A 57,318-nucleotide genomic window follows, 5' to 3' on the forward strand; every position below is an offset into this window, starting at 1 on the left:
GTTCCTCGCCACGGGCGATACCGTCAATGGCTGCCTGCTGTTCATCCTGGAGATCGTCTACAATTTTCAGTCCGTCGTACAGCAGCGCCAGCTCTTCGCCCGATGCCCCCGTATTTTTGAGCTGTCGCAGCGTGTGTTCGATATTCTTCAGCTCGGCTTCTTTCGCCTGATATTTCTCAAGCACCTCGGGCTCTTTTTGGATGACGTAAAGCCGCGCCAGATCGGAGAGCATCCAGGTGTCTGTCTCGATCTCCTCCGTCAGCTGATCGAAGACCTGGCGTTGTTTAACGGCTTCACGTTCGATGTTATCGGCGTGGGAAGCCATCAGCATGACGATGCCGGAGGCAATGGTCAGGCACACCGTGACACCATAAGCCCAGTTCGTGATCGTGGCGATTCGCACCTGTTGGATCCTTCTACGACAAATGTGAAAGAGCGTTCATTTCAGATTATAGAAAACCTCTGATTTATCGCGAAAAAAAAGGCGGCACAGGGCCGCCTCACAGAACGCCTTTCTTTATAGATCCGGAGAATTTCTCCCCTCTTCGATAAAGTCTGCGTCCAGCTCCTCGGCGTTGCCTGCGTGGTCGCGGCCGGAGAAGAGGTTCCAGCAGGCGATAAACAGAGCGGCAATCAGCGGCCCAATCACAAAGCCGTTAATGCCATACAGCTCCATACCGCCGAGCGTGGTAATCAGTATCAGGTAGTCCGGCATTTTGGTGTCTTTGCCCACCAGCAGCGGACGCAACAGGTTGTCCACCAGCCCGACGATAATGACGAAGAAGCCCACAATGAACAGACCCTGCCACAGCTGGTGAGTGGCAAACAGGAAGATGGCGGCGGGAACCCAGACGATGGCCGACCCAACGGCAGGCACCAGGGAGAGAAATGCCATCAGTGCGCCCCACAATACGCTGCCGTCAATACCGACAATAGCAAAGGCGATACCACCGAGCGTGCCCTGAACCACCGCCACGACCGCCGTGCCTTTTACCGTGGCGCGCGACACGCCGACAAACTTAGCGAACAGGTGCTGTTTGACGAAGTCAGACAGCGGCAGCGAGTCGAGGATCTGGCGCACCAGGTACGGCCCGTCTTTCAGCAAGAAAAACAGCAGATACAGCATAATGCCAAAGCTGATGGCAAAGCCGAACGTCCCTTTCCCAATCAGGAACGCGCTGCCCGCCAGATACTGCCCGCCCTGTAACGCGACATCGGAGAGTTTTTTCTGGATCTGCGCGGCGTTGGTCAGGTTGTGATCCGCCAGAAAGCCGCTGGCCCAGTCCGGCAGGCGGTTGAAGATACCGGCGATGACTTCCGGGAACTGCGTGTTGTTCTGTTGCAGCCTGGTGTAAACCATGTTCAGTTCCACCGCGAGCGAGGAAAGGATCACCATCAACGGAATAAACACAATCAAGCAGATAATGCCGAGTGTGAGGAGTGAAGCCAGCCCGTTGCGATCGCCCAGCGCGGTACGCAGTTTGTTTTTCACCGGGTTGAAAATGATGGTCAGGATCGCGGCCCACAGAATCGCCGAGAAATAGGGAGACAGCACGTCAAAGAAGGCCCAGGTTACAAGGGCCAGGATAAGAATAAAGAAACCTTTGGTCAGTCCGTTAAATCGCATAGTGAGTCCTGGTGAAGAAGAAACTGTGTCGACTATAGAACTGATTTAAGGATTTACCAATAATTGCGCTGAAGTCGCGCCGGGTGGCTTTTTGTTAACAATCGCGGTATAACACTCCCTCTTTGGATGTTTAGATGTCCATACGTTTAGAAGGTAACATGCAAACACAACAAGAAAACGGGCAACTTAAGCGCACCATGAAAACCCGCCACCTGATTATGCTCTCGCTGGGTGGCGTTATCGGCACAGGGTTATTCTTCAATACCGGATACATCATCTCGACAACCGGCGCGGCGGGCACGCTGCTGGCATATCTTATCGGTGCGCTGGTGGTCTGGCTGGTCATGCAATGTCTGGGCGAACTTTCCGTGGCGATGCCGGAAACCGGCGCGTTTCACGTCTATGCCGCCCGCTATCTCGGCCCGGCGACGGGGTATACCGTGGCGTGGCTCTACTGGCTTACGTGGACAGTGGCGCTGGGATCGAGCTTTACCGCGGCCGGGTTCTGCATGCAGTACTGGTTCCCACAGGTTCCCGTCTGGACGTGGTGCGTTGTCTTTTGCGCTGTGATTTTTGGTCTTAACGTGATTTCCACGCGCTTTTTCGCGGAAGGGGAATTCTGGTTCTCGCTGGTCAAGGTTATCACCATCGTCGCCTTTATTATTCTCGGCGGCGCGGCCATCTTTGGCTTTATCCCGATGGCGGACGGCTCTGCCGCGCCGGGACTAAGCAACATTACCGCCGAAGGCTGGTTCCCGCACGGTGGCCTGCCGATCCTGATGACCATGGTGGCGGTCAACTTTGCCTTCTCAGGAACGGAGCTTATCGGCATCGCGGCAGGGGAAACGGAAAACCCACACAAGGTTATTCCGGTTGCTATTCGCACCACCATCGCCCGGCTCATCATCTTCTTTATTGGCACCGTGTTTGTGCTGGCGGCGTTGATCCCGATGCAGCAGGCTGGCGTGGAGAAAAGTCCGTTCGTGCTGGTGTTTGAAAAGGTCGGCATTCCGTATGCGGCGGATATCTTTAACTTCGTGATCCTGACGGCGATCCTCTCGGCGGCGAACTCGGGTCTGTACGCCTCTGGCCGTATGCTGTGGTCTCTGTCTAACGAGAAAACGCTGCCGCGCTGCTTTGCCCGCGTCAACAAAAACGGCGTGCCGCTGACGGCGCTTTCTGTTTCCATGCTGGGCGGCGTGCTGGCGTTGTTCTCCAGCGTGGTCGCGCCGGATACGGTGTTTGTGGCCCTGTCAGCCATTTCCGGTTTTGCGGTGGTGGCGGTGTGGATTAGCATTTGCGCGTCGCACTTCGTGTTTCGTCGCCGTCACGTGCAGTCCGGCCAGCCGCTATCCGCGTTGCAGTATCGCGCGCCATGGTATCCGCTGGTGCCCGTGCTTGGCTTTATCCTCTGTCTGGTGGCCTGCGTCGGCCTGTGGTTTGACCCCAGCCAGCGTATTGCCCTTTATTGCGGGCTTCCGTTTGTCGCCCTGTGTTATGGTGCGTACTACCTGACCCGAAATCTGACCACGCAGGAGCCTGAACATGTCGCAGAATAATCCGCTTACCGCCCTCCTTGAAAAACAGCCGTTTGTCGTGCTGGATGGGGCGATGGCAACGGAGCTGGAAGCGCGCGGTTGTAACCTTGCCGACAGTCTCTGGTCGGCCAAAGTGCTGATGGAAAATCCGGAGCTGATCCGCGACGTACACCTCGACTACTACCGCGCGGGGGCACAGGTGGCGATCACCGCCAGTTATCAGGCGACACCCGCAGGCTTTGCCGCTCGCGGGCTGGACGAGTCGCAATCCCGGACGCTGATCGGCAAAAGCGTAGAGCTGGCACGCAAAGCGCGCGAAGCGTACCTGGCAGAGAACGCAAATGCAGGCACTTTGCTGGTGGCGGGATCTGTGGGCCCTTACGGCGCGTATCTGGCCGATGGTTCCGAGTATCGCGGCGATTATGTGCGTAGCGCTGAAGAATTTACCGCCTTCCACCGCCCGCGTGTAGAGGCGCTGTTGGATGCGGGCGCGGACCTCCTGGCCTGTGAAACGCTGCCTTCGTTCACTGAGATTAAGGCGCTGGCGGCGTTGCTGACGGCGTATCCGCGCGCCCGGGCATGGTTCTCATTTACCCTGCGTGACAGTGAGCACCTGAGCGACGGAACGCCGCTGCGGGATGTTGTTTCTGCTCTGGAAAGCTACCCGCAGGTTGTCGCGCTGGGGATTAACTGTATCGCGCTGGAAAACACCACGGCGGCGCTGACGCATCTGCACAGCCTGACGTCGCTGCCCCTGGTGGTCTATCCGAACTCCGGCGAGCATTACGATGCGGTGAGTAAAACCTGGCATCACCACGGTGAAACGTGCGAGACGCTGGCGGGGTATTTACCGCAGTGGCTGGAAGCAGGCGCGAAGCTGATTGGCGGCTGCTGTCGGACCACGCCGCAGGATATTGCTGCGCTGACGGTTCAGCGCTGAGGCCTTTGCCGGGCGGCGGCTGCGCCTTACCCGGCCTACAAATTGCACGAACCGTAGGCCGGGTAAGCGCAGCGCCACCCGGCGAAACAACCGCACAAAATTCACTATCCTTTCCCGCTTTTTTTCTAAAAACGAATCGTCATTAGCGATTCTTTTTTATTCCTTTATCAAAATTCTCGCGCCGGAAATACTGCCCTTATAACAACAAGGGGAGCAGACGGTATGGCAATTTCATCGCGAATCACGTTACTTGGTGCACTGGCGCTGTGGGTATTTCAGGCGCAGGCGGTGGACGTCACCGTGGCGTATCAGACTTCCGCGGAACCGGCGAAAGTCGCGCAGGCGGATAACACCTTCGCCAAAGCGAGCGGGGCGAACGTCAACTGGCGCAAGTTCGACAGCGGCGCGGCAATTGTGCGGGCGTTAGCCTCGGGCGACGTGCAGATTGGCAACCTGGGTTCCAGCCCGCTGGCCGTTGCCGCCAGCCAGCAGGTGCCGATTGAAGTCTTCCTGCTGGCATCGCAGCTCGGAAATTCCGAAGCGCTGGTGGTGAAGAAAAGCATCACGAAACCCGAAGATTTGATTGGCAAACGCATCGCGGTGCCGTTTATCTCCACCACGCATTACAGCCTGCTGGCAGCGCTGAAACACTGGGGTATTAAGCCGGGCCAGGTGCAGATCATCAACCTGCAACCTCCAGCGATTATTGCCGCCTGGCAGCGTGGCGACATTGACGGAGCATACGTCTGGGCGCCCGCCGTCAACGAGCTGGAAAAAGATGGCACCGTGCTGACCGACTCCGAAAAAGTGGGGCAATGGGGGGCGCCAACACTTGATGTCTGGGTCGTTCGTAAGGACTTTGCCGAAAAATACCCTGAAGTGGTGAAAGCCTTCGCCAAAAGCGCCATCGACGCCCAGCAGCCTTACATCAGCAACCCGGATGAATGGCTGAAACAGCCCGCCAACCTGGAGAAGCTCTCACGTCTGAGCGGCGTGCCGGAAGCTGACGTGCCCGGGCTGGTGAAAGGCAACACCTATCTGACACCTGCGCAGCAGGTCCAGCAGCTGAACGGGCCGGTGAGCAAAGCGATTGTCGACACTGCGACGTTCCTGAAAGAGCAGGGCAAAGTGCCTGCGGTGGCAGCGGATTACAGCCGGTTCGTGACCGACCGCTTTGTGAAATAAGGGGGCTGCGATGCTGAACATTACCAACCTGTCTGCCGATTACGGCGGCAAACCCGCCCTGAAAGAGATCAACCTGACGCTGGACAGCGGTGAACTGCTGGTCGTACTGGGGCCGTCCGGCTGCGGGAAAACGACGCTGCTGAACCTGATCGCCGGGTTTGTACCGTATCAGCACGGCACGATCCAACTCGAAGGAAAACAGGTAACGGGGCCGGGCGCAGAGCGCGGCGTGGTCTTCCAGAACGAAGGGCTACTTCCGTGGCGAAACGTGCAGGAAAACGTTGCGTTTGGTCTGCAACTGTCCGGCGTAGCGCGTGAACAGCGTCTGAATACGGCGCGCGACATGTTGAAAAAGGTCGGGCTGGAGGGGGCTGAAAAACGCTTTATCTGGCAGCTTTCAGGCGGGCAGCGTCAGCGCGTCGGGATTGCCCGTGCGCTGGCGGCTAACCCTCAGCTGCTGTTGCTGGACGAACCTTTCGGGGCGCTGGATGCCTTTACCCGTGAGCAGATGCAAACCCTGCTGCTGCGCCTGTGGCACGAAACCGGCAAGCAGGTGCTGTTAATCACCCACGATATCGAAGAGGCCGTGTTTATGGCGACGGAGCTGGTGCTGCTCTCACCGGGACCGGGACGCGTGCTGGAGCGTCTGCCGCTTGAGTTTGCCCGGCGCTATGTGGCGGGAGAGCCAGTACGCAGCATTAAATCAGACCCGCTATTTATCGAAAAACGGGAATACATCCTGAGCCGTGTGTTTGAACAGCGGGAGGCGTTCTCATGAGCATTGTCTTCAGTGAAAAAACGCGGCGGACGCGCCGTGCCTTACGCTGGCCGTTCTCTCGCCAGCTCACCTTAAGCGTCAGCACGCTGGTGGTGTTGCTGGCGGTATGGTGGGCGGTTGCCGCGCAGCAGTGGATCAGCCCGCTGTTTCTGCCCCCGCCAGGCCAGGTTCTGGAAAAACTGATCGCCATCGCCGGACCGCAGGGCTTTATGGATGCCACCCTCTGGCAGCATTTAGGCGCCAGTCTGACGCGTATTCTGGTGGCGCTGCTGGCGGCGGTCATTATTGGCGTTCCGGTGGGGATTGCGATGGGACTGAGCCCGACGGTGCGCGGCATTCTCGACCCGCTGATAGAGCTTTACCGTCCCGTACCGCCGCTGGCTTATCTGCCCCTGATGGTGATCTGGTTTGGCATCGGCGAGACGTCAAAGATCTTACTGATATATCTGGCTATTTTTGCGCCGGTAGCAATGTCGGCCCTGGCTGGCGTAAAGAGTGCGCAGCAGGTACGCATACGTGCGGCGCAGTCGCTCGGCGCCAGCCGCGCGCAGGTACTGCTGTTCGTCATTTTACCAGGTGCGCTGCCGGAGATATTGACCGGGTTGCGCATCGGCCTTGGGGTGGGCTGGTCAACGCTGGTGGCGGCAGAGCTGATTGCCGCCACGCGCGGCCTTGGGTTTATGGTGCAGTCGGCGGGAGAGTTCCTGGCGACTGACGTGGTACTGGCAGGGATCGCGGTCATCGCCGCGATCGCCTTTGGATTAGAACTGGGACTGCGCACGCTACAGCGTCGCCTGACGCCCTGGCATGGAGAAATACAATGAGTGAACGTCTGACGATTATCCCGCTGGGGCCGTACATTGGCGCGCAGGTGTCGGGCCTGGACGTAACCCGTCCGCTGAGCGATAACCAGTTTGAGCAGCTGTACCACGCGGTGCTGCGCCATCAGGTGGTGTTCCTGCGCGAGCAGGCCATCACCCCGCAACAGCAGCGCGCGCTGGCCCTGCGTTTTGGCGACCTGCATATCCACCCGGTCTACCCGCATGCGGAAGGGGTGGAGGAAATTATCGTGCTGGACACTCATAACGATAACCCGCCCGATAATGACAACTGGCATACGGATGTTACCTTTATCGACACACCGCCAGCCGGGGCGATTCTGGCAGCAAAACTACTGCCAGAGACCGGCGGCGATACGCTGTGGGCGAGCGGCATTGCGGCGTTTGAGGCGCTCTCCGCGCCGTTCCAGACCTTGCTAAGTGGCCTGCGGGCGGAGCATGATTTTAAAAAATCGTTCCAGGAGTATAAGTACCGTAAAACGGAAGAGGAGCACCAGCGCTGGCTGGATGCGGTCGCAAAACATCCGCCGCTGTTGCACCCGGTGGTGCGTACCCATCCGGTGACCGGCAAGCAGGCGCTGTTTGTGAACGAAGGGTTTACCTCGCGCATTGTGGACGTAACGGAAAAAGAGAGCGAGGCGCTGCTCAGCTTCCTGTTTGCGCATATCACGAAACCGGAGTTTCAGGTGCGCTGGCGCTGGCAGGAGAACGATCTGGCGATCTGGGATAACCGCGTCACGCAGCATTACGCCAATGCGGATTACCTGCCGCAGCGAAGGATTATGCAGCGGGCGACGATTTTGGGGGATAAGCCGTTCTACCGTGCGGTTTGAGCCCCTCACCCTAACCCTCCCCCCAAAGGGGCGAGGGGGCTGACCGGTGCGGTTTTCACCCTCTCCCTTTTAGGGAGAGGGCAGGGGTGAGGGTATTAAGTGCGCCTCTATATACCGCTGATAGCGGTTCGCCTTCAGATAACACAGATCCACCAGCACCAGCCCGTCGATACAGTTATTGAACGCCGGATCGCTGCCGAAATCGATAAACTGCACGCCGCCTGGCTCGCATAGCTCGGAATATTGTTTATAAAGCGGCGGAATACCGCAGCCCAGATTGCCGAGCAGGGATTTGAGCTTTGTCAGGTCATCCACGTAATCCACCCCGCTAAATTGCGCCAGCACGTCCGGGAGTGACGCCGGGTAGGGTTGACGCGAGGCGGCTAACGGGTGGCTGGCCGGAAACCAGAGACGATAAAACGCGACCAGCAGATCCCGGGCGGCAGGCGGTAAGCCGCCGGAGATGGACACCGGACCAAACAGGTAACGGTAATGTGGATAGCGCGCCAGATAGGCGCCAATGCCTGACCACAGGTAGTCCAGACCGCGACGTCCCCAGTAGCGCGGCTGTATAAAGCTGCGCCCCAGCTCAATGCCGTGCTCCAGTATGTCCTGCATTTTTTCGTCGTAGTGGAACAGGCTGTAACTGTACAATCCCTCGACGCCGCACTTTTCCACCTGCATGGCCGTTGGCATAAAGCGGTACGCGCCGACAATCTCGAGGTCATCATCATCCCACAGAATAAGGTGCAGATAGTCATCATCGTAGCTGTCGGTATCCCGGCGCTTTCCGCTGCCTTCCTCCACGGCGCGAAAGGCAATCTCGCGCAGTCGCCCCAGCTCGCGCAGCAGAGGCACCTCTTCCTGCCCGTTGCGCTGCCACAAATAGATGGTTTTACCATCGCTGGTTTTGCCCAGACATTCGGCCTGCGCCAGCTCCCGCTTCAGCGTGGCCCTGTCTTCCGGGCGGGCAATGGCGCACTGGGTTTTAAAGACGCCAGGCAATCCCTTGCCAAGTCGTATCACGTGCTGACGGCACTGCTCGGCCATCTCACGCGATGAAAGGGTAGAGCTAAACCGATCATTCCAGGCAATCTGCTGGCCGATTTTGATCGGCAGCTGGCTGTGGCGGCGGCGAAACATCTGTTGCATCAGCAGCAGCAGGGATACCGTCGGCGATACCAGGGTGCTGGCATAAAACAGCAGGCTGTTGTGGGCCTGAATATGTACCGGTAGCAGCGGTACCCGTAGTTTGCTGGCCAGCTTGATAAAGCCCGGATGCCACTTTTTATCGCGGATGCCTTTACGCGTTGGGCGGGAGACTTCGCCCGCCGGGAAGAAGATCAGCACGCCGGCGTTTTGCAGGTGCTGCTCCATCTGCACCAGAGATGCTTTTGCGGTTCTGCCGCCCATATTGTCCACGGGGATAAACAACGAGCTGAGGGGCTCAAGGTGAGACAGCATCCGGTTGGTGACAACCTTGACGTCCCGGCGCACGCGCGAAACGGCGTACAGTAGCGCCAGCCCATCCAGGGTGCCCGTCGGGTGGTTCGCTATCACAATGAGTGGGCCGTGTTCGGGGATTTGTTCGAGGTCTCGGGCGGAAATGGTGCAGAGAATATCAAGGTGTTCCAGAACCTGCTCTACCATATCCAGCCCTTTCAGGTGACGGTGGCTGGCGGCAAACTGCTGAAATTCGTCTTCGTGGAGCAGTCTTTTTAACAGACTTTTTTGCCAGGGTGCGGGCCTCGCCTGAGGCCAAAGGTCATCAAGAACGCTGTCGAGACTAAACATTGATCACTCCTCCTGCCGTCTTGCCCAGACAGTAGAAGGAGGAGATGTCGGTTGTATTGCAGTTTAGTGAAGATTCGCGCAGAGAGTAGGCCGGGTATGGCGAAGCCACCCGGCGCTAAAGCGGATTAACGCAGAATTTTCTTCTCAGCCAGATCCAACGCGAAGTAGCTGAAGATCAGATCCGCGCCCGCGCGTTTGATCGCACCCAGGCTTTCGAGGATCACTTTCTCTTCGTCGATGGCACCCGCCTGCGCGGCGAATTTGATCATCGCGTACTCGCCGCTCACCTGGTATGCGCCCAGCGGCAGTTCGGTGCGTTCGCGAATGTCGCGCAGGATATCCAGATACGCGCCGGCCGGTTTCACCATCAGACAGTCTGCGCCCTGTGCTTCATCGAGCAGAGATTCACGAATCGCTTCGCGGCGGTTCAGCGGGTTCATCTGATAGGTTTTACGATCGCCCTTCAGCGCCGTGCCCGCCGCTTCACGGAACGGGCCGTAGAAGGAGGAGGCGAATTTGGTGGAGTAGGACATGATGGCGGTGTCGGTAAAGCCTGCCGCATCCAGCGCATGACGAATAGCCTGAACCTGACCATCCATTGCCGCAGAAGGTGCAATGAAATCCGCACCTGCGGCGGCGGCAACCACCGCCTGCTTGCCCAGATTCAGCAGGGTCGCATCGTTGTCCACGCCGTGATCGCACAGCACACCGCAGTGGCCATGAGAGGTGTATTCGCAGAAGCAGGTATCGGACATGACGATCATCTCCGGCACACTCTCTTTGCAGATGCGCGACATGCGTGCCACGAGACCGTCTTCTTTCCATGCATCACTGCCGGTTGCGTCAGTGTGGTGGGAGATACCGAACGTCATCACCGAGCGGATGCCCGCATTCGCAATGCGTTCGATCTCGCGGGCCAGATGCTTTTCAGGAATGCGCATCACGCCCGGCATCGCGTCGATGGCTTTGTAGTCATCGATCTCTTCTTCAACAAAAATCGGCAACACCAGATCGTTTAAGGTCAGTGTTGTCTCTTCAAACATGGCGCGCAGTGCGGGTGACTTGCGCAGGCGACGGGGACGAGCAATTAAATCGGTCATGGTATGCCTGATGTTTGTGGAACAAAGAGGCTTAGTGTACCTGAAAGCGGAGAGTGGTGTTTTACTAAAGTTGTCTTTTAGATTTTCGAAATCGATTAATATACGCTACATGTATTTTGTATATATTATAAATCTTATTATGGTGTCCAGAGTGGTATGTGATATTGGTGAGGCTTCTATATTGGTTTGGGATTATAAATATAAATGATTTATTGCTTTTCATTATATGTGTCGAAGCAACTAAAGTAGTTTGCAATCAGTTGAATTTATAATATTTATTCATAATGATTGATATTGCCCTGGGTTTATAAGCTTATTTGTCTGAATACGGACTTAATGGAATCATTCATTGAACCTTTTCGAAGTGAAACTGCATAATTCCTTCCGCAATTAAACGTTGCCAAATGATTTGATGGACAAACTTGCTTACGTCCCTGAGGAGGGATGACCCAATGCAAACATGGAAAAAGAAACTGGTTGTATCACAACTTGCATTAGCCTGCACACTGGCTATCGCTTCTCAGGCCAATGCGAAAGATATATCCGGCACGACATATAATACTTTTGGATATGACAATACTGCGTCCACGCCCTGGTATTATGGTTATGCTGACTGGGATTATTCAGATGCCACACATGATGGTGACATTTATCCAGTCATCAATAAATCAACCGTAAACGGAGTTATTTCGACATACTATCTGGATGATGGTGTCAATGGCCGTGCGAACGCGTTGAGTATTTCTAACAGCACCATTAACGGCATGATCACGTCAGAGTGTATGACCACGACGTGTGCAGAAGGCGTGGATACTGACGGCACTACGCATACCCAGTACGATCGTTTTAGCCTGACTGTTGATAACTCCACCATCAACGATACCTACGAGCATTATGCGTATGATGTCGTTAATGGCGATACCACTGAAACGCATTATCTGGACACCTATGGTCTGGGTAACGCCATCACCCTGGATGTTGAGTCTGATATCGTTATTCAGAACAATTCCCACATCGCGGGCATCACGCTGACGCAGGGTTATCAGGAGCTTGATAACACGCCATACGACGGTGTTGAAGGCGTTGCTAACAGCAGCAATATCTTTACCGATACGCTGGTGGTGAAAGACTCTGTGCTGACCTCTGGCGCATACAGCGATCTGGGCACCAGCGGCTTCTACGGTCAAACGGCGAAGCCGAGCGACTACGGTGAAACCAACGCCACGGCTGCGGATGATGCGGCGCTGATCGTTGCTGCCAGTGCGTCTGATAACGCCATGCAGACCACCGCTACCTTCGATCACTCTACCGTTACGGGTGACATTCTTTTCTCCAGCACCTTTGATAACAACTTCTACGAGAATGGCGATCCGGCAACGGATACCACAGAAGATGGCGTCTATAACCCAACCACCAACGGCTGGGATGGTACCGATAAACTGGATGTCACGCTGACCAACGGCAGTAAGTGGGTGGGTGCAGCGCAGTCCAGCGTTGAAGCTATCGGCACTGCGCAGATGTATGGCCAGGGCTACAGCAACGTAGACTGGCACGCATTGTCCCCGAATAGCATCTGGCCTGATTCTACCTTTGACAGCAACGGTCACGTTGCCGGTGAAGAGGTGTATCAGAGCGGCCTGTTCAACGTGGCGCTGGATAACGGTTCCGAGTGGGATACCCGCAAGATCTCCAACATCGATGCACTGACGGTGAACAACCAGTCTCAGGTCAATGTTGAAAACTCCGGCCTGCTGGCAGATTCCATCACCCTGACCAATGCTTCGACCTTGAATATTGGCGACAGCGGTGCCGTGGCAACCGACAGCTTGTATCTGGATAGCTACAGCCGTGCGGCACTGACTGAAGAGACGGCAGAACTGTATGCCAACACCATTACTGTAGACAACGGTGCAGAGCTGGCGCTGGGTCTGGGTCAGGTTGATACGCACAATATGGTGCTGACCGATGGCGGTGTGCTCAATGTTGCCAGCCGCGATTATGTGCTGAACAGCGACCTGAACAACGCACGCTATATCACCAACGATAGCCATAAAGCGGACTACGACTATGGTGTTGTCGCGCTGAACTCTGACGGCCATCTGGCGGTGAACGGTGACGTTGCCGGTAACTATAAAGTGCGCATCGACGATGCGACCGGTGCAGGCTCCGTAGCTGACTACAAAAACAAAGAGATCATTCGCGTCTATGACAATAACGCGGATACCGCTGCCAGCTTTACTGCGGCAAACAAAGCTGATTTAGGTGCATACACCTATCAGGCGCAGCAGAAGGGTGACACCGTTGTTCTCCAGCAGGAAGAGCTGACTGACTACGCCAACATGGCGCTGAGCATTCCTTCTGCTAATACCAACATCTGGAATCTGCAACAGGATACCGTGGGTACCCGTCTGACCAACAGCCGTCATGGCCTGGCAGATAACGGCGGCGCATGGGTGAGCTATTTTGGCGGCAACTTTGACGCGGATAATGGCACCGTTAGCTACGATCAGGACGTAAGCGGCATTATGGTGGGTCTGGATACTCAGATCGACGGTAATAACGCGAAGTGGATTGTCGGTGGTGCGGCTGGTTTCGCGAAGGGTGATATCAGCGATCGTACTGGTCAGGTCGATCAGGACAGCCAGACTGCGATGATCTACGCGTCGGCGAAGTTCATGAACGACATCTTCCTCGACAGCTCCATGAGCTACACCCGCTTCAACAACGACCTCTCTGCTACCATGAGCAACGGTCAGTATGTTGACGGTAATACCACGACTGACGCCGTTGGTTTCGGGATGAAACTGGGCTATGACTGGAAACCAAACCTGTCTGGCTACGTCACGCCTTACGCGGCGATCTCTGGCCTGTTCCAGTCCGGTGATGACTATCAGTTAAGCAACGACATGCGTATCGATGGCCAGTCTTACGACAGTATGCGTTATGAGCTCGGCGTGGATGCAGGTTATACCTTCAACTACGGTGGCGAGCAGGCATTAACCCCTTACTTCAAGCTGGCTTACGTGTATGACGATGCCGACAACAATGCTGATATCAACAATGACAGCATTGACAACGGCGTGGAAGGCTCTGCGGTTCGCGTGGGACTGGGCACTCAGTTCAGCTTCACGAAAAACTTCAGTGCTTACACTGATGCGACTTATCTGGGCGGCGGCGACGTTGACCAGAACTGGGGAGCAAACCTGGGTGTGAAATATACCTGGTAAGAAAAAACGCGGGGGATTTTGCCCCCGCTTTTTTATGTGCTTTAAAAATAATAAAGAACCGACATATACAGATGACTTGAGGTATGCATGAACGTTAATGCGAAACCACTTTCTGAATTAAGCCGGCTCATAAAGTGTCTGGAAGTCGCCGGTACCCCATTTAAAACGGAACCACAACAATTTATAACTACCGGCAATAATGATGATGAACCATTGACATTTGTAATACAATCCGGCCTGACAGTCGTTCACCGTAAATCAGATGAATTACTCGTGGGTATTGCACGGGCACCCTATATTCATGGATTAAGTGCATGGATTAATGACAGCTATCTTGAATATTCCCTGATGGCACAAACACCTTGTACCGGATTTTATTTGCCAGCCTCTACTGCATGCGAAATTATTCAAGAAGCACAACTCTGGCAAGAAGCGTTCTGCTGGCTTTCATGGCTAAATCATTTACTGGGAAAACGTGATATCCAGCTGGTCGGAAATAATTCGTATAGCCAAATTCGGGCGATGCTAATCAATATGGCCGAGTGGGATGACACGCTACGCTCAAAAATTGGTGTGATGAATCATATTCAGCGTAGCACGCGTATATCACGTTCGGTGGTTGCGGAGGTTCTGGCGGCGCTACGTCAGGGGAACTACATCAATATGAGCCGGGGCAAACTGATCAGTATCAACCGTTTGCCCACGGACTATTAAGCTCAGTTAGCGGCCGTAAGTACCTGCGCTTTATTGGCGCTCAGCTCGGCTACAAGGTTATTTACGCCATCACTCATATTCACGAAGCGGGTGTTCGGTGACCGGGTGACCACCACAAAAGCGCCCACGTTTGATTGCGGAATCATCGCCATGTAGGTGATGAATCCGCCACCCCCACCGGTTTTTTGAATAATACCCGGGCGACCATCTTTTGGCGCCATATATACCCAGCCCATGCCGAGGGCATCGGCTTTACCGGGAACATCCATACCAATGACGCGACGTAACTGAGCACGCTGGTAGATGAGCGTCTGCATTCGGTCGGCCTGATTACTGCGCGCGTAAAAATCCGATGAGAGGAACTGTTGCATCCAGCGCATCATGTCGCCAGGCGTAGAGTAAACCCCACCGCTGCCAATGGCTGCCAGCGTGTTATTACACGGGCTGGCCCCTTTTTCCGCCACCATCAGACGCTTGCACTGGTCCGGGGAGGGGGTGTAAGTAGTATCTTTCATCCCGAGCGGACGCGTGATTTGCTCTTCAAAAAGTTGAGGGTAAGGCTTACCTGAAGCCGTTGCTAACGCGTCGGCCAGCAGATCAAACGCCAGGTTAGAATAGCCAGCCTGAGAACCCGGGGCCGATTTCAGCGTTGCGGTGCTCAGGTAGTTCCAGCGTTGTTCGCGAGTTGGCCAGACAAAGACAGGGCGATGCGCAGCGCCACCGGGCTGTTCTCGCGGCAGGGCGCTGGTATGGGTCGCCAGGTTCACCAGCCTGATCGGCGTTCCCTGATATGTCGGAACGCGAGCGCCGGGTGGCGCATATTTGCTGAGCGGATCGTCGAGTTTTACCACGCCCTGATCGAGCAATTTCACCAGCATTTCGCTGGTCATCAGCTTAGTTATCGACGCGACACGGATAACGGAATCCAGCTGCGGGCGAACGTTATTTCCCGGTCGTGTTTCACCGAAGCTGCGAAACACCCGCTGGTTACCGTCGATCACGACCAGCGCCATTCCCGTCGCACCACTGCCGTAATAAATAAGGTTCGCATAGCGATCGGCAATGTCAGAGGCCAGAACCGGTGCCGTCAGAGGCTGTGCTGCCTGGGCGGTGGACAGGCTCACCGCACACAGCGCGGCGAAAGAGAGCAGACAACGTTTCAACGAAAAGCATCCATCCAGTGAATAAGGAGAGTTACGGGTAGTTATACTACTAATCGGCGTCGGGCAATCGTCCGATTTGCATAACGATAGCGAGAAAAACGTAACCGTGGGTAAATTTGCACAATTTACTTACGGCCAGACTCCCATTTTGTGACATCGGGCTTATGATAGTCACCAGTTACATTCATTATTGCGGAGAACGGTATGTCTGAAAAGCGTGTGGTTTTGGTGGTTGATATGCAGAATGGGGTGTTTAAGACGCCGCGCCATCAGAGTGAGAAATGTGTCTCACTGATCAATCAGCTTACCCAGGCTGCTGAGGCCGTTATTTTCATACAGCATACTGAAGCTGGCGGGCTAGAGGAGGGGAGCGAAGGGTTTGCATTGCTGCCCGATCTCAACCAGCCGGCAGGGGCGTTTTACGTCACGAAGACCGCTTGCGATGCCTTCTATAACACTTCGCTCGAGGCACTGTTGCGCGAACAGGGGATCGATGAATTTATTATCTGCGGCTGCGCGACGGATTATTGTGTCGATGCCACCTTTAAAAACGGTGTCAGCCGGGGCTACCACATCACGGTTGCGGAGGATGCCCACACCACGGCCAATCGTCCAGCGGCCGATGCCCAGGTTCTGATCGCGCACTATAACGATGTCTGGCGTAACTTCATCGCCCCTGCCAACCCGCCTTCGGTGAAACGCACCGAAACAATTCTTGAAAACTGGAAAGCGAACTAATAATTCACCCGCAGGTCTGACTTTTTTGCCTGAGCCGGGAGGCTGGCCCAGGCAAGGCTTCGTGTGGCGATATGTTAAACACAGCAACAGCCATAACAACAAGAAGGAAGCACAATGTTTAAGTCTTTTTTCCCAAAGCCGGGGCCCTTTTTCCTGTCGGCATTTATTTGGGCACTGCTGGCTGTCATTTTCTGGCAGGCCGGTGGCGGCGCGTGGCTGACCCGTCTTACGGGGGCAACGGGCGACATTCCCATTAGCGCTGCGCGCTTCTGGTCCATGAGCTATCTGCTTTTCTACGCCTATTACATGCTCTGCGTGGGGCTTTTTGCCATGTTCTGGTTTATCTATTCGCCTCACCGCTGGCAATACTGGTCGATTCTCGGCACGTCGTTAATCATCTTTGTCACCTGGTTCCTGGTGGAAGTGGGCGTGGCGGTCAACGCCTGGTATGCGCCGTTTTACGATCTGATCCAGACGGCGCTGAGTTCGCCGCATAAAGTGACCATTAACCAGTTCTACCATGAGGTGGGGATCTTCCTCGGCATCGCCCTCATCGCCGTGGTGATCGGCGTGATGAATAACTTTTTCGTCAGTCACTATGTGTTCCGCTGGCGTACCGCGATGAACGAACACTATATGGCGCACTGGCAGCACCTGCGTCATATCGAAGGTGCCGCACAGCGTGTGCAGGAAGACACCATGCGTTTTGCCTCTACACTCGAAGATATGGGCGTTAGCTTTATTAATGCCATCATGACGCTGATCGCCTTCCTGCCGGTGCTGGTGACGCTCTCATCCCACGTTCCGGAACTGCCGATTGTCGGCCATCTGCCGTACGGCCTGGTCATTGCCGCGATTGTCTGGTCGCTGATGGGAACGGGACTGCTGGCAGTGGTGGGGATCAAGCTGCCGGGGCTGGAATTTAAAAACCAGCGCGTGGAAGCGGCCTACCGTAAAGAGCTGGTGTATGGTGAAGACGATCCCAACCGTGCGTCACCGCCTACCGTGCGTGAGCTGTTTGGCGCCGTACGTCGTAATTACTTCCGCCTCTATTTCCATTACATGTATTTCAATATCGCGCGCATCCTTTATCTTCAGGTTGATAACGTTTTCGGGTTGTTCCTGCTGTTCCCGTCCATCGTTGCGGGTACGATTACGCTCGGTCTGATGACCCAGATCACCAACGTTTTTGGTCAGGTTCGCGGTTCGTTCCAGTACCTGATTAGCTCCTGGACTACGCTGGTGGAGCTGATGTCCATCTACAAACGTTTACGCAGTTTCGAGCGTGAGCTGGACGATAAGGATTTGCAGGAAGTCACCCATACATTAGGTTAAAAAGGAATTGCTATGCCATTTGCCGTACCACGTGCATTACCGCTGACGTTACTCGCCGCCGTCGTGCTGGCGGGCTGTGCCGAGAAAGGGGCCGCCCCGCTCAAAGAAGGGGAGAAGCCCGTTGATGTGGCGAGCGTGGTGCGGCAAAAAATGCCCGCCAGCGTGAAGGATCGCAGTGAGTGGGCTGATGCGCTGGCAACGACCTTCAAAAGTCAGAAGATCGCGCCTACCGAGGAGAACATCTGCTCGGTGCTGGCGGTGGCGCAGCAGGAATCGATGTATCAGTCAGATCCTGTTGTGCCTGGCCTGAACAAAATCGCCTGGAAGGAGATCGACCGCCGGGCTGAATCGATGCATATCCCAGTTTTCCTGGTACATACCGCCCTTAAAATCACCTCGCCAAACGGTAAAAGCTACAGCGAACGGCTGGATACGGTGAAAACCGAGAGGCAGCTCAGCGCCATTTTCGATGATTTCATCAATATGGTTCCGATGGGGCAGAAGCTGTTTGGCTCGCTGAATCCGGTACATACCGGCGGTCCGATGCAGGTAAGCATCGCATTTGCGGAAAAGCATACCGACGGCTATCCGTGGGATATCGACGGTACGGTGCGTCAGGAAGTCTTCTCCCTGCGCGGTGGGCTGTGGTTTGGGACGTATCACCTGCTGAATTATCCGGCCAACTACGATAAACCGCTGTATCGTTTTGCCGACTTTAACGCGGGCTGGTATGCCAGCCGAAATGCAGCCTTCCAGAATGCGGTAAGCCGCGCCAGCGGTGTGAAGCTCGCTTTGGATGGCGATCTCATTGCATACGGCAGCAGCGAGGCAGGGTCCACCGAACGGGCAGTGCGAAAACTTTCGACGAAACTGGAGATGAGCAACAGTGACATTCGCCGACAGCTGGAGAAGGGTGACAGCCTGGCGTTTGAGAAAACGGATCTGTATAAGCAGGTTTTCGCGCTTGCAGAGAAGAAAAGTGGAAAGGCACTACCCAGAGCCATTCTGCCAGGCATTCAGCTTGAAAGCCCGAAGATCACGCGTAACCTGACGACCGCATGGTTCGCAAAACGCGTGGACGATCGTCGGGCTCGCTGTATGGGACTGTAATCAGTGGCGGTTGCGCCAGCGCAGCACGAGCGCAATCACGCCCAGAACCATGCTGCCCGCGAGGAAGGGAATGAGCCCGAATACGGTGCTCACGCCTAAACCGATTTCAACGCGCGGGCGGCCGGTATCCTGCACCTGCATCAGATGCTCATACACGCCAGGGGCATGCACCAGCATATTCAGTAGTTGGGTTCCTGCCCAGAAACAAAACAGAACAAACAGGGCATAGGCAATATTCCCCGCCGTGGAGGTTTTTGGTTGTTTTCCGCCAAAAATCGGTTTCGACAATGTAAAGTCTGCCATAAGACCTCCCGAAAATATCACTCTGTTTTAATACGCGTCGTACAGGGTGAGTGTGACAGGTCATAGCATTTGTCAATATCAGAATCGTGGGAAATTCGGCTCAGGATTTCTCCTGGATTGTCGATTTCTGCATCACGTCACAAATTGATAACATAAGTGAAACTACGCTGCTTTTCAGAATTTACGTATCCGCCACAGACGACTTTATCAAACTGTGAGAGGATAGTTTTTTTTCTGCCGGAGTTGTCATGAAGCTCACTTCCAAACTACGCCGTGACTGGCATTACTACGCCTTTGCGATCGGGCTGATCTTTATACTCAACGGTGTTGTCGGGCTGCTGGGATTTGAAGCGAAGGGCTGGCAAACCTATGCGGTTGGGCTGGTGACCTGGGTAATCAGTTTCTGGCTGGCGGGATTCATTATCCGCCGTCGTCCCGATGAGACGACGGCAGAGAAAGCCGACTAACCGTCAGTTAACAGAGCTTTTCAGGGCGCTGTCAGCGGCGTGACGCTCCAGCGCCAGTTCAATCAGGCGGGTGATCAGTTCCGGATAGCTTATTCCGCTGGCCTGCCACAATTTCGGGTACATGCTGATATTGGTAAAGCCCGGCAGGGTGTTGATTTCGTTAATCACTACCTCGTTATCCGCCGTCAGAAACACATCGACGCGCGCCATCCCACTGCATCCCAGCGCCTGATAGGCTTCAACGGCGATCGCCCGGATCTTGTCGTTAACGTCAGGATCGAGCGCGGCGGGAACCACAACCTGGGCACCTTTGTCGTCAATATATTTGGTGTCGTAGGAGTAGAAGTCGCTATTCAGCACCACTTCACCACAGGTACTCGCCTGCGGGAAGTCGTTACCCAGTACGGCGCACTCAATTTCGCGCCCGTTAATTCCCTGCTCAACCACCACCTTGTGGTCAAACTCAAAGGCCAGACGAACGGCATCGTTAAACTGTGCTTCGCTGGTGACTTTGCTGACGCCGACGGACGAGCCCTGATTCGCCGGTTTCACGAACAGCGGCAGGCCGAGTTGCGCCTGGATCTGCGCGAAGCTGTGTTTATCGCGGTTGGCGCGAGTGAGCGTGACGAACGGTGCAATATTCAGACCGGCGTCGCGCAGCAGACGTTTAGTGACGTCTTTATCCATGCAGGCGGCAGAACCCAGCACATCGGAGCCGACAAACGGCAGGTTCGCCATCCGCAACATGCCTTGCAGGGAGCCGTCTTCGCCCAGCGTGCCGTGAACGATAGGGAACACCACGTCAATCTGTGCCAGCGCCTGCGCGTTCCCGGCATCGATAAGCTGTCCCTGTGCCACGCCTGGAACCGTTGCGACGCTGATATCAGAAGGATTAAGGGCGATGCGCGCCGGATCATCAGCGTGTAACAGATACTGGCTGGCATCGTTAACATGCCATTGGCCCTGTTTATCAATGCCCAGCAGCACCACGTCAAAACGGCTTTTATCAATCGCATCAACGATATTTTTAGCCGATTGCAATGACACCTCGTGCTCTGATGATTTCCCCCAAAGACAATACCTACGCGCTGCTTTGCCATCTCACTCTCTTCCAGTCTGACGAAAAGCCAATAACATACCACGATGCCCGGCGGGTTTCGCGGCCTTCTGCCATAATGTTTTGAGGGATGTTGAAGGGGGGCGCGTGAAAGGAAAAGGTCTGCTTATTCTTATTGTTATTGCCGGGATCGCCACGGTGGGCTACCGCTGGTTGCCGCCGCATTACAACCCTTTCGTGCCGCTTACGCTTGACGATCCGCCAGGAAAAATAACCCAGTTTAAACTCCGGCGCTTAACGCCGCAGGCGTGCGAAAACCTGTTAGCGCAGGCGAATCAACGCCAGCTTATCCGTACCCAGGCGGTCGCTGACAGCGCCGGGGAATGTCCGCTGAGTAACGTGGTGCGCGTGCGCGATTTTGGCCCAGTGAGCCTGAACAGCAGCTTCCTTGCCAGTTGCCCGCTGGCGTTAAGCTCGGCGCTGTTTGTCAGCCAGCAGGCCCGGCCGCTCACCAAAACCTGGACCGGCAGCGAGCTTACGCGTATTGAACATCTGGGCAGCTTCGCCTGCCGCAATATCTACAGCCGCCCGGATGCGCGGCGCAGCGAACATGCCACGGCGGATGCGCTGGATATCAGCGCTTTCAGGCTGGCAAACGGACAGCGTGTTACCGTCCTCAACGGCTGGAAAGCGGAAAAGACGCAGCCCTGGCTACAGGCGCTGCTGTCGGCAAGCTGCGGCTATTACGGTAACGGTCTGGGGCCGGACTACAATGCCGCCCATGCCAACCATTTCCATCTGGGAATGCGCGGCTATGGCTTATGTCGATGAAGCATAATCTTCCGCTAAAAATTGGATAGATTGTGACTTATCTCACAAATATGATGACTGGGAAGATAAAACACCAAAGTCTGCAAGGCCGCATCTCTGGCGCTATGTCATTGCGCGTAACTTGCTAATCTGTCGGCGAATTCGCCTAAAAATGAAGACTATTTCTGTTATGGAATCCTGGAAAGTTAACCTCATTTCAGTCTGGTTCGGCTGCTTCTTCACCGGACTGGCTATCAGCCAGATATTGCCCTTCCTGCCGCTTTACGTGTCGCAGCTGGGGGTCACTTCTCATGAAGCGCTCTCTATGTGGTCCGGCCTGACGTTCAGCGTGACGTTTCTGGTGTCCGCCATTGTGTCACCGATGTGGGGCAGCCTTGCGGATCGCAAGGGGCGCAAGTTGATGCTGCTCCGCGCCTCGCTGGGGATGGCGATAGCCATTTTGCTCCAGGCCTTCGCCACCAACGTCTGGCAGCTGTTTATTCTGCGGGCGATAATGGGGCTGACCTCCGGGTACATTCCGAATGCCATGGCGCTGGTGGCCTCACAGGTACCGCGCGAGCGGAGCGGCTGGGCACTCAGCACGCTTTCCACGGCCCAGATTAGCGGTGTAATTGGCGGCCCCCTGCTCGGCGGCTTCCTGGCTGACCATGTTGGGCTGCGCGCGGTCTTTATCATTACCGCCATCCTGCTAACGGTCAGCTTTCTGGTCACCCTTTTTCTGATTAAAGAGGGCGGTCGGCCTGTCGTCAGCAAATCAGAACGCCTGAGCGGAAAGGCGGTTTTCGCCTCGCTACCTTATCCTGGCCTGATGATTAGCCTTTTTGTGACAACGATGGTGATCCAGCTCTGTAACGGCTCGGTGGGACCGATTCTGGCGCTGTTTATCAAGTCGATGGCACCGGACAGCAGCAACATTGCTTTTCTGAGCGGGATGATTGCCGCCGTGCCGGGCGTGTCGGCGCTGATGTCCGCTCCGCGTCTGGGGAAACTGGGCGACAGGATCGGTACGGCACGCATTCTGATGGCAACGCTCATTATTGCGGTGATCCTTTTCTTTGCCATGTCGTTCGTCACGACACCGCTTCAGCTCGGGGTGTTGCGCTTCCTGCTTGGCTTCGCGGATGGTGCTATGCTGCCCGCTGTACAGACGCTGCTGGTGAAATATTCCAGTGACCAGGTAACCGGCCGCATTTTTGGCTACAACCAGTCGTTCATGTATTTAGGCAACGTAGCGGGCCCGCTTATTGGCGCCTCGGTCTCGGCGATGGCGGGTTTCCGCTGGGTATTTGCCGCGACGGCGGTGGTGGTGCTTCTTAATATTATTCAACTGGCCTTTGCCTTGTGCCGTCGCCGGCGAATCGCTGAGGCAAAGTCAGCCCGGCAAACACGATAATATATTATTAATTCTTATGATGGCCGCATTTTTATATAACGAAATGCGGCTTCTGTCTTTTAGAAAAACGTTTCGCTTGCGCTCCGAAATATCTTTTTTGGCAGCAATGTCACTTTTGCATAAGATAAAACCAATCCATGCTTTTCATTATTCAGTGAGGGTGTTAATTTCAGGGGAAATCACATAAGGACATAGCACCATGAAAAATCTCATTGCTGAGTTGTTGGTTAAGCTTGCCCAAAAGGAAGAAGAGTCGAAAGAGCTGGTTGCCCAGGTCGAGGCGCTGGAGATCGTTGTGACGGCGCTGTTGCGACAGATGGCAAAACCAGAGCAGGAGGCGTTGATCGACAACGTTGAAGGCGCGCTGGAAAAAGCTCGCCCTGATTCACAGGTGCCTGCAGAGGACGCGGAGCTGCTTCAGCAATACGTAAAGAAGCTTTTAAGGCATCCTCGCAGTTAACCCGCCAGAGGTGAAATGACGTGTCACAGAATTGTCATGCAGGATGCCTGGCGTCGCTCTGTTTTTATTTTTACCCTGTTACCATAGGGAAATTAAAATGAAGCAGAGCACACTTTTCACCGCATTAAACTCGCTCGTAATTACCTCCTCCGTTCCTGCGAAACCGGTTAATAATAATCGCGCTGCGACGGGACTGAAATAACCCTGAATCACGGTGAAAATCATGGCCGCAGGGTGGTTTTTTTCCCGTAACGAACCAGACTTAACGTGGAACTTCACATAAAGGATGGTGCAATGAAAACAACAATACTTGTTACCCTGCTCTCTGGCCTGTGTCTGATCGCCTCAGCACATGCGGAAGAGAAAACGTTAACGCCCCAGCAGCAGCGCATGACGACCTGTAACCAACAGGCGACCTCGCAAAGTCTGAAAGGGGATGCCCGTAAAACGTATATGAGCGACTGCCTTAAAAATGGTACGACCAAACCGGGTGAAAAAAGCCTGACCCCGCAGCAGCAAAAAATGCGCGAGTGCAATGCCCAGGCGACACAGCAGATGCTGAAAGGCGACGATCGCAGCAAGTTTATGAGCGCGTGCCTGAAAAAACAGGCGTAGTGCTAATGGGTGAGTCACGGCTGTGGCTCACCCAAAATTTCATACTTTCCCCGCTATCCCCCTCTCTATAATTTGGGAAAATGTTTCAGAATATTCCCAAAAATGATGAATGATGAGTTTTATGACAATCACGAGAACATTCGGGAAGCGTGGTATCAGCAGCTTTCTCAGGATGACTCATACCGTTCCGGTCTGCGATTTGCCCGGCGAATACGGCTGGCACGCATCGTTGGTCTGGCGGCGCTGTTTGTTCCGCTTGCCAGCGTTCTGGTGAGTCTGCTTCTTTCTGGCGTCTGGTGGTTGTTATTGGTGGGCTGGGTCTTTGTCTGGCCCCATCTGGCCTGGCAGCTGGCTTTTCGTTCGACCTGCCCCCACAGCGGTGAAATCGTTAATCTGAAAATCGATGCCATCATTGCTGGCGTCTGGGTGGGATTAATAGGGTTCAATGCGCTGCCAACGGCGGCGCTGATCGTGATGATCGGCATGAACATGATGGGATCGGGGGGATGCCGCTTATTTCTGACAGGACTTGCGCTGCTTGCTCTGTCTGCCCTGCTCACCGTGCAATCCACGGATACTCCTGTGCTATTGACCTCTGAACCGCTGGCGTTGTGGCTGACGCTCCCCGTGCTGGTGGTCTACCCCATGCTGTTTGCCTGGCTCAGCCACCGCACGGCGATCCGGCTGGCAGAGCATAAGCGTCGGCTTGAGCTGATGAGTACCCGCGACGGAATGACCGGCGTGTTCAATCGCCGTCACTGGGAAACGTTGCTGCGTAACGAATTTGAGGCCTGCCGTCGCAGCCATCGACAGGCGACGATACTGCTCATCGATATCGATCACTTCAAGACGATCAACGACACCTGGGGGCATGACGTGGGGGATGAAGCGATTGTCGCCATCACGCGCCAGCTTCAGCTGACCCTGCGCGCAGGCGATTATATTGGCCGCTTCGGGGGAGATGAATTTGCGGTGATCATGTCCGGCACGCCTGCCGAAAACGCGATTGCGGCGATGGCGCGCGTCCATGAAAGGCTGGTCAACATGCCGCTGCACGGAGCACCTATGGCAAGGTTGTGTATCAGCGTTGGGGTTGCCCCCTGGGGGGCGCAGTTCACGCACTATCGTGAATGGCTAAAGGCCGCGGACGTGGCCCTCTATAAAGCCAAAAATGCCGGACGGGGTCGCACCGAAGTGGCCGCCTGACGCCCGGCGTAACGCATCAGGACTTACTCAGCTTCTCTGATTTTTCCATGCATTTTTCCATCGCCTCGATCACGGCGGAGCGGAACCCGCGCTCTTCCAGCACGCGCACGGCTTCAATGGTTGTGCCCCCCGGCGAGCACACCATATCTTTCAGTTCGCCCGGATGTTTACCCGTTTCCAGCACCATTTTGGCCGAGCCCATCACCGCCTGCGCTGCAAATTTGTAGGCCTGCGCGCGCGGCATACCGCCAAGTACGGCGGCATCGGCCATGGCTTCGATAAACATAAAGACATACGCCGGGGCAGAACCGCTCACGCCGACAACCGGGTGGATCATCGGTTCGGCAATCACTTCCGCTTCGCCGAAGCAGCGGAAAATGTTCAATACATCCGCCACCTCTTCAGAAGTAACCAGCGCGTTCGGGGTAACGGAGGTCATACCGGCATTTACCAGCGACGGGGTGTTTGGCATGGCGCGAACAATCTTACGGTCGTGCCCCAGCGCGCGGGCGAGTTGGTCGAGGGTCACGCCTGCGGCAATCGACACCACCAGGCTCTCTTTGTTCAGGCTGGAGGTGATCTCGCTCAGGACTTTAATCATGATATTTGGCTTAACGGCGCCAAAGACAATGTCCGCCACCTGAGCCACTTCCTGCGCGCTTTCGGCGGCGTTGATACCATACTCATCACGCAGCGCCGCGACTTTATCCGGGGATGGGGTATAGACCCAAATCTGCCCTGGCAGCACCTGGCCGCTGGCTATCAGTCCACCGAGGATAGCTTTACCCATGTTTCCGCAGCCGATAAACCCGATTTTCTTATCCATCACGTCTCTCCGTTATTATGCGTTGTTATCTCTCATTGATAGCTTAACAACGAAATGCAGGCGACAATAGTCGCCAGAATCATAATGGGGAGACACTATGGCGATTTGGGTTGATGCGGACGCGTGTCCGAATGTGATTAAAGAGATTTTATTCCGCGCCGCCGAGCGGGTGCAGATGCCGATGACGCTGGTGGCGAACCAGAATATCCGCGTGCCGCCCTCCAGGTTCATTCGTTCTCTGCGCGTGCCGGCCGGGTTCGACGTGGCAGATAATGAGATAGTACGCCTGTGTGACGCAGGAGATCTGGTGATCACCGCGGATATCCCGCTGGCTGCCGACGTGCTGGCGAAGGGGGCCGCGGCGCTTAACCCGCGCGGCGAGCGCTACTCTCCGGCAACGATCCGGGAGAAGCTCACCATGCGTGATTTTATGGATACCCTGCGTTCCAGCGGCGTGCAAACCGGTGGGCCGGACAGCCTGTCGCAGCGCGATCGCCAGCAGTTTGCCGCCGAGCTGGATAAATGGCTGCTGGAAGTGAAGCGCCGCCCGGCGTAGCCCACCTCCGGGCTGTTTTGTGGTACAGTGTGGCTTCCACAGGCTTGTCATTCCGTACCGCTTTGCAGTAAAGTTAGCGCAACATCTTCTGCAATCATTTCTTTACAGCCTTCAGTTATCCGGCAGCAAGGGGAACACCTGGTTATGAACCCACCCATCTTTTTAGTTGGCCCTCGCGGCTGTGGGAAAACCACCGTTGGTCTGGAGCTGGCGCGTCTGTGCCAGAGTCAGTTTGTCGATACTGACCACTGGCTCCAGGAGAATGCCGGTAAGACCATCGCCGATATCGTGGAGAATGAGGGGTGGGAGAGCTTTCGTGCGCGCGAAACGGCCACGATGGAAGCGGTGACCGCACCGTCGACCGTGATTGCGACCGGTGGAGGCATTATTCTGGCGCCGTATAACCGCCAGTTTATGCGCGAAAAGGGTGTCGTAATATACCTCTGTGCCCCGGTTTCTACGCTGGTGGGGCGGCTGGAGGCGTTTCCGGAAGAAGGGCAGCGCCCGGCGCTGACCGCGAAACCGCTGAGTGAAGAGGTCAGCGAGGTCCTCGCCGAACGCGATGCACTGTACCGCGAGGCGGCACACCACGTTGTGGATGCGTCAGCGTCACCCGAGAAAGTTGCGATTCAGATTATTACCGCCCTGCGTTTGGCTTGCGCCAGCTGACAGCCGTCTATACTCATAGCTCAGACATAAAAAAAGGATGAGCTATGCCAACCAGACCTCCCTATCCACGTGAAGCCCGCATCGTTACCGTTGAAAAAGGTAATAGCGATCAGACCGTAACCTGGTACCAGCTGCGTGCCGATCACCCTAAACCTGATTCGCTGATCAGCGAACATGAAACCGAACAGGAAGCGCTGGATGCGAAACGGCGCTATGAGGATCCCGAGAAGTCCTGACAAGAATCCGAATTCGTTACAACCGTGCCTGAATCACATTTTTAACTTATCGCTGATGTTAAGCAGCAGTTAATATTTAGTTATTACAGGTAGATTTGGAAAGGCCAGTCGATCTTTACATTACGGTGTAGAGATCCCCTGCTACGCTTGGTGCTGTTTTGTTGAAAAAATGAACAGTGCAGCGTAGTGAGCCTGTACTTGTGTGGCAGTTGTGGTAGTAACGGAAGGCGATCAAAATGAAGGCGACGTTGGCGATCCTCACGATTGGTGTGGTGCCTGTAAGCGAAGTATTACCGCTCTTAACCGAGCATGTCTCTGAACAACAAATTACGCATCTCAGTCTGTTAGGGAAGCTCAGTCGGGAAGAGGTCATGGAAGACTACGCGGTCGGAGAGGGGGAAGATCCCCTGGCAACGTTACTCAGTGACGGTAAACTGGCGCACGTGTCACGCCAGAAAATTGAGCGCGCGCTACAGGGTGTGATCGAAGTGCTCGACAATCAGGACTATGACGTCATTTTGCTGATGAGCACAGCACCCGTTAAAGGACTCAGCGCGCGTAATGCCATTCTGCTCGAACCGATGCGGATTATCCCCCCGCTGGTGGCGTCAATTGTTGATGGTCATCAGGTGGGCGTTATCGTTCCCGTAGAAGAACTGCTGGATAACCAGACGGTGAAGTGGGCCGCGCTGGAGCACACCCCGTTGTACGCGCTGGCAAACCCGTTCTGGGACAGCGAAGCGAAGCTGATTGCGGCCGGGCAGGAGTTGATCGACAGAGGGGCGGATGTCCTGATGCTCGACTGCCTGGGCTTCCATCAGCGGCATCGTGATTTACTGCAAAAGGCGCTGGATGTTCCGGTGCTGCTCTCTAACGTCCTGATGGCGCGCCTGGCGTCAGAATTACTGGTGTAATGATTTTGCGTGACAGGTCATGAGCATGGCCCCTATAGTGGATTTTTCTCAATAAATATAAGGGCCAGTTCATGCTTCAAAGTAACGAATACTTTTCCGGTAAAGTGAAATCCATTGGTTTTACCAGCAGCAGCACTGGCCGCGCCAGTGTCGGCGTCATGGCGGAAGGGGAATACACCTTTGGCACCGCAGAAGCGGAAGAGATGACGGTGGTCAGTGGTGCGCTGAACGTCCTGCTGCCGGGTGAAACGGAGTGGAAAGTCTATAGTGCCGGGCAGGTGTTCAACGTGCCGGGCCACAGCGAGTTCCATTTGCAGGTTGCAGAGCCAACCTCTTATCTGTGCCGCTATCTGAAATAAAAGCATGCCGGGTGGCGCATTCGCTTACCCGGCCTACGTTTTGCCTGTCAACGCTGCGCTTCGCCGCCGAGACCTTCCACCAGGTTCTGGATCAGCGCCGCCAGCTCGCCGGTCATCAGGATAAAGTCTGCGTCAAAGCGCTGAGCATAATCTTCGCGGTCGATATCTTCGTTCTGATCGCGCAGTTCATCGCAGAATTTAAGGCGCTTCACGGAGCCGTCATCACACATCACAAACTGAATGCGCTGCTGCCAGTCGAGTGCCAGTTTAGTCACCACTTTGCCCGCTTCAATGTGCACGGCGATCTCGTCGCTCACCAGATCCTGTTTCTTCGCGCGGATCACGCCGCCATCTTCCAGCAGCGCTTTCAGCTCTGCTTCATCAAGGATCTGGAAGCCCTGCGCGGCAGTCCCGCTGCGCACCCACTCAGTCAGGGTCAGCTCAATCGGCGTCTCCAGTGCCAGCGGTACCACCGGTAATGAGCCAAGGCTCTTACGCAGCAGCGCCAGCGTATCTTCCGCTTTTTTGGCGCTGGCGCAGTCGACCATGATCAGCCCGTTCACGGTGTCGATCCACATCATGGTCTGGCTAAAGCGGCTAAAGGCGCGCGGCAGCAGCGAGTGCAGCACTTCATCCTTCAGTGAATCTTTTTCGGTTTTTTTAAGCTTACGGCCCTGTTCAGCTTCCAGCTTGAAGATCTTCGCTTCGAGCGCCTGCTTCACCACAGGCGTCGGCAGGATCTTCTCTTCTTTGCGGGCGCAAACGATGATTTGCCCCGTGCTGCTGGCGTGGGTCAGCGCATCGCTTTGAGAACCCATTGGCGGAACCCAGCCGGTTTTTGCCATATCCTGGCTACCGCAAGGGGTAAAGGAGTAAGCGGCTAACTGTTTTTCCATCTCTTCTGCACGCAGCGAAACGTCGCGGCTGAGACGGTAAACCATCAAATTTTTGAACCACAGCATGATAATTTCCACGGCCTTGTCGTTAAATCAGCGGGCATGATAACGAATTGTCGCATCGCTTGCATTGCTAATCGGGAAGTGGGCTTCTACTCTGTTGATAATCAAAATAATGAGGAGTGTCTTGTGCGTATTGGGATTGATTTGGGCGGCACCAAAACAGAAGTTATTGCGTTGAGCGAGCAGGGGGAGCAACTGTTTCGCCACCGTCTGCCTACGCCGCGCGATGATTATCACCAGACCATAGAGACGATTGCCCGCCTGGTCGATATGGTAGAGCAGGCAACGGGCGAGACGGGCACGGTCGGGATGGGGATCCCCGGCTCCATTTCGCCGTATACCGGCGTGGTGAAAAACGCCAACTCCACCTGGCTCAACGGTCAGCCGTTTGATAAAGACTTAAGCGAACGCCTGAACCGGGAGGTGCGTCTGGCGAATGACGCTAACTGCCTGGCGGTCTCTGAGGCCGTAGATGGCGCAGCGGCTGGCGCGCAGACCGTATTTGCGGTCATTATCGGCACCGGCTGCGGGGCGGGCGTGGCGTTCGGTGGGCGCTCGCATATTGGCGGCAACGGCACCGCGGGCGAGTGGGGGCACAATCCGTTGCCGTGGATGGATGAAGATGAACTCAAATACCGCGCCGAAGTACCGTGCTACTGTGGCAAGCAGGGCTGTATTGAGACCTTTATTTCCGGCACGGGGTTTGCCACCGATTATCATCGTCTGAGCGGTCAGCCGCTGAAAGGTAACGAGATTATGCGTCTGGTTGAGGAGCAGGATCCGGTGGCTGAACTGGCGCTCAGCCGCTACGAAATGCGGTTGGCTAAATCACTGGCGCATGTGATCAATATCCTCGATCCGGACGTGATTGTGCTGGGCGGCGGCATGAGCAACGTTGACCGGCTGTACGCGACGGTGCCAACGCTGGTGAAACAGTGGGTATTTGGGGGCGAATGCGAAACGCCGATCCGCAAAGCCGTCCATGGAGATTCCAGCGGTGTGCGCGGCGCGGCGTGGCTCTGGCCGGAATAAACGCAAAACGGCAACTTGCGTTGCCGTTTTTGATGTTTGAACCCTCTCCCACAGAGAGAGGGCCAGGGTGAGGGCAACATCCCCCATTTACTGCACCGCAAACTCCCTGTCCAGCCTGCTATACCCTAGCCCGTTTATCTTCTTCACCTTGATCTGCACCGGAATACGTTCTTTCATTGCCTCTACGTGGCTGATCACGCCGATGGTTTTCCCGGTGGCGTTCAGCGCGTCGAGCGCATCCAGCGCGGTGTCCAGCGTTTCGCTGTCGAGCGTGCCGAACCCTTCATCCAGGAAAAGCGAGTCAATGCGCGTTTTGTGACTGACCAGATCGGAAAGCGCTAAAGCCAGCGCCAGACTGACGAGGAAACTTTCCCCGCCGGACAGGGTACGGGTATCGCGTACCGCATCGGCCTGCCAGGTATCAACCACCTCCAGCTCCAGCGCGTCGCTGGCTTTACGCTGAAGCAGATAGCGGCCATGCAGACGGTTGAGCTGCTGGTTGGCAAGCCACACCAGGTTATCCAGCGTCAGCCCCTGGGCGAATTTACGGAATTTATCGCCGGTGCTGGAGCCTATCAGCGCATTGAGATAGCCCCAGTCGTCAGCCTGACGCGCCGCCTCCTCAATCTGCTGCATAAGCGCCTGCTGGTGCAGACGGTTATCACCGTCCTGCTTGAGCTGCTGGCGGATCTCCCCCTGATGCGTGGTGTTTTCACGAAGCTGTTGCGCCAGCTGGTGTAACTGCGCCTGAAGGGTTGCGGCGTCGGTTTCCAGCCCCTCGGGGCGCTGTGCCTGATGCGCCTGAAGCTGCTGGTTTGCCTGTACGGAGAGCGCCGTGGCCTGCTGGAGCTGGTTCTCCAGCGTCTGCTTTTGTTGTTCAAGCTGGCGGATCGACGCTTCATCCAGCAGGGCGGAGAGAAATGCCTCCTGACTGGCAAAGCAGCTCGCGGTCAGCGCGGCGCTGAACTGAGCCTGCGACTGCTGAAGCCGTTCACGCTCAAGCGTCTCCTGCTGCTGTAGGGTGGCGAGCTGGCTTTGTAGCGACACGCATTCGTCATGGATGCCGCGCCAGTTCTCAGGGATAACCGCGTCGGCTTCTGCGTCATCAGAATCCGGCAGCGTCTCCAGGATGGGCATCAGGACGTTAATACGTTCCTGAATCGTACCGTGCTGGGCCTGTTTTTCCTGCCAGCGGGTATATTCAGCTTCGCGTGCGCTCAGCCAGGCGCTTTCGGCCCCTTCATCGGGCACGCTAAGCGACAGCGACTCTAGCGAGGCTGCCAGCGCCTGACGCGTCGCCGTCAGCTGCTGCTGGTACTGGCGCGCCTGATCTTCCTGTTCATTGAGCTGGTTTTGCAGCGTCAGACGCTGGCTAAGCTGATACAGATGGCGTTCATACTGCTCCTGTTCGCTCATCCAGGGGGCAATATCATCCTGAATATTCAGCGCTATGTTCAGGGAGGTGCAGACCTCCAGCCACTCTTTAGTGAGTGCTTGCTCTTCCTGAGAGAGGGCCTGTACTTCCTCTGTCTCGCGCTGGATCTGTTGGGTGAGCGCATTCACCTGCCCGAGCACCAGCAATCCTTCCTCTTTTAGCGCGGCAACCTCTTTCTCCAGCGCGTCGCGGCGGCGCTGATTGTCGGTCAGTTCAAGCGCCTGATACTGCACAACTGCCGGATGTTCGCTTGAACCGCAGAGCGGGCAAGGTTTACCCGCTTCGAGCTGTGCACGATAGTTCTCAAGATCCTTGATTGTTGCCTCACGCTCACAGAGCGCTTTCAGGTCGGCATAGTGCTGATTTTTCTCTTTGAACTGCTGACGCCGCAGGATCAGCGTTTCATTGAGCTTAGCCTGCTCAGCCTGCGCTTTCTGCACGCTTTCCGCATTCTGACGCAGCCGTTTTTGCAGCGGCTGATAGCGAGCGTGAAGCGCAGTCAGGCGCTGGCGGAGCGCCCGCGATTGTGCCTGTTGCTCCATTGCCTTCGCGAGATCCTCAGCCGTCAGCGTCAACGTACTCTCCGGCATCTCAGCCAGCTTCTGACGAAGCTCAGCTATGCGCGCTGACTGGGCCACAAGCTGATTTTTATCGCGACTCAGTTGCGTAAAATGCGCCCGCCAGCCGGCAATTTCCTGCCCCCACTGACGGAAACGATCGTGTTCGGTTAGCCACTGCGTCAGTACCCTGTGTTCTGTCTGCAACTGTTCACGGTTGCGCAGCGCACCGTTGCGAATACGCGAGCGCTGCGCCGCTCTGTCGAGTAAGCGAGTATTTACTTCAACAATTCGCGCTGTTGTCTGCGCCAGGCGGGTGGTCTGCTCCTGCTGATACTCCCACAGCGGACGTAGCTGGGCGGCGGGCTGTGCCAGCTGGAGCTTCGCCAGTTGCGGCGCGGCGTCCGTCAGAGCCTGTTGCGCCTGCTGCTGCGAAGCGGCTGCGCGTTGCTGCTCACGTATCAGCTCGTCGTTACGCGTAAGCCACTGAAAATCTTTCTGTTGGCTCTGCTGCTGTGCCAGCAGGATTTTTTCTTCATCAGTAAGTGCCTGCAAACTTTGCTGCAAGTGCTGCTGCTGTTCCTCGCTCAGCAGCACAACGCCTGCGGCCTGCGCTTCGCACATCTCCAGCGCGTTGCGTGCCGCTTTGTGTTTTTCAAAAACCATGGCGGAAATCTGGCCGTAAATTTCCGTGCCGGTCAGTTCTTCCAGCAGCTCTGCGCGATCGCTCGGTTTAGCATTCAGGAAGGCGGCAAACTGCCCCTGTGAGAGCAACATCGAGCGGGTAAAGCGACCATAGTCCAGCCCGGTGAGTGCGGCGGTTTGTTCCAGCTTATCCGTGACTTTATCGGCCAGAATTTTGCCGTCTTCGCAGCGGGCCAGCTCAACGCGTGGTGCCTGTAAGTTCCCGTCTGGCTGGTTGCGGGCGCGGTTCTGGCTCCAGAAAGCGCGATAAGCAACGCCTTTGACCTCAAATTCCACTTCAGCCAGGCATTCGGCGGTATCGCGCGTCATCAGGTCGTTTTGTGCCTGAGATACCTTATTAAGACGCGGTGTTTCGTGGTAAAGCGCCAGGCAGATGGCATCCAGCAGCGTGGTTTTACCCGCGCCGGTTGCGCCGGTGATGGCAAATAGCCCATTGCTGGCGAAAGGCTCCGCGGTGAAATCGATTTTCCACTCACCCTTTAGCGAATTCAGATTTTTCAGACGCAGGCTCAGAATTTTCATGCGTTTTCGTCCTCGTCATTGAGGGAATGCAGGGTATGGGCAAACAGCTCGTTAAGCCTGGTGCGCCTGGCCTCGTCCACTTCTTCATGCGCAAGCCGCCGCGCGAACACCTCTTCAACCCGAAGTTCGCTAAGCGTTTCACGCTGGGCGTTCAGCAGAATTTTCTCGCGCTGCTCGCGGCTGCGACGTACCAGCAGCACCTCTACGGGAAGGTCTTCCGTCAGCGTCTGAATTTTACGCTGCATATCGTACAGGTAGTCATCGGTGGCGATTTCGATATCGAGCCAGACGGGGGGATTAAGCACTGCGCCGCGCCACTGCTCAAGCTGAGCGGTAATGGCGGCCAGATCGCCTTTCAGCACTGCCAGCGGCTGGGTGACCGGCACCTCAAGCGTCTCAACGGCGCTAAGTTTGCCTTCGGTGAAGCTCACCAGATGCACGGATTTGGCTTTGCCCGTTTCGTCAAAACTGAGGGAAATGGGCGAGCCGCAGTAGCGAATATGCTCGCAGCCCCCGACGATCTGGGCCCGGTGAATATGCCCGAGGGCAATATAGTCGGCGGGGGGAAAGTTTTGCGCGGGAAACGCGTCCAGCGTCCCGATATAAATCTCGCGCACCGCATCACTCTTACTGGCCCCGACGGTGGTGAGGTGCCCGGTGGCAACGATCGGAATGGCCTGTTCGCCGCGCAGGGCGCAGGCTTCCGTATGCTGCTGGTGATAATAGCGGGTGATGGCCTGCAACAGATGCTGCTGTTTTTCGCTCCCGGACAGGCCTGCCTGGCTTTGCACGATATCGCGCGGGCGTAAAAACGGAATTGGGCATAGCACCGCGCCCGGCGTGCCGTCACGTTTTTTCAGGATCTGCGGCGCGTGTCCGGCGCTGGCCACCACGGTGGTATTGAGGAACGCCAGAATATCGCGGGATTCATTCAGCGTCGCCACCGAGTCATGGTTTCCGGCGACAATCACCAGGTGACAACCGGTTTGCTGGAGGTTGACCACAAAACGGTTGTACAGCTCACGCGCATAGCTCGGCGGCGATCCGGTATCAAAAATGTCGCCCGCCACAATAATTGCGTCCACCTCGTGAGCCTGAGCCGTCTCCAGCAGCCAGTTCAGGAACGCTTCATGTTCCGCGGCGCGGCTTTTGCTGTAAAAATTTTGACCCAGGTGCCAGTCTGAGGTGTGAAGTATGCGCATAAGAGATCCGTGGCAATAATAAGAAAGCAGGATTATAAACGTTCGGGGAACGGAAAATAACCGCTGTAATAAAACAACAGTTTGCTATTTATCGTGGTAATGTTTTTCATAAATCTGTCATAAATCTGACGCATAATGACGCCGCATTACAGACTTGTAACTTAAATACGATAAGACAGGGCAAAGTATGGCGAGACGTATTCTGGTCGTAGAAGATGAAGCTCCGATCCGTGAAATGGTGTGCTTCGTGCTTGAACAAAATGGCTTCCAGCCGGTTGAAGCGGAAGATTATGACAGCGCGGTGAACCAGCTGAATGAACCCTGGCCCGATCTGATCCTGCTGGACTGGATGCTGCCTGGCGGTTCCGGATTGCAGTTTATCAAGCATATCAAACGCGAGGCGATGACCCGCGATATCCCGGTGGTGATGCTGACGGCGCGCGGTGAGGAAGAGGATCGCGTGCGCGGTCTGGAAACCGGCGCGGACGATTACATCACCAAGCCATTCTCTCCAAAAGAGCTGGTGGCGCGTATCAAAGCCGTGATGCGCCGTATTTCACCGATGGCGGTGGAAGAGGTGATTGAGATGCAGGGCCTGAGCCTGGATCCTACCTCACACCGGGTCATGACCGGTGAAAATCCCCTCGATATGGGCCCCACCGAATTTAAACTCCTGCACTTCTTTATGACACACCCGGAGCGCGTTTACAGCCGCGAACAGTTGCTGAATAACGTCTGGGGAACTAACGTCTATGTCGAAGACCGAACGGTTGACGTCCATATTCGCCGCCTGCGTAAAGCACTGGAACTGAGCGGCCACGATCGCATGGTACAGACGGTCCGCGGCACGGGTTATCGCTTCTCGACCCGTTTCTGAACAATGACAGGAGTGTGACGCGTGCTGGAACGTCTGTCATGGAAAAGGCTCGTCTTTGAACTGATCTTATGCTGCATTCCGGCCCTCATTCTGGGGGCTATTTTTGGCTATCTGCCGTGGTTTTTACTGGTGGCCGTGACGGGGTTGCTCGTCTGGCATTTCTGGAATTTACTGCGTCTTTCCTGGTGGCTGTGGGTCGACAGAAGTATGACACCCCCGCCGGGAAGCGGGAGCTGGGAACCGCTACTCTACGGCCTGCACCAGATGCAGATGCGTAATAAAAAGCGCCGTCGTGAGCTGGGAAGCCTGATAAAACGCTTTCGCAGCGGCGCGGAGTCGCTGCCGGACGCAGTGATCCTGACGACGGAAGAAGGGACCATCTTCTGGTGCAATGGCCTCGCACAGCAGCTGTTGGGCCTGCGCTGGCCGGATGATAACGGTCAGAACATCCTCAACCTTCTGCGCTATCCCGAGTTCACGCTGTATCTGAAAACGCGTGATTTTAGTCGTCCGCACAATTTGAAGCTCAATAACGGTCGCCATCTTGAAATTCGCGTGATGCCCTACAGCGATCGGCAGTGGCTGATGGTGGCGCGGGATGTCACCCAGATGCATCAGCTTGAGGGCGCGAGACGTAACTTCTTTGCCAACGTCAGCCACGAGCTGCGTACGCCGTTGACGGTGCTTCAGGGCTATCTGGAGATGATGCAGGAGCAAACGCTTGAGGGGGCGCCGCGTGAGAAAGCGCTGCATACCATGCGCGAACAGACGTTCCGCATGGAAGGGCTGGTCAAACAGCTACTAACGCTTTCAAAAATTGAGGCTGCCCCGTCGCTGGCGCTAAACGACATCATTGATGTGCCGATGATGCTGCGAGTGGTGGAGCGCGAAGCCCAAACGCTGAGCCATAATCAACACACCCTGAGTTTTGATGTTGATAACACGCTGAAAGTGCTCGGCAGTGAAGATGAGCTGCGAAGCGCTATCTCAAACTTGGTCTATAACGCCGTGAATCATACCCCGACAGGGACGCATATCGCGGTGCGGTGGCAGCATACTCCGGCAGGGGCTGAGTTTAGCGTCGAGGACAACGGGCCGGGGATTGGGCCTGAACACCTCCCGCGTCTCACCGAACGGTTCTACCGGGTGGATAAGGCGCGCTCGCGGCAGACCGGCGGGAGCGGACTGGGGCTGGCAATTGTGAAGCATGCCGTCAGCCACCACGAAAGCCGGCTCAATATCGAAAGCAGCCTGGGTAAGGGCACGCGCTTTAGCTTCGTGATTCCGGAACGATTAATTGCCAAAAAAAGTGCCTGACAGCGTGTGTGTCAGGCTACCTTTCCACGGGCCAGCGATTGCTGGCCCGTTTGCTTTGCAGTCAAGCGAAACGCGAGTGAATATTATACGGCTGGTGCTTTTTTGTTCGCATGATTAGCCATGAGTTTTTCTTATACATGGCATATTATGTTGGCCTGAATTTTCATGCTGGCATATTGTTCTGGTTTTACGATCCCTTCTTGCCTTTAAACGTTATAAGCGTTTAAATTGCCCCCCATATACTGTCAGACCGACTGTATTTGCGTGGTAAATCGAAAAACTATTCTTCGCCACGCCTGGACGGGAGCATATCCCGCTGAAATTGAGCAAATTTTCCGCTGTATCGTCCCGTCAGGGATGGCGAAAATCTCAACGTATTCAACACCACATCCACAGGCAGTAAGGTTTTATGACCCATCACTTGAAATCGCGTGACATTATCGCGCTGGGCTTTATGACATTTGCGCTGTTCGTTGGCGCAGGTAACATCATTTTTCCTCCAATGGTTGGCTTACAGGCGGGTGAACACGTCTGGACGGCTGCGTTTGGCTTCCTGCTTACTGCCGTGGGCCTGCCGGTACTGACCGTTATCGCGCTGGCGAAAGTCGGTGGCGGTGTGGACAGCCTCAGCACCCCGATTGGCAAAGTGGCTGGCGTTCTGCTGGCAACCGTCTGCTATCTGGCCGTTGGCCCGCTGTTCGCGACCCCGCGTACGGCGACCGTCTCCTTTGAAGTGGGTATTGCCCCGCTGACCGGTGACGGCGCGATGCCGCTGTTTATTTACAGCCTCATTTACTTCGCCATCGTGATTCTGGTTTCTCTCTATCCGGGCAAACTGCTGGATACTGTGGGTAACTTCCTGGCACCGCTGAAAATTGTGGCGCTGATTGTGCTGGCGGTTGCGGCCATCGTCTGGCCTGCGGGGCCCATCAGCTCCGCGATGGACGCCTACCAGAACGCGGCGTTCTCAAACGGTTTCGTGAACGGCTATCTGACGATGGATACGCTTGGCGCGATGGTGTTTGGTATCGTTATCGTTAACGCCGCGCGTTCCCGCGGGGTGACCGAAGCGCGTCTGCTGACTCGCTACACCATCTGGGCTGGCCTGATGGCCGGTGTCGGCCTGACGCTGCTGTATCTGGCGCTGTTCCGTCTGGGTTCAGATAGCGCAACGCTGGTCGATCAGAGCGCAAACGGCGCGGCGATCCTGCATGCTTACGTGCAGCACACCTTTGGTGGTGCAGGCAGCATGCTGCTGGCGGCGCTGATTTTCCTGGCCTGTCTGGTGACGGCGGTGGGTCTGACCTGCGCCTGCGCGGAGTTCTTCGCTCAGTATCTGCCGCTTTCTTACCGCACGCTGGTGTTTATCCTCGGCATCTTCTCCATGGCGGTGTCAAACCTCGGTCTGAGCCACCTGATTCAGGTCTCAATTCCGGTGCTGACGGCGATCTATCCGCCATGTATCGTGCTGGTAGTGCTGAGCTTCACCCGTCCGTGGTGGCATAACTCCACGCGAATTATTGCGCCAGCCATGTTTATCAGCCTGATTTTTGGTATCCTTGACGGGATCAAAGCATCAGCATTTGCAGAAATCCTGCCAGCCTGGACACAGCGTCTGCCGCTGTCCGAGCAGGGCCTGGCCTGGCTGATGCCTTCCGTTGTAGCGCTGGTTCTGGCGATTATCTGGGACCGTGCGGCAGGGCGTCAGGTGACATCCAACGCCCATTAATCAACGGCAACAAATTGTTTAACCACGGGGCTTAAGGCCCCGTGGTTTTTTGTTTTTTTCGTGTTGAATGGCAAGATTTTAATGGAAAGCACTAACAAACTTAAACGTGGATTGAGCACCCGCCACATCCGCTTTATGGCGCTGGGCTCGGCTATCGGTACCGGTCTTTTTTATGGCTCGGCAGATGCCATCAAAATGGCCGGTCCAAGCGTTCTGCTGGCCTACATCATCGGCGGCGTGGCGGCGTATATCATCATGCGCGCCCTTGGCGAAATGTCGGTTCACAACCCCTCTGCCAGTTCCTTCTCCCGCTACGCGCAGGAAAATTTAGGCCCGCTGGCCGGGTTTATCACCGGCTGGACCTACTGCTTCGAAATCCTGATTGTTGCCATTGCCGATGTGACGGCGTTTGGTATCTATATGGGTGTCTGGTTCCCCGCCGTGCCGCACTGGATCTGGGTGCTGAGCGTGGTGCTGATTATCTGCGCCGTTAACCTGATGAGCGTGAAGGTGTTTGGCGAGCTGGAGTTCTGGTTCTCCTTCTTCAAGGTCGCGACCATTATCATCATGATCCTCGCCGGTTTCGGCATTATCATCTGGGGTATCGGCAACGGTGGACAGCCAACCGGCATTCACAACCTGTGGAGCAACGGCGGCTTCTTTAGCAACGGCTGGCTCGGGATGGTCATGTCGCTGCAGATGGTCATGTTCGCCTATGGCGGAATCGAGATTATCGGCATCACCGCCGGGGAAGCGAAAGATCCGGAGAAGTCTATTCCGCGCGCCATCAACTCGGTGCCGATGCGCATCCTGGTGTTCTACGTGGGCACGCTGTTTGTGATTATGTCCATCTACCCGTGGAACCAGGTGGGCACCAACGGCAGCCCGTTTGTCCTGACTTTCCAGCACATGGGCATTGCGTTTGCCGCCAGCATTCTCAACTTTGTGGTGCTGACAGCCTCGCTGTCGGCCATCAACAGTGACGTGTTCGGCGTGGGCCGTATGCTGCACGGCATGGCGGAGCAGGGCAGTGCGCCGAAGGTGTTTGCCAAAACGTCGCGTCGCGGTACCCCGTGGGTAACGGTGCTGGTCATGACCGTGGCGCTGCTGTTCTCGGTCTACCTGAACTACATTATGCCGGAGAACGTCTTCCTGGTGATTGCGTCGCTGGCGACCTTTGCGACGGTGTGGGTGTGGATCATGATCCTGCTGTCGCAGATTGCGTTCCGTCGCCGCCTGTCGCCAGAAGAGGCCAAAGCGCTGAAGTTTAAAGTGCCGGGCGGTGTTGCGACGACCGTCGTTGGCCTCATCTTCCTGGTGTTTATCATCGGCCTGATTGGTTATCACCCGGATACCCGTATTTCCCTGTACGTGGGCTTCGCGTGGATCGTCCTGCTGCTGGTGGGCTGGATGTTTAAATGTCGCCGCGATCGTCAGCTGGCGGAAGCACAGTAACATTCTTTTCCCCTCTCCCCGTGGGAGAGGGTTCCCCACAAATTAATGCGAGCACTGAGCAATCCCCTCGCCCCTCCGGGGAGAGGGTTAGGGTGAGGGGAACATACGGCGGTGGTGGTCATTCCGTTCACTTTATGTTCCTTGCTACTCTGTAACGACATGACCGGTGAACGTGCCAGGGTGGCTCAGTCGCCACCACCCTGGCGACCCGGGCTCCCGGCGGTAAATCGCCGCTTCGCGGTGCCCTCGGCTTATTCCTTCCGGCTTATCGGGTACGGGCGGAGGCAACGTCCCTGTAAAGCCGCCCTCTCGGCGCATCCCTGCGCCTCGCCCCGGCCGGAAGGCAAACGCCTCAGCGATTTACAGCCGGACCAGGGCATCGCTGACAGCCCTCAGTCATTTAGAAAGCAACTTTATTGCTTCTGCATAAAAAAATTACTGGGGATCCCTCAGCCCCGTGGGAGAGGGTTAGGGTGAGGGCTTCAGGCCGCACTGATGCCTCCTCCCCCGTCCTCCTCCCCCAATAAATCCCATCATGGTGAGCTATCCTTAATCACCCTGTGGCAAGGTGACGTCAATTTCATCAAAGGGGATTCGTGATGTTAAACGCCTGGCACCTTCCGGTTGCCCCATTTGTTAAGCAAAACAAAGACAACCTTGTGATTACGCTCTGGCTGGCAGGGGAAAATCAGCCTGAACGTGTGACCCTGCGCGCCGAAGTGGATAACGAAGAGACATCGCTGAAAATGCACAAGGTGCGCAGCCAGCCTCAGCCGGGTATTACGGCGTGGCGGGCGAATATCGATTTGCGCAGCGGACAGCCGCGTCGCCGCTACGGCTTCAAGCTGCTGTGGAACAACCGCCAGCTGTGGTTTACCCCGCAGGGCTTCAGCCGTTTCCCTCCGGCCAGGCTGGAGCAGTTTGCCGTGGATCACCCGGATAACGGCCCGCAGTGGGTTAACGATCAGGTCTTTTACCAGATTTTCCCGGACCGCTTTGCGCGCAGTGAAAAGCGCACCGCCGATCAGGACAAGGTTTATTACCATCATGCGGTCGGTCACGACATCATTCTGAAAAAATGGGACGAGCCGCTGACCGCCCAGGCGGGGGGATCGACCTTTTACGGCGGCGATCTCGACGGTATCAGCGAAAAACTGCCATACCTGAAAAAGCTCGGCGTGACGGCGCTGTACCTGAACCCGGTGTTTAAAGCGCCAAGCGTTCACAAATACGATACGCAGGACTACCGCCACGTTGACGAGCAGTTTGGCGGTGACGAGGCGCTGCTGCGGCTGCGCCACAACACGCAAAAAGAGGGTATGCGCCTGATCCTTGATGGCGTGTTCAATCACAGCGGTGATTCTCATGCGTGGTTCGACCGTCACAATCAGTCGATGGGCGGCGCATGCCATAATCCGGACTCCCCCCAGCGTGACTGGTACAGTTTTGACGAGAATGGCCGCGCCCTGGACTGGCTGGGCTACCCGAGTCTGCCGAAGCTCGATTTCCAGTCGTCAACGCTTGTGAATGAAATCTACGGCGGCGAAGACAGCATCGTGCGCCACTGGCTGAAAGCGCCGTGGAATATGGACGGCTGGCGGCTGGACGTGGTGCATATGCTGGGTGAAGCAGGCGGGGCGCGGAATAACCTTCAGCATGTCGCCGCCATTACCCGGTCGGCAAAAGCGGCCCGGTCGGAAGCATTCGTCTTCGGGGAGCACTTTGGCGACGCGCGTCAGTGGTTGCAGGCAGATGCAGAAGACGCGTCGATGAATTATCGCGGCTTCACCTTCCCGCTGTGGGGCTTCCTCGCTAACACCGATATCTCTTACGATCCACAGAATATTGACGCTGAAACCTGCATGGCGTGGATGGAGAACTATCGCGCTGGCCTGTCTCATCAGCAGCAGCTTCGGATGTTTAACCAGCTCGACAGCCACGATACCGCGCGCTTTAAATCGCTGCTGGGTAAAGATGTGGCGCGTCTGCCGCTGGCGGTGACCTGGCTTTTCACCTGGCCGGGCGTGCCGTGCATCTATTACGGAGATGAAGTGGGGCTGGACGGTAACAACGATCCGTTCTGCCGCAAAACCTTCCCATGGGAGCCTGAAAAGCAGGATCAGGATCTGTTCAGCCTGTACCAGCGTATGGCGACACTACGCAAGCAGAGCCAGGCCCTGCGCTACGGGGGCTGTCAGGTGATGTACGCCCAAGATAATGTGGTGGTGTTTGTCCGCGTCTACAACCAGCAGCGCGTGCTGGTGGCGATCAACCGGGGTGAGGCGTGTGAAGTGGTGCTGGAAGATTCACCGCTGCTGGCCGGTAAAACGTGGAAGAGCAAAGAGGGGAAAGCGACGTTACAGGAGAACGTGCTCACGCTGCCGGCGATCTCCGCTACGGTCTGGTTCGGCAGCTAAGCGCAGGCAGCATGGTTTTCACCTTTTAGATGGCGCAAATGCAACTACTTGTGTCAATCTTAACGGATCTTTTACGGTGAAGGTGGAAACATGGACGAGCTTTACATCCTTGGCTGTTTGTTCCTGGTTTTTGCGCTGGTCGTGGCCCCCGTGCTTGCGGTGATAGGCTTTAATCGAAGCACGGCGGCGCGGCAGGAGATCGCCCGGCTTCGCCAGCGCATTGAGGCGCTTGAGCAGCACGGTGTAGCTGAGAAAGCGCCGGAGCCGGTGCAGACCGCCGCGCCAGTGGAGACACCAGCGCCGGTGCCAGAGGCCGTTAACGCACCTGTCGATCCCTGGCGTCCCGAACCGCCCGTCACTGAAGCAGAACCTGCGCCTGTCCCGGCGGCAAAACGGCCTTCCGCCTTTGGCGGCATCCTGTCCTCGCTGACGCGCTGGTTTATGCAGGGCAATCCGCTGGCAAAACTGGGGATTGTACTGCTCTTCCTCGGCCTCTCTTTCCTGCTGCGCTATACCGTTGAACATTCACTGTTTCCGCTTGAGCTGCGTCTTGCCGCCACGGCGCTGTTTGCCATGGGTCTGCTGGCCGTTGGATGGCGGCTGCGGCACAGGCAGCGGATCTACGCGCTGATCCTCCAGGGCGGGGCGACCGGCGTGCTTTACCTGACCGTCTTTGGCGCATTCCGGCTGTGGCAGATGCTGCCGATGACGCTGGCGTTTGCGCTGCTGGTGGTGATTTGCGCGGCGAGCGTCGGGCTGGCCGTGCTGCAAAAGGCGCTGAGCCTTGCCATGCTGGCGAGCCTGGGCGGATATCTTGCGCCGCTGCTCCTCTCTACCGGGGGCGGTAGCTTTGTGGCGCTGTTCTCCTTCTATCTTCTGCTCTCCATCGGCATTCTCGTCATCAGCATCTGGCAGCACTGGCGCGAGCTCAACCTGCTCGGGCTGCTCTTCACGTTTGGCGTTGGCGGAGTGTGGGGGCTGAGCGACTACCAGCCTGAAAACTATGTTATCTGTCAGCTGTTCCTGATTGCCAATACGCTTATTTTTGGCGTGTTTAGCGTAGCGCTGTCGCTGCGGGCGCAGGAAAAAGGTAAACAGATTATTGACGGCGTACTGCTGTTTGCCCCGCCGCTGATTGGTTTTGGGATGCAGTACGGCATGACGTCGCACTGGACGTACGGCCCGGCGCTCAGCGCGCTGGGTTATGGTGCGTTTTATCTCTCACTGGCGTTCCTCGCGCTGCGACGTTACCCCTCCATTGGGCGACCACTGATTATGGCGGCGCTGGCGATTGGCGGCGGGTTTGCCACGCTTGCCATTCCGCTGGCGCTTTCGGCGCGCTGGACGGCGATGGCCTGGGCGCTGGAGGGGCTGGGTATCCTCTGGCTGGGCGTGCAACAGCAGCAGCGGCGTATGAGCTATAGCGGGACGGCGCTGCTGGTGCTGGCGCTCGGCAGCGCGATATGGGCGCAGATGGACGGCGTCACCTCCCTGAGCCTGCTGCTTATTTTCGCAGTGCTCAGTCTTTGCTGGGTGGCTGCGGCCTGGCTGTGGCGAAAAATCTCTCTGCCGGGCAGTTGGGCGCTGTTGGTCGGTGGGCTGCTGTTCTGGTTAGTGGCGCAACTTGGTGCGTCGCAACTGATCCTCAAGACAGAATTATCGGTTCTGGCGGGCGTGCTGGCGCTGACGGCGGTGTCGGCCTGGGGATGGCGGCAGGCTGCCGCTCGTCTGGCATGGCGGGAGCTGGATGCCAGCAAATGGCTGCTGTGGCCGGTGATGCTGCTGATGGTGCTTTATCAGGTCTGGCAACAGCAGATCCTGGCAGCCGGCTGGGCAAATCTGGCCTGGGCTATTGCGCTGCCTGCCGCCCTGATGATGCTGCGGCGCGACGAAGATAAACTTCTTCCGCGCATCGCAATGGGGCTGCATCTGTCGCTGTTGTGGATGATTTTACTCGCCATGGCCGCCGAGCTTTACTGGTTTGCCCGCTCCCTGCCATGGGGCATGGCGGCCTGGGGAAGCGGCATTGCGATGGCTGTCGGCGGTGGGGTGATTATGGCGCTCTCCGCGGCCGTACGGCGTCGCGGGTGGCCGTTCCGGGTATGGCCTGCGCTCTACGCCTGCCTTGCCGTGATCCCTGTGGTTGTGGCGCTGGTGGTATTGCTGGTCGTAACTAATTTCCAGGACGGGGTAGCCTATCGACAGACCTGGCTGCCGCTGGTGAACCCGCTTGAGGAAGGGGCGGCGTTCGCGCTGCTGGGGCTGGTGGTGTTTTATCGGGCAGTGGATCGCCACTATCCGGCATCGCTTGCTCAGTCCCGACCGTGGCCCGCCGTTGTGCTGATGGCGCTTGGCTTCTGGTGGCTAAACGGCGCGCTGCTGCGCGCGCTGGCGTGGTACGGCGAGGTGGCCTGGAATATGGAGTCGCTGTGGCATTCGCGGCTTATCCAGACCACCTTTGCCCTGTTCTGGATGTTCTGCGCGCTGGTGGTCATGATCCGCGCCACCCGTCAGGCCTCCCGTCAGCAGTGGCTTGCCGGTGCGGTGCTGCTGGGAGTGGTCATGCTCAAACTGATGCTGGTGGACAGCGCGGGCGGTGGCGGCCTGGCGCGTGCTGTCGCGTTTATTGGCGTGGCGATCCTGGTCCTGATTGTGGGCTATTTCTCGCCGCTACCGCCTAAAGCAGGAGAAGAAAAATGAAATGGATGAATGCGGTTGTTTGTGCGGCACTGCTGGCCGTGGCCGGTCCGGTATTCAGCGAGGGCGCGCCGGTGGAATCCCCGCGGGATTATGCCTATGGCCTGTCCCTTGATACCTCTGCCTCTTCGCCGTGGTATCGGGTCATGCTGCCGCTGGCGGTTTATCAGCAGAGCACATCGCCCGATCTGCGCGACGTGCGCGTGTTTAATCAGTCGGGCGAGCCGGTACCGTTCAGCCTGGTTACCACGACGCGTCCGCAGCCGGCACCGACCACCACGGCGCTGCGCCTCTTTGCGCTTAACGCCTCGCCGGGTGGGGAAGAGGGTAGCGGTGATAAAATTATGTTACGTGCCAGAAACGGCGTGGAGATTGTGCTGGAAGAGCAACACGCGGCGGCTGCCGGACAGCACTATCTGCTGACCCTGCCGGAAAACGCGACGGAGGTTCCGCTCTCTCAGCTCCAGCTTTTCTGGGACACGCCGCAGGGCTCGTGGCAGGGGACGGCATCGGTCTATTACAGCGAGGATCTGAAAAACTGGTATACCCTGCGCGAAGAGATGCCCCTGCTGGACGTGATGAGTGGACAGGATCGCCTGAAGCTCGACCGCATCGATACCGATCTGGTGTTATCTCCTGAGGCGAATCGCTATCTGCTGCTGGTGCTGAACACGGGGCGTTCAGCCCTGACGTTAACCGGCGTCAACGCGATTAACGCTCCTGCGCAGCCGGAATCAGAGCACATTAGCTTGGCGGGAGAGGGGGAGCGGCTATCCGATAGCGAAGCCGTGTGGCGCTGGAAACATCCGCAGCCTCTGAGTGCGATCGCCTTCATGCTGAATGGCGACGGCGTTCTCCCGGCAGAAATAGCCTGGCGGGGGGCGGACAAGGATCGGTGGCATACGCTGAAAAAAGAGGTGATCTACCAGCTCGGCGGCAAAACGTCTGAACCTGTTCCGCTCCCGGGCGGGCTGGTTGAGGCGGTAAAAATCAAGACCTTCAATGCGCGTTTGCCAGAGAACCTGCCGGGCGTGATCGGGCAACGCGTGCGCTATGATCTGGTGTTCAACGCGCAGGGGAAGGGGCCGTATCTGCTTGCGTGGGGGAACGGGGCTGCGAAACCGGCAAGCGTGGAGACGGATATGCTGATCCCGACCGAACTGCGTAAAACCTACGCTCTGGCAGCCCTGCCGATGGCGGATACGCTGGAACCTGTCCCGCTGGGCGGCGAGGCGCGTTTAACCGCGACGTCTGCGGCTGAGCAGGAAAGCAGAATGAAAACGCTGATGGTCTGGGGCGTACTGATCGTCGGGGTGATGGTGCTTGCGGGTATGGCATGGCGCATCTGGCGCGAGGTAAAAAAAGACGGCGCAGCATAAGCCATAAAAAAACCCGCGTAGTCGCGGGTTTTTTCGTAAACCGTGCCGATTACAGGCTGGATACGTTCTCAGACAGGTATTTAGCTACGCCGTCTGGGGAAGCCGCCATACCTTCTTTACCTTTTTCCCACTGAGCCGGGCACACTTCACCGTGCTCTTCGTGGAACTGGAGCGCGTCAACCATGCGCAGCATTTCGTCAATGTTACGACCCAGCGGCAGATCGTTCACAACCTGGTGACGAACGATGCCGTTCGCGTCGATCAGGAAAGAACCACGCAGCGCAACGCCAGCGTCCGGATGTTCGATACCGTAAGCCTGCTGGATTTCACGTTTGATGTCCGCAACCATCGCGTATTTCACCGCACCGATGCCGCCGTTTTCGACAGGGGTGTTACGCCATGCGTTGTGTACAAATTCAGAGTCGAAGGAGACGCCAACCACTTCCACGCCACGCTTCTGGAATTCTTCGTAACGTTTGTCGAACGCGATCAGCTCAGACGGGCAAACGAAAGTGAAGTCCATTGGCCAGAAGAACAGAACGGTCGCTTTACCGTTGGTGTGCTGTTTGAAGTTGAAGTTTTCAACGATTTCACCGTTGCCCAGAACGGCGGCAGCTGTAAAATCCGGAGCCGGACGAGTTACCAGAACCATATGATTCTCCTGTAGATACTAAGGTTATTTGGAACGCAACGCGGGCCAGTATAGAGGCAGCGCGGCAATAAGACAAAGAGGTGGTAACAATCGTTCCACCAGCTTTTACCTATCAATCGAACCGGCATCACAGTTCTTTATTTTTCGCCTGCGCCATCATGCGCGGGTAGAACTGCCAGAAGCGCGTCTCCAGCGCGTCATAATGTTCGTCCAGGTCGTGCCAGGAGTCGCGCAGCGCGTCCAGACGCGGTCGACGGCTGGCCATGCCGTTGAGCACGTTCTGAATGAAATCCATCTCGCGGTAACGCTCCAGCCAGCGTTCAGACCACAGATAGTTATTCAGATTCACAAAGCGCGGTGGGGAGTCCGGCAAAATGATCGACACCTGCGCGTGGGCGTAGCGCACAAACTCAGGCAGCGACATATCAGGCGACAGCAGGGACCAGTGGCGCGACAGGAAATGATCCCACATGACGTCGAGCGTGATCGGCGCCACGCGTCGCGTTTCGGGGCGGAACCAGGCTTTGGCTTCCGTCACTTCCGGCAGGTTATCGGTCAGCACGTCGATGCGGCGGTGCATAAAAATCCCGTCGATAACCTCGGGGGAATAATCTTCCGCGGGGTTGCCGCGTACGAAATCGGCCAGCAAATTGCCGGAGAGGGAGCTGTCCGCGAGGTGAGCGAGATGCAGGTGAGCGAGAAAATTCATGCGTTTTATTCGTCCGGTGGCGGCTAGTTGTTGCAGCAAAAGGGTGTGAGCACTAGACTATGCCGCCTGTTTTTAAGTCACGAGTATACGTCATGCGCGTCGCCGATTTCTCCTTTGAACTACCTGAATCCCTGATTGCTCACTACCCCATGCCTGAGCGTAGCAGCTGTCGCTTGCTGTCACTGGACGGGCCAACGGGCGCGCTGACGCACGGTACTTTCACCGATCTGCTCGACAAGCTCAACCCTGGCGATTTGCTGGTCTTTAACAATACCCGCGTGATCCCAGCGCGTCTGTTTGGCCGTAAAGCCAGCGGCGGCAAGATTGAGGTGCTGGTCGAACGTATGCTCGATGATAAACGTATTCTGGCACATATTCGCGCATCCAAAGCGCCGAAGCCGGGCGCTGAACTGCTGCTGGGTGATGACGAGTGCATCAAAGCGACCATGACCGCGCGTCACGACGCGCTGTTCGAGGTGGAGTTTAACGACGAGCGCACGGTGCTTGATATCCTCAACGCCATCGGCCACATGCCGCTGCCGCCGTACATTGAACGCCCGGATGAAGAAGCCGACCGCGAGCTGTATCAGACCGTCTACAGCCAGAAGCCTGGCGCAGTGGCGGCGCCAACGGCGGGCCTGCACTTTGATGAACCGCTGCTGGAAAAGTTGCGCGCCAAGGGCATTGAGATGGCCTTCGTGACGCTGCACGTCGGCGCGGGGACGTTCCAGCCGGTGCGCGTGGACAGCATCGAAGATCACATCATGCACTCTGAGTATGCCGAAGTGCCGCAGGAGGTTGTGGATGCGGTGCTGGCGGCGAAAGCGCGCGGTAGCCGCGTCGTGGCCGTCGGTACAACGTCGGTACGTTCCCTTGAGAGCGCTGCGCAGGCCGCGAAAAAAGAGCTGATTGAGCCCTTCTTTGGCGATACGCAGATCTTTATCTACCCGGGCTATCAGTACAAAGTCATTGATGCGCTGGTGACCAACTTCCATCTGCCTGAATCGACGCTGATTATGCTGGTCTCCGCGTTTGCGGGGTATCAGCATACGATGAACGCCTACAAGTCTGCGGTAGAACAAAAATATCGCTTTTTTAGCTACGGTGACGCGATGTTTATCACGTACAATCCGCAGGCTTTGAATGAGCGTGTCGGGGAATAAGTCCGCGGCACCGTGTTACAACGTTGGACTGTTTTTCTGACGTGGGAGAAAAAATGAAATTTGAACTCGATACCACCGATGGCCGCGCGCGTCGCGGTCGCCTGGTGTTTGATCGCGGCGTGGTAGAAACCCCCGCGTTTATGCCTGTGGGCACGTACGGCACCGTAAAAGGAATGACGCCGGAAGAAGTTGAAGCCACTGGTGCACAGATTATTCTCGGCAACACCTTCCACCTGTGGCTGCGTCCAGGCCAGGAGATCATGAAGCTCCACGGCGATCTGCACGACTTCATGCAGTGGAAAGGCCCCATCCTCACCGACTCCGGCGGTTTCCAGGTCTTCAGCCTGGGCGATATCCGTAAGATCACCGAGCAGGGCGTACACTTCCGTAACCCGATCAACGGCGATCCAATCTTCCTCGATCCGGAAAAGTCTATGGAGATTCAGTACGATCTCGGCTCCGATATCGTGATGATCTTCGACGAATGTACGCCATACCCGGCGGACTGGGACTATGCCAAACGTTCCATGGAGATGTCCCTGCGTTGGGCGAAGCGTAGCCGCGACCGTTTTGACTCCCTGCAAAACAAAAATGCGCTGTTCGGCATTATCCAGGGCAGCGTTTACGAAGATTTACGCGATATCTCGGTTAAAGGTCTGGTAGAGATAGGCTTTGATGGCTACGCTGTCGGCGGTTTGGCTGTGGGTGAGCCGAAGGAAGATATGCACCGTATTCTGGAGCATGTCTGCCCGCAAATCCCGGCGGATAAACCACGATACCTGATGGGTGTGGGTAAACCAGAAGATCTGGTGGAAGGCGTACGTCGCGGCATTGATATGTTCGACTGCGTTATGCCAACCCGAAACGCACGTAACGGTCATCTGTTCGTTACCGATGGCGTGGTGAAAATCCGTAACGCGAAGCATAAGAGTGACACCAGCCCGCTCGATTCCGAGTGCGATTGCTATACCTGTCGCAATTATTCTCGCGCGTATCTGCATCATCTCGATCGTTGCAACGAGATTTTGGGGGCGCGTCTCAATACCATTCATAATCTTCGTTATTATCAGCGCTTAATGGCTGGTTTACGTAAGGCTATCGAAGAGGGTAAATTAGAGAGCTTCGTGACCGATTTCTACCAACGTCAGGGGCGGGATGTTCCACCGTTGAACGTTGATTAATTTTAATAATGAGGGAATTTGAATGAGCTTTTTTATTTCTGATGCGGTAGCAGCAACGGGTGCACCAGCGCAGGGCAGCCCGATGTCTCTGATTCTGATGCTGGTTGTGTTCGGTCTGATCTTCTACTTCATGATCCTGCGTCCACAGCAGAAGCGTACTAAAGAGCACAAAAACCTGATGAACTCCATCGCGAAGGGCGATGAAGTCCTGACCAATGGTGGCCTGGTGGGTCGCGTAACCAAAGTAGCGGAAAACGGCTACATTGCTATCGCCCTGAACGACACCACTGAAGTGGTTATCAAACGTGACTTCGTAGCTGCCGTTCTGCCGAAAGGCACCATGAAGGCGCTGTAATCCCAACTTTTCCCAAAGGGAACTGCCGTGTTAAACCGTTATCCTTTGTGGAAGTACATCATGCTGGTCGTCGTGATTATCGTCGGCCTGCTGTACGCGCTTCCCAACCTGTATGGTGAGGATCCGGCCGTTCAAATCACTGGCGCGCGCGGTGTCGCCGCCAGTGAGCAAACGCTGATCCAGGTCCAGAAAACGTTACAAGAAGAAAAAATTACCGCTAAGTCTGTGGCACTGGAAGAGGGCGCAATTCTTGCTCGCTTCGACACCACCGACACGCAGCTCCGCGCACGTGAAGCGCTGATGGGCGTGCTGGGTGATAAATATGTCGTGGCGCTTAACCTTGCTCCTGCAACCCCACGCTGGCTGGCTGCGCTGAACGCAGAGCCAATGAAACTGGGTCTTGACCTGCGTGGCGGCGTTCACTTCCTGATGGAAGTGGATATGGATACCGCGCTCGGCAAGCTACAGGAACAGAATATCGACAGCCTGCGCAGCGATCTGCGCGATAAAGGCATTCCGTACACCACCGTTCGTAAAGAAGATAACTACGGCATGAGCATCACGTTCCGCGACAGCGCGGCACGCGATCAGGCTGTGACCTATCTGTCTCAACGTCACCGCGATCTGGTGATCACCTCTCAGGGCAGCAACCAGCTGCGTGCGGTAATGACCGACGCGCGTCTGAGTGAAGCACGTGAGTACGCCGTTCAGCAGAACATTAACATTCTGCGTAACCGTGTAAACCAGCTGGGCGTGGCTGAGCCACTGGTACAGCGTCAGGGTGCTGACCGTATCGTGGTCGAACTGCCAGGTATCCAGGATACCGCCCGTGCGAAAGAGATTCTGGGCGCGACGGCGACTCTGGAGTTCCGTCTGGTTAACGCCAACGTTGACCAGGCTGCTGCGGCTTCAGGCCGTGTGCCGGGCGATTCCGAAGTGAAACAGACCCGCGAAGGCCAGCCGGTTGTGCTGTACAAACGCGTGATCCTGACCGGTGACCATATCACCGACTCCACTTCAAGCCAGGATGAGTACAACCAGCCGCAGGTTAACATCTCGCTGGACAGCGCAGGTGGCAACATCATGTCTAACTTCACCAAGGACAACATCGGCAAGCCGATGGCGACCCTGTTCGTGGAGTACAAAGACAGCGGTAAGAAAGATGCCAATGGCCGTGCTGTGCTGGTGAAAGAGGAAGAGGTGATTAACATCGCCAACATCCAGTCTCGTCTGGGTAACAGCTTCCGTATTACCGGTATCAGCAACCCGAACGAAGCGCGTCAGCTCTCTCTGCTGCTGCGTGCCGGTGCGCTGATTGCGCCAATTCAGATTGTTGAAGAGCGTACCATCGGTCCAACCCTGGGTATGCAGAACATCAAGCAGGGTCTGGAAGCGTGTCTGGCCGGTCTGGCGGTGTCCATCATCTTCATGATCTTCTTCTATAAGAAGTTCGGCCTGATTGCGACCTCCGCGCTGATTGCCAACCTGGTGCTGATCATCGGTATCATGTCCCTGCTGCCGGGGGCGACGCTAACCATGCCGGGTATCGCGGGTATCGTTCTAACCCTTGCGGTGGCGGTCGACGCCAACGTACTGATAAACGAACGTATTAAAGAAGAGCTGAGCAACGGTCGTTCTGTACAGCAGGCGATTGAAGAAGGCTACAAAGGGGCGTTCAGCTCCATCTTCGATGCGAACGTAACAACACTGATTAAGGTTCTTATCCTGTATGCAGTGGGTACTGGCGCGATCAAAGGCTTTGCGATTACTACCGGTATCGGTGTCGCAACGTCGATGTTTACCGCTATTGTCGGCACCCGTGCCATCGTGAACCTGCTGTACGGCGGCAAGCGCGTCAAAAAGCTGTCTATCTGAGGAGTGCGTTGTGGCACAGGAATATACTGTTGAACAATTGAACCACGGCCGTAAAGTCTGGGACTTTATGCGCTGGGACTACTGGGCCTTCGGCATTTCAGGTTTTCTGCTGATCTTGTCCATCGTCATTATGGGCGTGAAAGGCTTTAACTGGGGTCTGGATTTCACCGGTGGTACGGTGATCGAAATTACCCTGGAAAAACCGGTCGATATGGACCAGATGCGTGAGTCTCTGCAAAAAGCGGGCTTTGAAGAGCCGCTGCTACAGAACTTCGGCAGCAGCCGCGACATCATGGTGCGTATGCCGCCGGTACACGATGCCAACGGCAGCCAGGAGCTGGGCAGCAAGGTCGTTCAGGTTATTAACGAAACGACCAGCCAGGATGCAACGGTTAAGCGTATTGAGTTTGTCGGCCCGAGCGTTGGTGCTGACCTGGCGCAGACCGGTGCGATGGCGCTGCTGGTGGCGCTGATCTCGATTCTGATTTACGTCGGTTTCCGCTTTGAGTGGCGACTGGCGGCAGGCGTGGTTATCGCTCTGGCGCACGACGTGGTGATCACCATGGGCATACTGTCTCTCTTCCACATTGAGATTGACCTGACGATTGTGGCATCCCTGATGTCCGTTATCGGTTACTCACTGAACGACAGTATCGTGGTATCTGACCGTATTCGTGAAAACTTCCGTAAGATCCGTCGCGGCACGCCGTACGAAATCTTTAACGTGTCGTTGACCCAGACGCTGCACCGTACGTTGATCACCTCCGGCACCACCCTGATGGTGATCCTGATGCTGTTCCTGTTCGGTGGCCCGGTGCTGGAAGGCTTCTCGCTGACCATGCTGATCGGTGTGTCTATCGGTACGGCCTCGTCTATCTACGTCGCGTCCGCGCTGGCGCTGAAGCTGGGCATGAAGCGCGAGCATCTGATCCAGCAGAAAGTCGAGAAAGAAGGGGCGGATCAGCCGTCCATTCTGCCGTAAGAGTCTTATGCGGTATCGAAATCCCGGCCTGCTGGCCGGGATTTTTTTTGTCTACTCCTGACAGTATGCATACCGCAGCTTCCGGCTCGACAGGTGCCTCAATATTGTGCAGACGGAGAGACGCTTTAGCGAAAGTGCGGACAGAGCTCTGGCAGATTTTTTGCGGAAGGTGAAGCAGTAAAAAGCCGGGTGGCGGCTACGCCTTACCCGGCCTACATTCGGATCGTAGGCCCGGCAAGCGCAGCGCCACCGGGCGAAGTCCGCACAGGTTAGAAGTTGTAACCCACGACCAGGTAACCACCCCAACCGGTAGAGCGAACGCTGAAGTCGCCGTTGCCGAAGTTCAGGCTGGCGTCGTCGTTCCACTGGCCACCGTTGTGCCAGTAACGCGCAACAACAGAGTAGTGCCAGTGATCATAGTTCAGCGCCAGAATGTGGCTGGAGGCGATGGAGTTACTGGTACGAGCATGCTTCCCGTTGTTGTCATAGAAGTTATCGTCGCCCAGGTCTGAACCCCAGTCAAAGTTGGTGAAGCCGATATAGCTCAGGTTACCGCCCCACAGCTGAGTGATTGGCACAAAGTATTTCACTTTGAAACGGTAGCCATCCCACTCGTTCTCATTTGATGCGCCATAGTTCTGCCACTGGTATTTCGCATACACGTTCAGTGACAGGTTCATTGGCAGGCCGGTTTCGATGTCAGTACCCAGACCCATATACCAGGTGCTCTGTTCCTGAGAATCGTTGCGACCCATGTCATAGATGTAGTTGTTCGCGAAGTACCACTCTTTGAACGGACCAAACGCCAGGCTGGTGCCGGTCAGTTTGTCGATAGAGAAACGCGGTTCGATTTCCATGAACAGCGGGGAGCCATTGTTCCAGATACCTTTCGCATCGGAGTTACCGCCGAAGAATACCGGCAGATCGACGTAGCCGTAGAAATCAAACCAGTCTTTCTTGGCAAACGCTTCGTATTCCAGGTAGGTATCGTTGCGGATCTGCGGCCCGAAACGGGTGTGGTAGCTGCCTACCACGTTAACGCTCTGGTGCCACCAGTCGGAGAGATATTGTGGTTTGTCGTTTTCCGCTGCGTTAACAGTGAAAGAGGAGGACAGTGCCAGCACGGCGCCAGCTGCGAGTAATGTTTTTTTCATAATCATGCCACTGATTGAAATTCCCTTCCGGGAGTGAAAAATGCGCGAATTGCGTTTCTAAATATTTCGTGTTTCTGCGGAGCCTATTATAGGAATCCTTGCTCACAAAAATATGTGTTGTTTCACATATCTCTCACATACGTAATCGATTGCGTTCACGTTTGCGTACTTTAAACGGCCGGGATTGTAGCGGCAATCATTTATGTTGCCAATCCATACGAAATGTAAATGTTAGCGGAGTGACATTTCACTCCGCTAAAAGGGCGGGTTATTGCGCGGCAGGTTGAATGTCGTGAATGCGGATAAAGCCCAACTGTTCTGGCGTCAGTCCGCTCAGCTGGAGCGGGATATCAACATCGCTCGGTGCCAGCGTGCTGGCGGGGGCGGTGAAGAGCTGATTCTTCACATTCACCTCCTGATAGCTCTCCGTGGTGCCCTGAATCTGGCCCCACTCTACGGTGCCGCTGAAGGCGGGAAGCGGATCGTTGGATTCACCCTGAATGCGTAATGTTGCGCGCGTACCATCGGCATTCGCTGCAACATTCACCAGAGACATCTTTAGCGTGCCAATCTGGCTGTTCAGACGCGCGGGCGTGTTTGCGCCCGGCAATAAATAAACGCCATTGCTGGATTTGGCATTCAGCGCGTTCTGCTGGGTGATCTTCACGGTTTCTTTATTAAGTTTGTCCATCGCCACATTGAGCGTATTCACGCTTTGTTTCATCTCGCGAACTTCACTTTGCTGTGCGCAGGCGCTGAGCGTGAACAGGCTCCCAACCAGCACTATTTTCAGGTAACGTCTTGTCATTGCGTTTAATTCCTTGAAATCACACATTGCTGCAATGGTAGACAGGATAGTGGCGTCAGGCATAGATCCTTTGTCTCAAAAAGCTCTTCCTTTGTTGTCGGGCCAGTTCAGGGTAAAATAGAAATCAGTTAACCAGATAACAGGGACATCGTATGCATTGCCCATTTTGCTCCGCTGTGGATACCAAAGTCATCGACTCACGTCTTGTAGGCGAAGGGTCTTCCGTGCGTCGTCGTCGGCAGTGTCTGGTGTGCAACGAGCGTTTTACCACCTTCGAGGTGGCAGAGCTGGTAATGCCGCGCGTGGTAAAAAGTAACGATGTGCGCGAACCGTTCAATGAAGAAAAACTGCGTAGCGGGATGCTCAAGGCGCTGGAAAAACGGCCCGTCAGCTCCGATGACGTCGAAATGGCGTTAAATCATATTAAATCTTATCTGCGGGGGCTAGGTGAGCGCGAAGTGCCGAGCAAAATGATCGGTAACCTGGTGATGGAACAGCTGAAAAAGCTCGATAAAGTCGCCTATATTCGCTTCGCCTCCGTTTACCGCAGCTTCGAAGACATTAAAGAGTTTGGCGAAGAGATCGCCCGCTTACAGGATTAAGCCTATGCAGGACGAGATGTACATGGCGAGAGCCATGAAGCTGGCGCAGCGCGGTCGGTTTACCACTCACCCTAACCCTAATGTCGGGTGCGTCATTGTTAAAGATGGCGAGATCGTGGGTGAAGGTTTTCACTACCGCGCAGGCGAGCCGCACGCTGAAGTGCATGCCCTGCGCATGGCGGGGGAGAGGGCGCGTGGCGCGACGGCTTACGTGACGCTGGAGCCATGCAGTCATCACGGGCGCACGCCTCCGTGCTGCGAAGCACTGATTGCGGCGGGAGTCTCGCGCGTTGTCGCCGCCATGCAGGATCCTAACCCGCAGGTGGCGGGCCGCGGGCTGTATCGTCTGCAACAGGAAGGGATCGACGTCAGTCACGGCCTGATGATGCAGGATGCCGAAGCCATCAACAAAGGCTTCCTGAAGCGTATGCGCACCGGTTTCCCGTTTATCCAGCTTAAGCTTGGCGCGTCACTGGATGGCCGCACGGCGATGGCGAACGGCGAGAGCCAGTGGATCACCTCGCCACAGGCAAGGCGCGATGTGCAACGTCTGCGCGCACAAAGCCATGCTATTCTCACCAGCAGTGAAACGGTGCTGGCTGACGATCCGGTCCTGACCGTGCGCTGGGATGAGCTGAATGCCGATACCCAGGCACTCTATCCGCAGGAGAACCTGCGTCAGCCGCTGCGCATTATTATTGATAGCCAGAACCGCGTGACGCCGGAACACCGTATCGTGCA

At 56.1% G+C, this 57,318-nt stretch carries 51 protein-coding genes and 2 pseudogenes (2 of these 53 running past the window's edge); 38 read left to right on the forward strand and 15 right to left on the reverse strand.

Features of this window, described 5'->3' with window-relative positions; translation table 11 throughout:
• A protein-coding gene (locus HWQ15_RS13080) for a diguanylate cyclase (protein ID WP_063149380.1) crosses the window boundary here: on the reverse strand, positions 1-403 show its start. It extends 1,382 nt beyond the left edge of the window; only the first 403 of its 1,785 coding nucleotides appear in the window; the start codon lies at positions 401-403; its stop codon lies off the left edge, out of view.
• Positions 404-517: 114 nt separating this feature from the next.
• Complete coding sequence (locus HWQ15_RS13085; protein ID WP_022647190.1) at positions 518-1,627, reverse strand: AI-2E family transporter; 1,110 nt, start codon at positions 1,625-1,627, stop codon at positions 518-520.
• Positions 1,628-1,785: 158 nt separating this feature from the next.
• Between HWQ15_RS13085 and mmuP the strand changes: the two genes are divergently transcribed.
• The 6 genes from mmuP to tauD all read left to right on the forward strand — a co-directional run bounded on the left by mmuP (position 1,786) and on the right by tauD (position 7,740).
• Positions 1,786-3,186, forward strand: a complete 1,401-nt coding sequence (gene mmuP, locus HWQ15_RS13090) for an S-methylmethionine permease (protein WP_023305550.1) — start codon at positions 1,786-1,788, stop codon at positions 3,184-3,186.
• Positions 3,173-4,105, forward strand: coding sequence for a homocysteine S-methyltransferase (mmuM, locus tag HWQ15_RS13095; RefSeq protein ID WP_058645979.1), 933 nt, complete (start codon positions 3,173-3,175; stop codon positions 4,103-4,105). The genes mmuP and mmuM overlap by 14 nt, the downstream gene beginning before the upstream one ends.
• A gap of 222 nt (positions 4,106-4,327) precedes the next feature.
• Positions 4,328-5,290 (forward strand): taurine ABC transporter substrate-binding protein, encoded by a 963-nt coding sequence (gene tauA, locus HWQ15_RS13100; protein WP_063149381.1) that lies wholly within the window; start codon positions 4,328-4,330, stop codon positions 5,288-5,290.
• Between the two features lie 10 nt (positions 5,291-5,300).
• Entirely contained in the window at positions 5,301-6,068 is a 768-nt protein-coding gene (tauB, locus tag HWQ15_RS13105) for a taurine ABC transporter ATP-binding subunit (protein WP_063149382.1), read from the forward strand.
• On the forward strand, positions 6,065-6,892 hold the full coding sequence (gene tauC, locus HWQ15_RS13110) for a taurine ABC transporter permease TauC (RefSeq protein WP_022647195.1): 828 nt from the start codon (positions 6,065-6,067) through the stop codon (positions 6,890-6,892). Before tauB ends, tauC begins: the two co-directional genes overlap by 4 nt.
• Positions 6,889-7,740 (forward strand): taurine dioxygenase, encoded by an 852-nt coding sequence (gene tauD, locus HWQ15_RS13115; protein WP_023305554.1) that lies wholly within the window; start codon positions 6,889-6,891, stop codon positions 7,738-7,740. Before tauC ends, tauD begins: the two co-directional genes overlap by 4 nt.
• Positions 7,741-7,809: 69 nt before the next feature.
• On the opposite strand, the gene HWQ15_RS13120 is transcribed toward tauD, so the two are convergent.
• Together HWQ15_RS13120 and hemB are read right to left on the reverse strand one after the other, a co-directional pair.
• Positions 7,810-9,534 (reverse strand): lysophospholipid acyltransferase family protein, encoded by a 1,725-nt coding sequence (locus tag HWQ15_RS13120; RefSeq protein WP_063149383.1) that lies wholly within the window; start codon positions 9,532-9,534, stop codon positions 7,810-7,812.
• A 125-nt stretch (positions 9,535-9,659) separates the two neighbouring features.
• Positions 9,660-10,634: a porphobilinogen synthase gene (hemB, locus tag HWQ15_RS13125; protein ID WP_003859169.1), complete on the reverse strand. Its 975-nt coding sequence runs from the start codon at positions 10,632-10,634 to the stop codon at positions 9,660-9,662.
• A gap of 452 nt (positions 10,635-11,086) precedes the next feature.
• Between hemB and HWQ15_RS13130 the strand changes: the two genes are divergently transcribed.
• Both HWQ15_RS13130 and HWQ15_RS13135 read left to right on the forward strand, forming a co-directional pair.
• Positions 11,087-13,861: an autotransporter outer membrane beta-barrel domain-containing protein gene (locus HWQ15_RS13130; protein ID WP_023305556.1), complete on the forward strand. Its 2,775-nt coding sequence runs from the start codon at positions 11,087-11,089 to the stop codon at positions 13,859-13,861.
• An 87-nt stretch (positions 13,862-13,948) separates the two neighbouring features.
• A complete protein-coding gene (locus HWQ15_RS13135) occupies positions 13,949-14,575 on the forward strand; it encodes a helix-turn-helix domain-containing protein (protein WP_022647199.1) in 627 nt (208 codons plus the stop codon).
• A 2-nt stretch (positions 14,576-14,577) separates the two neighbouring features.
• On the opposite strand, the gene ampH is transcribed toward HWQ15_RS13135, so the two are convergent.
• Positions 14,578-15,738, reverse strand: coding sequence for a D-alanyl-D-alanine-carboxypeptidase/endopeptidase AmpH (gene ampH / locus HWQ15_RS13140; RefSeq protein ID WP_022647200.1), 1,161 nt, complete (start codon positions 15,736-15,738; stop codon positions 14,578-14,580).
• Positions 15,739-15,942: 204 nt separating this feature from the next.
• Here ampH and HWQ15_RS13145 point away from each other — a divergent pair, with 204 nt between their 5' ends.
• The 3 genes from HWQ15_RS13145 (at position 15,943) to HWQ15_RS13155 (ending at position 18,921) form a co-directional block, all read left to right on the forward strand.
• The gene (locus tag HWQ15_RS13145) at positions 15,943-16,476 is read left to right on the forward strand and encodes an isochorismatase family protein (protein ID WP_022647201.1); all 534 of its coding nucleotides are present in this window, start codon (positions 15,943-15,945) and stop codon (positions 16,474-16,476) included.
• 114 nt (positions 16,477-16,590) lie between these two features.
• On the forward strand, positions 16,591-17,811 hold the full coding sequence (gene sbmA / locus HWQ15_RS13150) for a peptide antibiotic transporter SbmA (protein ID WP_022647202.1): 1,221 nt from the start codon (positions 16,591-16,593) through the stop codon (positions 17,809-17,811).
• A 12-nt stretch (positions 17,812-17,823) separates the two neighbouring features.
• Positions 17,824-18,921 (forward strand): DUF1615 domain-containing protein, encoded by a 1,098-nt coding sequence (locus HWQ15_RS13155; protein WP_023305559.1) that lies wholly within the window; start codon positions 17,824-17,826, stop codon positions 18,919-18,921.
• Here the strand turns inward: HWQ15_RS13155 and HWQ15_RS13160 are convergent, their stop codons facing one another.
• A complete protein-coding gene (locus HWQ15_RS13160) occupies positions 18,922-19,224 on the reverse strand; it encodes a DUF2755 family protein (protein WP_003859159.1) in 303 nt (100 codons plus the stop codon).
• A 248-nt stretch (positions 19,225-19,472) separates the two neighbouring features.
• Between HWQ15_RS13160 and HWQ15_RS13165 the strand changes: the two genes are divergently transcribed.
• A complete protein-coding gene (locus tag HWQ15_RS13165; protein ID WP_022647204.1) occupies positions 19,473-19,691 on the forward strand; it encodes a DUF2754 domain-containing protein in 219 nt (72 codons plus the stop codon).
• Between the two features lie 3 nt (positions 19,692-19,694).
• On the opposite strand, the pseudogene ddlA reads toward HWQ15_RS13165, so the two are convergent.
• Positions 19,695-20,791: pseudogene (gene ddlA / locus HWQ15_RS13170) on the reverse strand (D-alanine--D-alanine ligase).
• 104 nt (positions 20,792-20,895) lie between these two features.
• On the opposite strand from ddlA, the gene HWQ15_RS13175 reads away from it, so the two are divergent.
• The 5 genes from HWQ15_RS13175 to adrA all read left to right on the forward strand — a co-directional run bounded on the left by HWQ15_RS13175 (position 20,896) and on the right by adrA (position 25,253).
• The gene (locus HWQ15_RS13175) at positions 20,896-21,579 is read left to right on the forward strand and encodes an extensin family protein (RefSeq protein ID WP_023305560.1); all 684 of its coding nucleotides are present in this window, start codon (positions 20,896-20,898) and stop codon (positions 21,577-21,579) included.
• A 169-nt stretch (positions 21,580-21,748) separates the two neighbouring features.
• Positions 21,749-22,972 carry a multidrug efflux MFS transporter gene (locus HWQ15_RS13180; protein WP_045308916.1) on the forward strand — a complete coding sequence of 408 codons (1,224 nt, stop codon included), beginning with the start codon at positions 21,749-21,751 and terminating at the stop codon, positions 22,970-22,972.
• A gap of 199 nt (positions 22,973-23,171) precedes the next feature.
• On the forward strand, positions 23,172-23,432 hold the full coding sequence (gene iraP, locus HWQ15_RS13185; RefSeq protein WP_003859148.1) for an anti-adapter protein IraP: 261 nt from the start codon (positions 23,172-23,174) through the stop codon (positions 23,430-23,432).
• A 294-nt stretch (positions 23,433-23,726) separates the two neighbouring features.
• Positions 23,727-24,047, forward strand: a complete 321-nt coding sequence (psiF, locus tag HWQ15_RS13190; RefSeq protein ID WP_022647208.1) for a phosphate starvation-inducible protein PsiF — start codon at positions 23,727-23,729, stop codon at positions 24,045-24,047.
• 102 nt (positions 24,048-24,149) lie between these two features.
• Positions 24,150-25,253 (forward strand): diguanylate cyclase AdrA, encoded by a 1,104-nt coding sequence (adrA, locus tag HWQ15_RS13195; protein ID WP_063149385.1) that lies wholly within the window; start codon positions 24,150-24,152, stop codon positions 25,251-25,253.
• 16 nt (positions 25,254-25,269) lie between these two features.
• On the opposite strand, the gene proC is transcribed toward adrA, so the two are convergent.
• Positions 25,270-26,079 (reverse strand): pyrroline-5-carboxylate reductase, encoded by an 810-nt coding sequence (proC, locus tag HWQ15_RS13200; RefSeq protein ID WP_038415461.1) that lies wholly within the window; start codon positions 26,077-26,079, stop codon positions 25,270-25,272.
• Positions 26,080-26,176: 97 nt separating this feature from the next.
• Between proC and HWQ15_RS13205 the strand changes: the two genes are divergently transcribed.
• From HWQ15_RS13205 to ppnP, 5 genes are all read left to right on the forward strand, one after another.
• Positions 26,177-26,635, forward strand: a complete 459-nt coding sequence (locus tag HWQ15_RS13205) for a YaiI/YqxD family protein (RefSeq protein ID WP_022647211.1) — start codon at positions 26,177-26,179, stop codon at positions 26,633-26,635.
• A 144-nt stretch (positions 26,636-26,779) separates the two neighbouring features.
• Positions 26,780-27,304 carry a shikimate kinase AroL gene (gene aroL, locus HWQ15_RS13210; protein WP_046620577.1) on the forward strand — a complete coding sequence of 175 codons (525 nt, stop codon included), beginning with the start codon at positions 26,780-26,782 and terminating at the stop codon, positions 27,302-27,304.
• Positions 27,305-27,348: 44 nt separating this feature from the next.
• Positions 27,349-27,540, forward strand: a complete 192-nt coding sequence (yaiA, locus tag HWQ15_RS13215; protein WP_023305565.1) for a protein YaiA — start codon at positions 27,349-27,351, stop codon at positions 27,538-27,540.
• A 236-nt stretch (positions 27,541-27,776) separates the two neighbouring features.
• On the forward strand, positions 27,777-28,454 hold the full coding sequence (locus HWQ15_RS13220) for an AroM family protein (RefSeq protein WP_003859133.1): 678 nt from the start codon (positions 27,777-27,779) through the stop codon (positions 28,452-28,454).
• A 71-nt stretch (positions 28,455-28,525) separates the two neighbouring features.
• Complete coding sequence (gene ppnP / locus HWQ15_RS13225) at positions 28,526-28,813, forward strand: pyrimidine/purine nucleoside phosphorylase (RefSeq protein ID WP_003859131.1); 288 nt, start codon at positions 28,526-28,528, stop codon at positions 28,811-28,813.
• A 47-nt stretch (positions 28,814-28,860) separates the two neighbouring features.
• On the opposite strand, the gene rdgC is transcribed toward ppnP, so the two are convergent.
• Positions 28,861-29,775 (reverse strand): recombination-associated protein RdgC, encoded by a 915-nt coding sequence (gene rdgC, locus HWQ15_RS13230; protein ID WP_006809928.1) that lies wholly within the window; start codon positions 29,773-29,775, stop codon positions 28,861-28,863.
• Between the two features lie 123 nt (positions 29,776-29,898).
• Between rdgC and mak the strand changes: the two genes are divergently transcribed.
• A complete protein-coding gene (gene mak, locus HWQ15_RS13235) occupies positions 29,899-30,804 on the forward strand; it encodes a fructokinase (protein WP_063149387.1) in 906 nt (301 codons plus the stop codon).
• 87 nt (positions 30,805-30,891) lie between these two features.
• Here the strand turns inward: mak and sbcC are convergent, their stop codons facing one another.
• On the reverse strand, positions 30,892-34,023 hold the full coding sequence (sbcC, locus tag HWQ15_RS13240) for an exonuclease subunit SbcC (protein ID WP_063149388.1): 3,132 nt from the start codon (positions 34,021-34,023) through the stop codon (positions 30,892-30,894).
• Complete coding sequence (gene sbcD / locus HWQ15_RS13245) at positions 34,020-35,225, reverse strand: exonuclease subunit SbcD (protein ID WP_032624766.1); 1,206 nt, start codon at positions 35,223-35,225, stop codon at positions 34,020-34,022. The genes sbcC and sbcD overlap by 4 nt, the downstream gene beginning before the upstream one ends.
• Before the next feature lie 187 nt (positions 35,226-35,412).
• Here sbcD and phoB point away from each other — a divergent pair, with 187 nt between their 5' ends.
• From phoB to HWQ15_RS13280, 7 genes are all read left to right on the forward strand, one after another.
• On the forward strand, positions 35,413-36,102 hold the full coding sequence (phoB, locus tag HWQ15_RS13250; protein ID WP_003859122.1) for a phosphate response regulator transcription factor PhoB: 690 nt from the start codon (positions 35,413-35,415) through the stop codon (positions 36,100-36,102).
• Positions 36,103-36,123: 21 nt separating this feature from the next.
• Entirely contained in the window at positions 36,124-37,419 is a 1,296-nt protein-coding gene (gene phoR / locus HWQ15_RS13255) for a phosphate regulon sensor histidine kinase PhoR (protein ID WP_063216376.1), read from the forward strand.
• Between the two features lie 409 nt (positions 37,420-37,828).
• The gene (gene brnQ / locus HWQ15_RS13260) at positions 37,829-39,148 is read left to right on the forward strand and encodes a branched-chain amino acid transporter carrier protein BrnQ (protein WP_003859118.1); all 1,320 of its coding nucleotides are present in this window, start codon (positions 37,829-37,831) and stop codon (positions 39,146-39,148) included.
• An 81-nt stretch (positions 39,149-39,229) separates the two neighbouring features.
• Entirely contained in the window at positions 39,230-40,603 is a 1,374-nt protein-coding gene (gene proY, locus HWQ15_RS13265) for a proline-specific permease ProY (RefSeq protein WP_023299434.1), read from the forward strand.
• Positions 40,604-41,202: 599 nt separating this feature from the next.
• Positions 41,203-43,020, forward strand: a complete 1,818-nt coding sequence (gene malZ, locus HWQ15_RS13270; RefSeq protein ID WP_045622332.1) for a maltodextrin glucosidase — start codon at positions 41,203-41,205, stop codon at positions 43,018-43,020.
• Between the two features lie 90 nt (positions 43,021-43,110).
• A complete protein-coding gene (locus tag HWQ15_RS13275) occupies positions 43,111-45,720 on the forward strand; it encodes a DUF2339 domain-containing protein (RefSeq protein WP_063149150.1) in 2,610 nt (869 codons plus the stop codon).
• Positions 45,717-47,096, forward strand: a complete 1,380-nt coding sequence (locus tag HWQ15_RS13280) for a DUF3999 domain-containing protein (protein ID WP_063149151.1) — start codon at positions 45,717-45,719, stop codon at positions 47,094-47,096. Before HWQ15_RS13275 ends, HWQ15_RS13280 begins: the two co-directional genes overlap by 4 nt.
• A gap of 49 nt (positions 47,097-47,145) precedes the next feature.
• Here the strand turns inward: HWQ15_RS13280 and HWQ15_RS13285 are convergent, their stop codons facing one another.
• Positions 47,146-47,748, reverse strand: coding sequence for a peroxiredoxin C (locus HWQ15_RS13285; protein WP_003859113.1), 603 nt, complete (start codon positions 47,746-47,748; stop codon positions 47,146-47,148).
• 127 nt (positions 47,749-47,875) lie between these two features.
• Positions 47,876-48,457: an ACP phosphodiesterase gene (acpH, locus tag HWQ15_RS13290; protein WP_038415474.1), complete on the reverse strand. Its 582-nt coding sequence runs from the start codon at positions 48,455-48,457 to the stop codon at positions 47,876-47,878.
• 92 nt (positions 48,458-48,549) lie between these two features.
• Between acpH and queA the strand changes: the two genes are divergently transcribed.
• The 6 genes and pseudogenes from queA to HWQ15_RS13320 form a co-directional block, all read left to right on the forward strand.
• Positions 48,550-49,620, forward strand: coding sequence for a tRNA preQ1(34) S-adenosylmethionine ribosyltransferase-isomerase QueA (gene queA / locus HWQ15_RS13295; protein WP_063149152.1), 1,071 nt, complete (start codon positions 48,550-48,552; stop codon positions 49,618-49,620).
• Positions 49,621-49,673: 53 nt separating this feature from the next.
• Positions 49,674-50,801, forward strand: coding sequence for a tRNA guanosine(34) transglycosylase Tgt (gene tgt, locus HWQ15_RS13300; protein WP_003859110.1), 1,128 nt, complete (start codon positions 49,674-49,676; stop codon positions 50,799-50,801).
• 22 nt (positions 50,802-50,823) lie between these two features.
• The gene (gene yajC / locus HWQ15_RS13305; protein ID WP_003859109.1) at positions 50,824-51,156 is read left to right on the forward strand and encodes a preprotein translocase subunit YajC; all 333 of its coding nucleotides are present in this window, start codon (positions 50,824-50,826) and stop codon (positions 51,154-51,156) included.
• 27 nt (positions 51,157-51,183) lie between these two features.
• A complete protein-coding gene (gene secD / locus HWQ15_RS13310) occupies positions 51,184-53,031 on the forward strand; it encodes a protein translocase subunit SecD (RefSeq protein WP_032621613.1) in 1,848 nt (615 codons plus the stop codon).
• 10 nt (positions 53,032-53,041) lie between these two features.
• Positions 53,042-54,013: a protein translocase subunit SecF gene (gene secF / locus HWQ15_RS13315; protein WP_003859105.1), complete on the forward strand. Its 972-nt coding sequence runs from the start codon at positions 53,042-53,044 to the stop codon at positions 54,011-54,013.
• 70 nt (positions 54,014-54,083) lie between these two features.
• Positions 54,084-54,194: pseudogene (locus HWQ15_RS13320) on the forward strand (DNA-binding transcriptional regulator); the annotation flags it as partial.
• Between the two features lie 88 nt (positions 54,195-54,282).
• On the opposite strand, the gene HWQ15_RS13325 reads toward HWQ15_RS13320, so the two are convergent.
• Together HWQ15_RS13325 and HWQ15_RS13330 are read right to left on the reverse strand one after the other, a co-directional pair.
• On the reverse strand, positions 54,283-55,167 hold the full coding sequence (locus tag HWQ15_RS13325) for a nucleoside-specific channel-forming protein Tsx (protein WP_063216060.1): 885 nt from the start codon (positions 55,165-55,167) through the stop codon (positions 54,283-54,285).
• A gap of 268 nt (positions 55,168-55,435) precedes the next feature.
• A complete protein-coding gene (locus tag HWQ15_RS13330; RefSeq protein WP_003859100.1) occupies positions 55,436-55,975 on the reverse strand; it encodes a DUF3251 domain-containing protein in 540 nt (179 codons plus the stop codon).
• Between the two features lie 152 nt (positions 55,976-56,127).
• On the opposite strand from HWQ15_RS13330, the gene nrdR reads away from it, so the two are divergent.
• Together nrdR and ribD are read left to right on the forward strand one after the other, a co-directional pair.
• Positions 56,128-56,577: a transcriptional regulator NrdR gene (nrdR, locus tag HWQ15_RS13335; protein WP_003859099.1), complete on the forward strand. Its 450-nt coding sequence runs from the start codon at positions 56,128-56,130 to the stop codon at positions 56,575-56,577.
• 4 nt (positions 56,578-56,581) lie between these two features.
• Positions 56,582-57,318, forward strand: partial view of a bifunctional diaminohydroxyphosphoribosylaminopyrimidine deaminase/5-amino-6-(5-phosphoribosylamino)uracil reductase RibD gene (gene ribD / locus HWQ15_RS13340; protein ID WP_022647225.1) — the 5' portion only. Its footprint extends 367 nt past the window's final position; the window shows 737 of its 1,104 coding nt (coding positions 1-737); it begins with the start codon at positions 56,582-56,584; the stop codon falls past the right edge of the window.

It is taken from the genome of Enterobacter sp. DSM 30060, assembly GCF_013375955.1.
GTDB classification, from domain to species: Bacteria; Pseudomonadota; Gammaproteobacteria; order Enterobacterales; family Enterobacteriaceae; genus Enterobacter; species Enterobacter intestinihominis.

What these genes read in the sequence shown, in the direction of transcription:
- brnQ (WP_003859118.1), top strand. Translation starts at nt 37,829, where the DNA reads ATGACCCATCACTTGAAATCGCGTGACATTATCGCGCTGGGCTTTATG.
- mmuM (WP_058645979.1), top strand. Translation starts at nt 3,173, where the DNA reads ATGTCGCAGAATAATCCGCTTACCGCCCTCCTTGAAAAACAGCCGTTT.
- psiF (WP_022647208.1), top strand. Translation starts at nt 23,727, where the DNA reads ATGAAAACAACAATACTTGTTACCCTGCTCTCTGGCCTGTGTCTGATC.
- tauA (WP_063149381.1), top strand. Translation starts at nt 4,328, where the DNA reads ATGGCAATTTCATCGCGAATCACGTTACTTGGTGCACTGGCGCTGTGG.
- proY (WP_023299434.1), top strand. Translation starts at nt 39,230, where the DNA reads ATGGAAAGCACTAACAAACTTAAACGTGGATTGAGCACCCGCCACATC.
- adrA (WP_063149385.1), top strand. Translation starts at nt 24,150, where the DNA reads ATGATGAATGATGAGTTTTATGACAATCACGAGAACATTCGGGAAGCG.
- HWQ15_RS13325 (WP_063216060.1), bottom strand. Translation starts at nt 55,167, where the DNA reads ATGAAAAAAACATTACTCGCAGCTGGCGCCGTGCTGGCACTGTCCTCC.
- HWQ15_RS13135 (WP_022647199.1), top strand. Translation starts at nt 13,949, where the DNA reads ATGAACGTTAATGCGAAACCACTTTCTGAATTAAGCCGGCTCATAAAG.
- HWQ15_RS13155 (WP_023305559.1), top strand. Translation starts at nt 17,824, where the DNA reads ATGCCATTTGCCGTACCACGTGCATTACCGCTGACGTTACTCGCCGCC.
- HWQ15_RS13165 (WP_022647204.1), top strand. Translation starts at nt 19,473, where the DNA reads ATGAAGCTCACTTCCAAACTACGCCGTGACTGGCATTACTACGCCTTT.
- yaiA (WP_023305565.1), top strand. Translation starts at nt 27,349, where the DNA reads ATGCCAACCAGACCTCCCTATCCACGTGAAGCCCGCATCGTTACCGTT.
- proC (WP_038415461.1), bottom strand. Translation starts at nt 26,079, where the DNA reads ATGGATAAGAAAATCGGGTTTATCGGCTGCGGAAACATGGGTAAAGCT.
- queA (WP_063149152.1), top strand. Translation starts at nt 48,550, where the DNA reads ATGCGCGTCGCCGATTTCTCCTTTGAACTACCTGAATCCCTGATTGCT.
- tauD (WP_023305554.1), top strand. Translation starts at nt 6,889, where the DNA reads ATGAGTGAACGTCTGACGATTATCCCGCTGGGGCCGTACATTGGCGCG.
- HWQ15_RS13285 (WP_003859113.1), bottom strand. Translation starts at nt 47,748, where the DNA reads ATGGTTCTGGTAACTCGTCCGGCTCCGGATTTTACAGCTGCCGCCGTT.
- malZ (WP_045622332.1), top strand. Translation starts at nt 41,203, where the DNA reads ATGTTAAACGCCTGGCACCTTCCGGTTGCCCCATTTGTTAAGCAAAAC.
- aroL (WP_046620577.1), top strand. Translation starts at nt 26,780, where the DNA reads ATGAACCCACCCATCTTTTTAGTTGGCCCTCGCGGCTGTGGGAAAACC.
- sbcD (WP_032624766.1), bottom strand. Translation starts at nt 35,225, where the DNA reads ATGCGCATACTTCACACCTCAGACTGGCACCTGGGTCAAAATTTTTAC.
- HWQ15_RS13120 (WP_063149383.1), bottom strand. Translation starts at nt 9,534, where the DNA reads ATGTTTAGTCTCGACAGCGTTCTTGATGACCTTTGGCCTCAGGCGAGG.
- tauB (WP_063149382.1), top strand. Translation starts at nt 5,301, where the DNA reads ATGCTGAACATTACCAACCTGTCTGCCGATTACGGCGGCAAACCCGCC.
- HWQ15_RS13145 (WP_022647201.1), top strand. Translation starts at nt 15,943, where the DNA reads ATGTCTGAAAAGCGTGTGGTTTTGGTGGTTGATATGCAGAATGGGGTG.
- HWQ15_RS13330 (WP_003859100.1), bottom strand. Translation starts at nt 55,975, where the DNA reads ATGACAAGACGTTACCTGAAAATAGTGCTGGTTGGGAGCCTGTTCACG.
- HWQ15_RS13220 (WP_003859133.1), top strand. Translation starts at nt 27,777, where the DNA reads ATGAAGGCGACGTTGGCGATCCTCACGATTGGTGTGGTGCCTGTAAGC.
- HWQ15_RS13160 (WP_003859159.1), bottom strand. Translation starts at nt 19,224, where the DNA reads ATGGCAGACTTTACATTGTCGAAACCGATTTTTGGCGGAAAACAACCA.
- sbmA (WP_022647202.1), top strand. Translation starts at nt 16,591, where the DNA reads ATGTTTAAGTCTTTTTTCCCAAAGCCGGGGCCCTTTTTCCTGTCGGCA.
- tgt (WP_003859110.1), top strand. Translation starts at nt 49,674, where the DNA reads ATGAAATTTGAACTCGATACCACCGATGGCCGCGCGCGTCGCGGTCGC.
- tauC (WP_022647195.1), top strand. Translation starts at nt 6,065, where the DNA reads ATGAGCATTGTCTTCAGTGAAAAAACGCGGCGGACGCGCCGTGCCTTA.
- HWQ15_RS13280 (WP_063149151.1), top strand. Translation starts at nt 45,717, where the DNA reads ATGAAATGGATGAATGCGGTTGTTTGTGCGGCACTGCTGGCCGTGGCC.
- hemB (WP_003859169.1), bottom strand. Translation starts at nt 10,634, where the DNA reads ATGACCGATTTAATTGCTCGTCCCCGTCGCCTGCGCAAGTCACCCGCA.
- HWQ15_RS13180 (WP_045308916.1), top strand. Translation starts at nt 21,749, where the DNA reads ATGGAATCCTGGAAAGTTAACCTCATTTCAGTCTGGTTCGGCTGCTTC.
- ppnP (WP_003859131.1), top strand. Translation starts at nt 28,526, where the DNA reads ATGCTTCAAAGTAACGAATACTTTTCCGGTAAAGTGAAATCCATTGGT.
- mmuP (WP_023305550.1), top strand. Translation starts at nt 1,786, where the DNA reads ATGCAAACACAACAAGAAAACGGGCAACTTAAGCGCACCATGAAAACC.
- HWQ15_RS13275 (WP_063149150.1), top strand. Translation starts at nt 43,111, where the DNA reads ATGGACGAGCTTTACATCCTTGGCTGTTTGTTCCTGGTTTTTGCGCTG.
- yajC (WP_003859109.1), top strand. Translation starts at nt 50,824, where the DNA reads ATGAGCTTTTTTATTTCTGATGCGGTAGCAGCAACGGGTGCACCAGCG.
- iraP (WP_003859148.1), top strand. Translation starts at nt 23,172, where the DNA reads ATGAAAAATCTCATTGCTGAGTTGTTGGTTAAGCTTGCCCAAAAGGAA.
- nrdR (WP_003859099.1), top strand. Translation starts at nt 56,128, where the DNA reads ATGCATTGCCCATTTTGCTCCGCTGTGGATACCAAAGTCATCGACTCA.
- phoB (WP_003859122.1), top strand. Translation starts at nt 35,413, where the DNA reads ATGGCGAGACGTATTCTGGTCGTAGAAGATGAAGCTCCGATCCGTGAA.
- rdgC (WP_006809928.1), bottom strand. Translation starts at nt 29,775, where the DNA reads ATGCTGTGGTTCAAAAATTTGATGGTTTACCGTCTCAGCCGCGACGTT.
- HWQ15_RS13085 (WP_022647190.1), bottom strand. Translation starts at nt 1,627, where the DNA reads ATGCGATTTAACGGACTGACCAAAGGTTTCTTTATTCTTATCCTGGCC.
- HWQ15_RS13130 (WP_023305556.1), top strand. Translation starts at nt 11,087, where the DNA reads ATGCAAACATGGAAAAAGAAACTGGTTGTATCACAACTTGCATTAGCC.
- sbcC (WP_063149388.1), bottom strand. Translation starts at nt 34,023, where the DNA reads ATGAAAATTCTGAGCCTGCGTCTGAAAAATCTGAATTCGCTAAAGGGT.
- acpH (WP_038415474.1), bottom strand. Translation starts at nt 48,457, where the DNA reads ATGAATTTTCTCGCTCACCTGCATCTCGCTCACCTCGCGGACAGCTCC.
- HWQ15_RS13205 (WP_022647211.1), top strand. Translation starts at nt 26,177, where the DNA reads ATGGCGATTTGGGTTGATGCGGACGCGTGTCCGAATGTGATTAAAGAG.